The organism is Paenibacillus illinoisensis NBRC 15959 (assembly GCF_004000925.1).
Lineage (GTDB): Bacteria > Bacillota > Bacilli > Paenibacillales > Paenibacillaceae > Paenibacillus > Paenibacillus illinoisensis.
Map to the genome: position 1 here is coordinate 115344 of NZ_BIME01000001.1, position 57671 is coordinate 173014.

Genomic DNA, 57671 nt, shown 5'->3' on the forward strand with positions numbered 1-57671 from the left:
TCTTTCAAGTAAATTCCTCCTATATAGAATAAAGTTAGTCCGTTGGTTTAATTGGCAACTTACTCTTTTCCTCAAGTATACACGTTCGTTTCAAGTCTCCAAACAAAAATTCGTTTGATTCATGCTGTATCTCTCTGGAGCAGCTTAAAGTTCTTGCCGCTAAGCGGACAACTCCTTCCACTGAGCAACATATCATATGGCAAAATGATAGATTGGAGGAATTGCTATGGTTCGTACACTTGACGCCCGTACGTCACTGGGGTCAGCAGGCATTACCCCGCTCAACGTCCCACTTGGCGCAAATACACCTACCCTGCTCGGGATTGTTGGACTCAATATTTTCAATCCGGGGCCGATCATTCGAACGCAATTTAATGGGACCTATCGGATCTCGGTGTCCAATGTGTCTTCCTTGCCTTCTTCTATTCGTTTTGAAATATTCAGAGGGGCAACTTATACGGGCCAACCGATCTATGTGGTTTCCCAGCCTGTGTTTCCTAACGACAGTACGATTTTGGCGAGCTTTGAAGGTTCAGAATACAATGTGCCTGCACCAGCCAATGGGCAGATCATCTACTCCTGCTTTGCAACGTTCGTCCCTGTATCCGCATCAGAACAAGCCACCCGTCTTGGACCGGAGTGCTTCAATGCGGTCGCTTACAGCGATGATTAACTCTACGTTTCGATTACTCCTTAGCTTCGAAGAAAGGAGGACTACCAATGGTTAAGACATTAGATGCAAGAACTTCTCAAGGCTCTAAAGGGGGTCAGGGCGTTCTCACTCCCAGTTTCACAAACGGCGTTCCGTTATTGTTCGCACAAGTTGGGCTGCAAATAAGTAATCCGGGACCAACCATCCGCACACTTTTCTCAGGTATAGTAACGGTAACCGCCAATCAGTTATTTAACAACGGTTCTCTTGCCATTGAGGTATATCGTGGTCTGGGAGCTTCGCAGCAGCTGGTGTATCGTGCAGAAAAGACTGTCCTCGGCAACCCTTTCTTTAGCCCGTGTGTGCTCAGTTTTACGGGCTCCGATTATAACGTAACTGCACCGGGAAATGGTCAACTCGTTTATTCTGTCTATGCGACATTCTCCTATGGTCCGGATACCGGCGTAAGCAATGTCCGACTCGGACCCGAAAGTTTCAACGCAACTGTGTATTCCGATGACTAAGTCGATGATTCGGACAAAAAAGCGCTATCATGTCTCGTACGTATAGACTAATAATAAGGATGCTTGATCCAAATCCAGTGCTCTCCGATGGTCAGAGCTGGCGGGATCAGGCATCTTTATTCTTGTTTCTTATTCAATTTTGCTTGTTAATGACAATGGATAGACTATAGTTCGCATGTTCGTTTAAACGAACAAGGAATTGATCCAACACTTCATTGGATGGAAATCTGGCCTCCAGAATGTAGCATCCGTTTCCGCTCACTTTATAGTTATTTAGTACAAAATCATTTTCAGTTTTAACAAAAGACAGAAACGACTGATGATGTGGATTCGTCAGTTTGATCGTGATAAACGCATGGATTAAACAGTTTAGTTTAACTTGATTTACTTGGACGGTGTATTTTTCAATAACTCCGTTTTCCTCAAGCTTCAACACTCTCGAAGCAGCTGCTTGTCCAGTGAGATGAACTTTCTCCCCCAACTTTTTCATCGTAATGCGACTGTTCGCGGACAGCTCTTTAATAATTAATTCATCTATGTGATCGAGCACTCGTTATCCTACCCCTTTTAATTTTAGTATCATCACCAATGAAAACCCAATTCATGAGATAAGTAAAGCTTACTCTATTCTACATACAAACCCATCATGAAAAGAAATACTTTCATTATTCAAGTAAATGAGAAGAAAGACTTGATTCTATGCATGTACGCAGAAATCCGGAGCGTGTAAGCTATTTATATATTCATGATCAAAGGAGAATTACAATGAAAATAACTCAAATCCGAAATGCTACGATTATCGTTGAATATGCAGGACAACACTTTTTAATTGATCCATTCCTGGCTGACAAGGGTGTGTATCCTCCATTCCCAAATTCTGCGAGGCAGGATCAGAAGAATCCATTGGTCGACCTTCCGACAACTATTGAAAATATAGTCCGTGGTATCGACGCGGTGATCGTTACCCATCTTCATTTGGACCACTTTGATGATGCCGCAAAAGAAGCGCTGCCCAAAGACATCAAAATGTTTGTACAGAACGAAGCTGATGCGTCTGAAGTTAAAAATGCTGGCTTTAACAACGTAGAGATTCTTCATGAAAATTCAGTATTTCAGGGCATTCAACTCTTTAAAACAAAAGGGGAGCATGGGAGAGGAGAAGTCTTGAAGCTGGCTGGCGAAGTATGTGGTGTAGTCTTTAAACACACTAGTGAGCAGACTTTATATGTAGCAGGGGACACCGTTTGGGTCGAATCTGTTCAAGAAGTGATCCATACTCACAAACCTGAAGTTCTTGTTGTTAATGGAGGAGATAATCAGTTTCTGGAGGGTGGTTCCTTGGTTATGGGCATAGACGATATCTATAAAGTATACCAAGCTGCACCAGACGCGAAAATCATTGTAGTCCACATGGAAGCAGTTAACCATTGGGGTCTTTCCAGAGAAGACTTAAGAAGCTTTTTGAAGGATAAAGGAATCACCAGTCACATTGCTGTTCCTGAGGATGGAGAATCCTACGTATTATAATTCAGCTATAAAAAAATAACACTCCTCCGTCACTTCGTGACGGTCAGGAGTGTTCTTCTACTGCTTACTTCACAGAAAGCAAGCTGTCCGTAATAAATTTCAATTGTCCTTCCAAAGTGATAGGGTCGTTATATGTGTCCGAAGTGTTATCCAGCTGGAAGACATGTCCTTCTTTAACAGCAGGCAGATTCTCCCACAATGTATTACTGTATACGACTTCGGCATCACTTGTATCGCCCGACCACGGGCTTGTAAAGATGATGTCACCTGCATATTCCGGCAGCACCTCCATGGAGATCGAAGCAAAGCCTGTTCCGCTGTCAATCGCTTCTGCCTGAGCCTTGGTAGGGGCCTTCAAGCCAAATTCACCATAGAGGATTTCACCGCCACGACCATAGTTATGGCCGAATACGTACAATCCCTTCGCGTATGGATTCAGAATGGAGACAGTGCGGTCACCGACTGCGGCTTCTACTTTGGGTTTCCATTCGCTAATCTGCGCTTCCCAGTTTGTAACCCAGGCTTTCGCTGCATCTTCCCTATTCGTTAGCTTGCCTAGTTCAAGCATAAGATCTTTATAGTTGAGTTTGCCATATTGGATCTGCACCACAGGGGCAATTTGAGACAATTGATCAAGGCCCTCTGTGCCCGTATAAGCAATGATCAGATCCGGCTTGAGGCTTACCAGCTGTTCCGCTGTAGGCTGCTCACCCAGATCAGTTGTTCCTTCACTTATCAATTGATCCTTAATATACTTATTGCCCATTGCTCCAGACAGAGCTCCTACCACGGGAACATCCAGTGCTACAAAGTATCCTGTCGTAAACGCCGTCAAATCAATGACACGCTGCGGTGTTTTGGGTACCTCAACTTCTCCCGCATCCGATTGGTATGTAACTGTCTCCCCTTCGTCAGTTGACGCTGAGTCAGCTGCTGATGCTGAGTCAGTTGTCTGCTCTGCCATGTTTGCACTTGCATCGGTTGCTGTACTCGTCGTGGCGGTTTGACCGCATGCACTTAGTACCAGCAGCACGGTTAGTGCCAAAATAAGCAAGATCGAATTAGATCGTCTCAACAATGTAAACCCACCCTTTTTAATTGATATTGATAATCGTTATCACTTTATCATGATGCAGTCTATTTGACAAGCTAATTCTGGTTCTCTTTTTAAAATGTGTTAAATTGAATGTTTAACCCCGCAGACAGACTTCCATTCCAAGGATCAAAAAAAGCCGCCATGGGCGACTTTTAAGACAGATTGTTTAGTGTTCGGAGAACTTTATAGCCTCGCAATCCTTATCCAGTATTAGCTCTCTTTCAAGGTAACATGATCAACTACCATCCAATTGTTATCCCTATATTGCAGCGTTATTTTTACAGCGATGGAACCCTCATTCGAACGATATTTACTGACTACAAGTGTGGCCTCATTCTGCTCGTCCGCCAGCTCAACCTTTTCGATCCGCAGTAAAATTCCTCGGAGATTGCTTTCATTACCTTCATATAAACCTTGCTTAAGCAATTGTTCATAAGTTAGGTTATAAACGTCCACCTTATATTTCGTTCGTAAGAACTTCATTATATGTTGTCCATCAGAATCACTTAATGCAGGTGTCCGATCATAGTCTATTGATATATACTCCATCGATCGATTAAGAGCTGAATCTGTTGATATGACCTCTTCCAATGCTGCAAGATATAGTCCGCTTAGACTGTTATCAGCCTCTGTATTCGTAAACGTGCTTGCACAAGATGTAGTCAGACTAACCAGTGACAAAAGATACATGAAGTACAACAACTTCCTTGGGATGACCCTCACCTCCTATGGATTCCTAAACTCATTAACGGAAGTCTCATGAAACATGTTGCACAATAAAAAAAGCAGTCCTCAGCGGACTGCCCGTTCGATTTTTACATTTTCAGATCCAATTGAAACTGATCCAGCTCTTCTTCTGCGTCACGCATTAACTCCACTAGCTGATCAGCGTATTCTCCAAGCACAGCCCTGCTGGCCTCAAAATTAACCCATTGAATGGTTAGTGGAATTGAAATGAAGCCTGTAATGACATCCCATAACGCATCAAGATTCCGCCCGTAAGAGTCATCTAATCCCAGCTTCGCCTGAAGAATATCATGCAGCTCTTCTTTTCCATGAATATCATTTCCATCAATGATTACTGTCTTCATACCATCCTACCTTTGGTCATTTGATTTGTTCAAACGTGCGATAATGATCGGTTGTCTTGTATATTAAGCCATCACTGGAATAGAGAATTCGGTCACTTCCCCGGGTCCCCCCGGAATAATTGATATCTGCCTCGTACCACGTTCTTCCCTTTTTCTTGGGTAACAAGCCTTCCCGATTCTGAAATATATCACCGCCGATACTTTTGCCTGGGGCCACATCTTGCAGGTTTCCTTCACTTGGTTCCCAGCCTAAAGCTCTGGCCTCCTTCTTGGTAATATAATTATCCGGAAGTTCCTGATGCTCGGCAAGATAATTGGCAACTTCGTCAAATTGGTTCAAGACAGCATGAGTCTGGGTCGAATCATCTACAGATAGCGATTCTAGTGAACAACCTGCGAACAGCATCGTCGCAAGTATAATGAGTACAGCACCTAGCCATTTTTTAATATACACTGCTTATAATCTCCTTTTAATCTTCTTAACTCAAAAAAGTATATATCAATCTGCACACAGTTCCAAGTATAGCTAAAAGTTAAAAGTATTGATGTACATTTCAAAATGAAGTACTATCAATTTAATATGGTCATATGTAACTGGCGAACACGGTGAACCGTGAGGGAGCATATGATGTCTAATCAAGCCGTACGCCTGGGCAGAGGTAAGGAAGTTTTATTTCCTTGCCTCTTTTTATTTGGAAAGGGCGATGATGAGCATGAGTACAGAGAAGCTAATGTTGAATGGACAAACGGTAGCGGACTTCATGAAGGAAGAGATGACTTCGAAGGTTGCCATCCTGAAGGAGCAAGGAATCACGCCTTGTCTAGCTACTATTTTGGTTGGTGATGACCCCTCTTCGGAAACGTATGTACGAATGAAAGGCAATGCATGTGCCCGAATAGGGGTACATTCCATTAAAGTGGTTTTGCCTGCAGAGACGACAACGGAACAATTAATTCAGGAAATAACCAATTTAAATGAAGATGTATCCGTACATGGCATTCTGTTGCAGCACCCGGTACCGCATCATATCGATGAAAGAGCAGCTTTTGATGCAATTAGCATAGAGAAAGACGTAGATGGAGTTACCACCCTAGGATTTGCGTTAAATGCTTTTGGAGTCGCCGCATTCCCTTCCTGCACACCACAAGCGATTATCCGTATTCTGGATTTCTATAACGTTCCAATCGAAGGCAAGCATGCTGTGGTCATAGGAAGAAGTCCAATTCTGGGTAAGCCCGTTTCAGCCATGCTGCTTAACCGAAATGCAACGGTAACTACCTGTCACTCCAAAACCGTCAATCTGGAAGAAATCGTGAAATCGGGAGATATCGTGATTGCTGCCGTGGGCAAACCCTGTTTTGTAAAAGGAAGCTGGATTAAACCTGGTGCAGTTGTCATTGATGCAGGTTACAATAAAGGCAATATCGGTGATGTGGACTATTCATCCTGCTTGACTCCGTCATCTGCCATTACACCCGTCCCGGGTGGAGTGGGTCCCGTAACCATCGCTACGCTGATCGAACACACCATCAAATCAGCCTGCATGCAATCCAAAAAAACATCATAATATGTACGAAAGCACGCAAAGCTCACTTTTTTCATGAGGGCTTTGCGTGCTTCTTTCTGTAAAGACATAAGGGGTAATGTGCATTGAAAGTGCGTACGTCTGCTAATTCAATTTTCGTTACTTCTTATCTGTTCAGGTTCTTTTTATTTTTTGGCATATTGTAAAATGGCCGTCGCCGCACGAATACGAAGTTCTTCATCTTCGCTCTGTAATGCATTCTTAAGTACACCTAGAGCTTCCTGTACTGTCCCGTCATCTACGCCAAACGAATGTTGAACTGCCGTTTCCGTTTCGGGAGTTCTTGTAAGCCACGGATCCAATTGAGCCTGTGAAAGTGGATACTCGAATGTTGAAATGATGGAAGCATTCGAAATCAGAGCAAGCACTTTATCGTTTATCTCTGTCAGTGGAATTCGCCCCAACCACGTTACGCCTCGCCGATGACATATCGAACCTTCTCTAATGCTAACGGAGTCATCGTAAAAATAGTCACCCACATCTCCAACATATACCCACTCATCGTCATGAATTAAGACATGATCTCCATCCTGTATGATGTTTATAAACGTCTGTAGGGTACCTATTACTCCGCTCAGTTCCGATTCAGGTATTACATAATGCTGCCTGATTTGCTCTTTCCATTCTTCAACCGGTAGTTGTTCCAAATCCCCTGTAGCTGGCCAATCTATCCCGATAAAGTTATCTTCTAGGAAGGCTGCAGTTCGATCAGTTCCGTGTATGGTGGATTGGATGTGAAAAAGGTTCATGCTGCACTTGTCCTCCTCTGATACTATAACCGTATTTTACATTATAAACGTTTCATTTGGTTTGCCTTCCACTTCAGCAGCTTATTAGAACAATCTAACAATCAAGCTTGAAGGTTATTTTTTCGTTTCCGAAATGCTGATGGTGTCTCGCCAAAGGCTTCACGGAATTTTCTTGTAAAATGTATACCGCAGTCGAATCCGACATCCGCAGCGATCTCTGCGATTTGCCGGTTCGTTCCGGCGAGAAGCTGCGCTGCCTTCTCCAACCTGAACTTGTGAACGGTATTTAGAATCGTATCCCCTACCTGCTCCTTAAATAAATGAGAGAGGCGTGAGGTGGATAAACAGCATCGGTTCGCAAGTTCCGGTATGCTTATCTTCTGCGCAGGATGCATCTGCAGATACCGCATGATCTCCGCAATTCGGGGATCCATAGTCACCGGAACATCAGGTGGATATGTATGTTGAATGTGAATCAACGTTTCCTCCAGGGCCAGCTCGGATAATCGGCGATATTGTTCCGAACGGCCTTCCGAAAATCCGTGACGCACCAATCTTTGAAGAGCATTCTGCAAATCACGCTGTACGTCTTCCGAAACAATCCGCTGGTAGATGAAACGAGCTGACGTTTCGGGAAGCTTCAACCAAGTACTCCAATTGGGATCGGGTATGAAGTGTACCCATATAAATTCCCAATGATCCTGCTTCGTTCTATAATGGTGCGGAAGCCCTGGCATAAGAATTGCCACATCCCCCGCTGTGCAGGTTATCGAATTTTTGCCATGCTGTATTTCCCCTTCACCGGAAAGCGTATACATTAATAACCAGTCGATGCTCCCTGTTGGTCGATGAATCTCATATCCGTTCAACTCCTTATAATGACCTGCGATCAATATTCCAAAGGGCCTGTGTCCAACTATAGCATAATCCGCATGTTTTTCAGCCATTATCACACTACCTCGCTATGATCTATTCCATATAAAATGTAGCTGTATCGATATTTCTTATATTTTTGAACACAGTAGAATTCATCGTAAAGAACATATCACAAGGAGGTTGTCCCAGCAATGAGTCACATCTCAAAATTATCATTAATAGATGCAGACACTAAGAAAATCCATCCGGGAAAATTGGGTATGCATGGTGGAACCAATCCCAAAGGAGATGCCTTTGGATTCACCAATTATTATATGACTCGTAATGGCGAGCCCTTCATCCCGATCGTAGGTGAATTTCACTTCTCCAGGTTTTCATACTTGTACTGGGAAGAAGAGCTGCTGAAAATGAAGGCCGGTGGAATTCATATCGTCGCTACATATGTATTTTGGAATTTTCATGAGGAAGAAGAAGGGATTTTTGAATGGGGTGGAAATCGAAACCTGCGCCATTTCATCGATCTGTGTGCCAAACTGGATCTGCCCCTCATCCTTCGTATCGGTCCATTCTGCCACGGCGAAGTTCGCAATGGAGGAATTCCGGATTGGGTAGTTTCCAAGCCTATTGAGATCCGCTCCAATGATCCCGGATATCTGAAGCTGACACGCAGACTGTATCGGGAAATCGCCAGTCAGATGAAAGGCAGCCTGTATCAGGACGGAGGACCCGTTATAGCTGTGCAGTTGGAAAATGAATTCATGCACGCCGGAGCACCGAATGAAGCCTGGGGTTACAAAACCGGTAAGTTTCTGTCCTCCGGAACTGGAGGTACAGCTCATCTGGCTGAACTGCGCCGCATTGCCGAGGAAGCTGGCATTCGTCCTCTGTTCTTCACGGCGACCGCTTGGGGCGGGGCAGCCGTTCCTGAGGAAGGCTTTTTGCCCATGCTTGCAGGTTACGCCTATACGTCCTGGCTGCCTGACCAGCCTCCAAGCAAGGAATTTGTGTATCGCGATCTTCATATTACTCCGGCGGAGCCCGTTCATTTCGACACGCCCGAATATCCCGTAGCGTATTGTGAAATGGCCGGTGGTATGCAGGTCAGTTATAATGTGAGGCCGTTCGTTCCGGCAAACAGCATAGAAGCCATGACCCTTGTCAAACTGGCCAGCGGCAGCAATCTGCTGGGTTATTACATGTATCATGGCGGATCAAACCCCGTCGGCAAGAAGAGTTATCTCAATGAGCAATTCTTGCCGAAAATTACGTATGACTACCAGTCTCCCTTGGGTGAGTTCGGCAGAGTCGGTGCATCTTATGACCGCATCCGCGCCATCTCTTTGTTTCTTGAATCTTTCGGATCGGTCCTTGCTCCGATGAAAACGGTTCTGCCTGAGGGACAGTCTACTATCGATCCGACAGATACAGAGACACTACGCTGGTGTGTCAGACATCAGGACGGCTCGGGCTTTGTTTTTCTGAATAATTTTCAGGACCAGGTCGACCTGCCCCGCCGTAACATACGAATTGAATTGGAAACATCCAAAGGCAGCGTTGCCTTCCCCGCTGAAGGTGAACTTGAGCTTCCTGAAGGAATCGGATTGATGCTTCCGTTCAATCTGGACCTTCATGGCGTGTCCCTACTTAGCGCAACGGCTCCATTGCTCACCATGATCGACACAAATCAAGACAAAACGGTTTTCTTCTATGCACATGAAGGCATGACACCGGAATACGTCGTTTCCAAAACGAATCTAAAGGATGTGCAGTGCAGCGGAAGTGTAATATTGGACCACGGATCTTATTATGTGATCCAACCAAGCGTAGACAAAAATAAATCAGTTAACTTCCTAACCACGGATGGTGGTTCCGTACGTTTTGTACTGCTTTCAAGAGAAGAAGCGCAAAAAGCGTACACCTTTGAACTATGGGGACAACCAACGCTGGTTATCAGCGATTGTCCCGTAACGATCAGTAATCATCAGCTTATCTGCACATCGACAGGATCTTCCCATATTGCTGTTTCACTGTATCCCAAGCCAGAGCAAGATTTGCAAACACATCATTCCAGCGCTATCCATTGTCAACACGTGGGTTCCACTCTTTTCACTACCTATACAATAGACCTGCCTGAATATACACCAGAGGTTTTGATTAAGAAACCTGCGGAGAAATCGGCCTTGTTGCAATTTGCCGGAGAATGGCCATCCCATGTTCACGATGTATGGCTTGAGGTGGATTATGAAGGTGATGTGGCCGAAGCGTTCCTGAATGGACGGCTCATAACAGATCATATCTCTTACGGTAAGACCTGGTCCATAGGCTTAAAAGAATTCTACACTCAGCTTGAATTCTCTGAATTGCACTTATCCATAACGCCGCAGCGCAGGGGAACGGTCCATACCTTTGTCAATCAGGCACAAATTGAGCGCTTTGAGGGAGTCGAGATCGCCGAATTCCGCCGTATTGAAGCCATTCCGCAATATCAAGTCGCGTTGTATCCGGTTAAAACTGCTGCTGCGATTGGACAACTATCCGTCCCATTCTCCAACTAACATCACATAAAGCCCTGAATTCGTTCTAAATCGAACAACTCAGGGCTTTTTATCATTTAGCCGTGTAGGTTAACTTCGTCATACGAAGGATTAAACATCCGTTCAGATTCTTATGGATATCTGTGTTACACGTTCTTTTTCCAATTCTTTCGTTGTAAATGCTTAGCTTCGTGGTATTCTTGAATAGAAAATACAGGTAAAACACATACATATTTCTATCAGAAGAAGCATAAAAAGTGAGGAGATTTTTTTGAGTAAACCCATTCGCTTTGGGATTATAGGATTTGGCTGGAGAGCAGAAGCTTATCTGCGGATCGCGAAGCAGCTCCCCTATATATTCAAGATCAGCGGCGTAGCTGTGCGTAATCCGTCCAAATATGTGGAGGCTGCCAAACGTTGGGGCGTCACCCTTTTCGAGTCATCTTTTGAAATGGCCCGTCATTGTGATTTTCTTCTGGTTGCTGTGTCCAAAACATCCGTTCCTGCCGTCCTTGAAGAACTTGTAACACTACAGGTTCCTCTCTTGGTTGAAACACCGCCGGCTTTTGATGAAGAAAGCTTGAGGACGATGTCCTCTTTTGCGGAGAAAAACGATCAGATCCAAATTGCAGAACAGTATCCCCTGCTGCCGCATCAACTCGCTCGGATGTCCCTGATCCAGTCAGGGAAACTGGGGCAGGTTCATCATGTTCAAGCATCAGTAGCACACGGTTATCATGGGATCAGTCTGATACGTAACTGGCTGTCGCTCACGGATATCAGCTGCGAAATTGTCGGCCGCCGCTTCGAACTTCCCATTCTGGAAGTACCTTACCGCGGTCGACAAGTCCAGGATCGAATCGAGAATGAAGTTCAAGAGATCGCCATGTTATCTTTTCATAACGGCAAGAGTGCTGTGCTGGACTTTACCCGTTCTCAATACTTTTCACCTCTCCGTCAAAACCGGGTTCTGATTCGCGGGTCCCATGGGGAGATACGGGATAACGAAGTCACGATCAGCTTGGGTACCGATGCATATGATACATACTCCATCCACCGGATTCAGAGCGGCATGGAAGGAAGTTTGGGACCGCTCGCCCTTCATGAGCTACGCGCAGGACAAGAGTGCCTGTACCGTAATCCCTTCTCTTCTGTACCTTTTTCCGATGAAGAGCTGGCTATGGTTGAAATTTTGACGCGCATGTCTGCCTTTGTGAGAGAGAATATCCCTTTTTATCCCCTGACCGAAGCTCTAAAGGATGTGCGCTTGTCTCTGGCCATTGAAAAATCAATCGCAACTCAAGCATCTGTAAGGATCTGATTTTAATTAAGTCATCTGAATGAATCGTTTAACGAAATTGCTCTTTGAAAGGTGTTCATACATGTTTGCAAGCGTAATTACAGGTTCTATATTCTTATTTCTTGGGCTGTGGTATGTCATATATCTTATATCCCAACATTCCAAGGATCCGGGCCGTTCATCGGCCCGAATCATGAGAGTGATCCTAGCCATATCCATCATTGTTCTACTGGTTCAAGATTACATATTCAAAGAAATACCTTCAAATACCATATTAATATTCGTTTTTATTGTTGTTATAATCGTCACTAGTTCACTGCCTGGTATGAACAGGAAGAAAAAATAAGTATGATCCCAGGATGGGCACAAATTTTTAACTCATTCATTAGTCACTAAAAAAAACGAACTTACTCCATCTCGGGAATAAGTTCGTTTATTTGCTATTCATTTAGTAAAACGGACCAGTTGGGATCTTTATATCGTTTGTCGACCACTTCTCTCACTAGGCTAAGCTCCTCTGGAATATGATCTAACTCCTCAATTCTGTATTCATAAGGACTTGCCATATTACGATCACCCATGCCGATGAATCCCTCCTTCCAATGATCTGACAGAGTATCCATCAGACTCGATGCTCCTCTCTTACTCACATTATACTGTCTACCTGACGAATCATATGCTTTCCATGCCTCATGATTTATCTCATTTTCCATTTTCCCATAAAATAAGACAGCCAGTTCATCTGTTTTGTCTCCTCTTTGTGATTTCTCCAACGAAGTCCCAATGACGTCAATTCTATCCTTCAAAACCTTAAATGATTTGGGCTCGGATAACTCCGCAGGTCTAAAAGAAAACTTGCTACCATCCACTTCAGCAATAGAGTATCCATCCAATACAAAACGGTAAGGTTCATTCTCAGGGAGATACTTAAAAGTATAGCTCCATCGCATTTTTCCTTTTTCAATTACACTATAATCAAATGTCATAAGGCTATCCATGTAACCAAGTTTCCTTGGATTTACTGAGTGTATTTCCTCTTTGTCTAGGTTCTCAAAGTGAAAGCTAAGTGCTTGTTTTTCCCACAAATCACCGGGAGATCTTGCCAATGCTGCATCATCCAATTCGGTCTCCAATTCGAATCGTACTCCCTGTACCATTCGTGTGATCCTTTTTAAATGGACAGTCAATCCATGAGGTGTTATGTAAGTTCCAGAGAGTTCCTCAACTCGGGTCTTGCTATTTGCCTCTTTCATATCCAGGTCAAAGCTAAAATCCCAATTTCCTTCTATAGAAGGTACATTTCTGTTACCAAGTGTATTAATATTCCCTTCGATCGTAATCTTGTCCGTCTGCAGCGGCTCACTAAAGAATTCAACCATATAATAAAAATCATTTGTATATCCCATATCATACATACTGCCCACGGTGTTTCCCTGAGCATCTTTAATAGAAATGGTGTTCTGCTCCCCTAGATTCAGCTTATGCCGGTCATGCTTTCCCTCTTTATCAAAAAGCTGAAGTGCAACTGTCACCCGCGTAGGATCTGCTACAGCTTCCTCAATGACAAGCGTATACCCTTTGTCCTTCACTTTAATATGTGGATTATGCACCAACCCCAGTTCCTGCGCTCGAAGAAGCCCGATATCGGGGTTGTCCTTGGCAAACAAAGATCTGATCATTTCAGCAAATGTTGGAACGGTATAGATCGTAATTGCACCTATGGCAAAAAAGAGTGCTATTACTGCGGCAGCCCATCTCCACTGTATAAAGTATGATTTCTTTTTCGACTTTTGCTCAGAAAGTGAAGAAAGAGCGTCCTCCACCGCTAATTGGACTGTATCAGGGAGGATTACGTCTCGTGTTTTTGACTTTAGAAATTGCTTTATCTTGTGATCAACTGGATCATGATAACTCATATTTGTTTTCTCCTTCCCCTAATACAAGCTCGGATAGCTGCTTTCTTGCCCTGAACAAACGTGACTTTACAGTACCTTCAGAAACTTCGAGCACGTTGGAAATGTCCTTGACCGACATATCCTCGATATAAAATAGCGTGACAATGGTCTGAAGCTGTACATCCAGTTCGTCAATCACCTCAAACAGCTCAATTTGCTCGTACTCATCCTTATAAGATGTCTTTCTTAAATCATAAGGAATGAGGGATACTCGCTTCTTTTTTCGATTGATCTGATTGCACTCGTTAATCAATATCCGAATAATCCATGTTTTAAAATAAGCAGGCTCTTTCAGTGTATGTACATTAGAAAATGCTTTGGCAATGGTCTCCTGCATCGCATCTGCACAATCTTCATTGTTCTTAACAATTGATCTTGCGATAACAAAGAGGCTCTGATGTACCGCTCGTATTAATAACACAAATGCTTCCTTATCCCCTTTTCTCGCAAGTTCTGCATTCTCAATTAAATCCACGAAGATCTCCCCTCCTTCTCAAACTATCTATTCATTAGATACTCAAAGACTTCATTTGGTTCATAAAAGAATTCTAATAATTTCCCGGTAAACTATACCTTACTTATTATCCAACTAAAAAAACAGCCGAACATAGTAAGTTCGGCTGTTATCTTATATCACTTATCTATCTCAAAAATGAAAACACCATATGCAGACATTTTGATTTCATTCTTATAGGATGTTGCCGTTAGTAACTCTTTCGTTTCCTTCTTGAGCTTGATGGAAACCTCCTGGTTCGAGTAGTTGAGTAAGAATAGATATGCTTTATTCTTGGCGGAACGGATACCGATTTCAACTTCGGAAGGTACTTCTATCACGTCATCAACCGGCGAAGACAGCCCTATTTCATCCATGAGAGCATCAACGATTGGTTCATTGTAAGCGGCCCCATAATACCATACCTCTCCTTGACCTACTACGCGCCTCGTCATCGCAGCACTACCTGCATAGTATTCGGAAGCATATTCGGCGACCACCTGTACCTCAGGATGTTCCAGATGAAGAATTTCGTTAAATCCAACCGATTCTAATCCGTGAGACCACTGCTCACTTGTACCCTTCCATTGCAACTTGGCCCCAGTCACGGTTCCTTTCACTAAGGTAAAATCCTCTACAGTTACTCCACATAACGCTGCAGCAGCTCCTGGAAATGGCCTCATGTAACAATGTCCCTTGAGATCCTTATATCCGGTCCGTGCGCCGAATAACAGGGTACCTCCTTGACTGACGTAAGCTCGAAGAAGTTCTGCTGTTTCGTCTGTCATGATTGCGGGATGAGCATAGATGATCACCTTATATTTGGACAGATGTTCCAGTTGGGTCGTTGGTCGCAGAGTAACTAGATCTGTAGGGATATGGCGGTATTGCAACTGCTTATACCAAGCGCGTGTGCTTTGGTGGTGAAGCGGACCATGCCACTCGTCTAACTCTCCGTCCCACATATTATCGTAATCCTGCAGGATGGCAACGTCCGCTTGATATGTCGTACCTGCAATAACTCCTCCTATTTGGGCAAACTCTTCGCCCACTTGTGCAACTTCACGCACTCGCCTGTTGGGTTGATTGTGGTAGTCATTGATACCGTGCCAATACATCTCGGTTCCAAACGTTGCCGTACGCCAGCGGAAGTATACAAGTAGGTCTGTGCCATGAAGAACGGATTGGTATGACCATAATCGGATCTGGCCCGGTCTTGGCGTGCCCATACCTATACTATCAACCCAGCCGCCTGGACCAGACTGCTGTTCCATTACGCAAAAATTCGGCGACATGTTGCGTACATTCGACAATTTCATGCTCCAAGCCCGGTCTTGCAATGGCTTCTCGTCCTCATCAGGAAATATTGTGGCAAATTGCGGATACGAATCATAGGAAAAGAAATCAAGGAGTTCATCCGTCAATTCATGATTGTCTATATGTCCAAACGTACCGTTTGTCGTGATCCAATGTTCCGGGTCCAATTCACGAATGATATCCACCTGAAGCTTGGCAAATGAAATGGTATTCGCCGATATGAAGCGCTTTTCATCCAGCGCCAGGTGGGGATTGGGCGATGAATTGACCATGTTCCGTGTGAGATATATTTGTTCCCACGCCGTATAGGTCTGACTCCAAAATACCGTACCCCATGCCTGGTTCAGATGTTCCAGTGACCCATACCGATTTCTCAGCCACTCACGGAAAGCGACATGATCTGCCTCAGCATAGAAAACATTGATATGGCAGTTGAGTTCGTTATCGATCTGCCATCCAATGACTGCCGGATGATCTTTATATGCCAGAACCATGTTCCGCACTATCTTTTCACATTGCTGCCGATAGATCGGACTGCTGTAATTGTTATGTCGTCGCATGCCGTGTCGATACAAGACGCCGTCCTTATTCGCATTTAACACTTCTGGATACTTTTCAGTTAACCATGCTGGCGGAGTTGCAGTCGGTGTCCCCAGAATGACACTTAAACCATATTGGTGCGCAAGATCCATCACCCGCCCAAAAAAACTAAAATCAAATCGGTCTTCTTCCGGTTCCATGATGGACCATGCGAATTCAGCCATTCGAATAACCGTAATATTCATCTCCTGCATCCTGCGGAAGTCGTCCTCCCATAATTGCTCATTCCAATGCTCGGGGTAGTAACAGACACCCAGTTTTAATTCGTCCACGTGTATTGATTTCGCCATCTCATTGTCCCCTTTAACTACGATACTGACTCCATTCTATTGGACCAATCGCGTATATTAAATGACAAGATTATGCGACTTATAATAAAATATTGTCATCAATAACTAACGATACAACGGATGACTTGCTTTATAATAATGATATACATCAAAATATTGCGTTCAACTGGAGGATACGCGTGAAAGAACACCTCTTTCTCCCTAAGCCAGTTTTTCCCCGGCATGTATGCTTTCCCGATTTTATTGGAGGCTACAGTGACTTTCCGAAGCATCGTGTAAATCGAGAGTATCGGACCAAAGAAATTAATTTGGATCAATGCTATAATCTGCATCTTGTATATGACGGGAAAGGATTTCTGCACAGCGGAACCAATTCTTATGAGTTAACGCGTGCACAGGGATTCCTCTACGGTCCGGGTCTCAGGCAAACATATCATTCGGACTTTGATGACCCCTGGAGTATTCGTTGGATTCACTTCTACGGTATTCGTCTTGAAGAATTATTGAATGGAAAGGGAGTGGATGAGCCATGGCTGTTTCAATGTTCCAACTTTCCTATGATTACAGCTCTGATGGACCGATTACTGGAGATAGGCAGGGGATATCAGGTTGACGATGAGCACAGTATGGCCGCAACGTTGTATGAACTTTTGACAAGATTACAGTCCGGAGCGAGCCAAATCAATGTTTCCATGAATCCAACCGCAGAGCGGATTCGTGAAGCAGCAAATTATATCCGCTCCCATAGTAATGAGCACATCACGCTAGAACAAGCAGCCGGGATCGCCGGTTATAGTACTCCATACTTTAGCCGCAAGTTCAGTCAAACGATTGGAATCTCTTTTCCGGAGTTCCTTATGGAATCCAGGTTGTTGCATGCGAAGCAATTATTAGCTACGACCAATCTTTCCATTAAGCAAATTACCTTAGAGACAGGGTTTTCCCAGTCAAGCTACTTCATTAGATGTTTTCGAAGTCAGGAAAACGTCACCCCACTGCAGTTCAGAAATATTCACAATCATATGAAGGAGGAACATTTTTCATAAAAGAAGACTCTGCACTTAACATGCAGAGTCTTCTTCATCGTTATCAAGACTGCTCAATGGAATCTTCGTCTTCGTCTTCATCCGCTCTATATTCCAATAGATCTCCTGGCTGACAATCCAGCGCTTTGCAGATTGCCTCTAACGTGGACAAACGTATCGCTTTTGCCTTCCCGTTCTTCAATATGGAAATATTGGCGATCGTGATTTCAACTCTCTCCGCAAGCTCGGTAACTGTCATTTTCCGCTTTGCCAACATCACATCAATATTGATTATAATGGCCATGTCTTCACCTCAAACCACTAGGTCATTTTCGGATTTAATATCAATGGCTTCCTGTAACAGTCTTTGCAGAACAGCGGAAAACACCGCAATGACCAACGAAGCAAAAATAGGAACCATCCCTACAATAATAAGCCCAGGGGCATCATCCTTATCTGCTACAAGAAAAACGAACGGCAGCATCACGAGATATAGACTACTGATTACAATAGCACAATATTTTATGATTTTTAAAGAACGGACCGAAATTGAAGAGAAAGCCTCGTTCTTATCGATGTAGCTCAGGAGACGGAATGACTGGAACAGAGCAATGATAAACGGTATGACAGAGAGGTACATAATGACCACAATAGGATATAGCGAACCGGCATAATTCGGATTCACCGGATGATTCGCTAACCAAGGTATGCCGAAGATGCATAAAGCTAGAATGGGAAGCCCAATAAGCAGTACAGCCATTTTTAGAATGATCGTTGAACCTCGTTTCACAAAAAGCACCTCACTTGTTTTAATTGATTTGAATTTATCACACAATTTATCGTTTTACAATAAATAATTATTGATTTTTATTGTTTTATTATTGTTAAGCAATCACTTGTGATATAATAACGACCAACGATAATGAATAAAAATGGTGGACAAGGCGGTCCTTACTCATGAAATTGGAACGATTAATCTCTATGATCTATAAGCTGCTGAACAACGAAGTTGTCTCTGCTTCCATGCTTGCCGAAGAGTTTCAGGTATCCCCAAGAACCATATATCGGGACATCGACGTGATCTGTGCCGCTGGCTTTCCTGTGGTTTCCTATCAGGGGATGAATGGCGGGTATGCCATGATCGACGGATACAAAATGGACAAAAGCCTGCTCGGGTCGTACGATGTTCACTCTCTGATTACGGTTCTACGCAGCCTCTCCACTGTATTTGAGGATGAGCGTGCACAGGGCACGATTGAACGTCTGCAAACGGTCGGGTCTGATCAGCAAACCCCGACCTTGGCGGTTGACGTGGAAACTCACCGTACGGATCACTATGCACTTCGCGAGCTGCGGTCGGGGATCACGAATCATATCGTTGTGCACTTCGATTACGTTAATAACCAGAATGAACGCACAACCCGTGAGTTGGAACCGGTGACGCTTTATTTTAAATATCGAAATTGGTACGTATATGGTTTCTGTCGGACACGTCAGGATTACCGGGAATTTCGTCTATCCCGAATGATGAATCTCTCGCTGACCCAAGAATCATTCCTACCGCACAATGAGGTGCCAAGAGAGACTTCTTTGCAAAATGAGGAATGGCAAAATCAAATAAGTGACGTTGTCTTTCGGGTTGCTCCTGAGGCATTAGCGGAAGCGCTGGACCATTTCCATCAGGCAGAGAAGCAATTTAATGAGGACGGAAGCATGACCATGCGAATTTCCGTTTACCAACCCCTTCAGGCAAGGTGGCTTCGATCATTTCTGCTGAGTTTGGGCAGTGGAGTCGAAGTGATGAAGCCTCGAGAACTTCGAGGGATTCTGAAAGAACAGCTCCAACAAGCAATCCTACTATACGAAGAAGTATGACACTCTGTTGTCATACTTCTTTTTTTATAATCACTACAGATTCAAAAACAAAAATCATTGTATTACAAAAGGAGACCTTTCAAATGACGAATTATCCAGTGGAGATGCTGAATTACCACACGTGGGCCAACCAAACCATCCTGGGCAGAATCAAGGAATTGCCCTCTTCTGTACTAAGTCAAGAATTGAACAGCTCCTTCCCCACCCTCGCCCATGCCCTAAGCCATATCTACGCAGTCGATCAGATGTGGTATCTCGTTTTATCAGGTATGGAAATGCGTGAAGCGCTGCAAGAGTGCATGCCATTAAATGAAAAAACATTCCTTACCGTCGAAGAGTACATGGACACTTATGCGGAATTGGCAGAACGATACCATGAATGGATACAGCGTCAAACCGATTTGGAGCAAACCATCACACTTGATAATCCATACGCCGGCATATGCGAAACAACATTGTCCAACATGCTGCTTCATGTGGTGAATCACGGTACTTACCACAGGGGCAATGTATCTACCATGCTGCGTCAATTGGGGCATGCGTCCACCATGAACGACTATTGTCTGTATTGGTATCAGCAACCCGTGCAGTCCAATTAAATGAACAACGAATCAGGCTAGTAAGGATTGGAGCAGTCGAACAATGGAAATTCAGAATTTACTCTCTGTAAACTCAAGAGAAGACTTAAGATCATGGTTACAGACCCATTGCAGGACTGAAACTTCCTGCTGGGTTATTGTAAGCATGACTCCAAAGCCGGATACGCTATTTTATTTGGACGTCGTGGAAGAATCCCTTTGCCTTGGTTTGATTGATGGGCTGAAGAAGAAAATTTCTGACACAGCGCTAGCACAGAGACTGTCACCCCGAAGCCATAACAGTTCCTGGACAGAATTGAACAAAGAACGGGTAAGACGTCTTGAAAAATTGGGATTCATGAGGGATGAAGGAAGACGGGTGCTGCCGAACATGGAGATTGATTCTTTTCGCATTGCTGAGGATGTTGAGATCAGGCTCAAAGAGGATACACAGACTTATGAGAATTTCATGGCTTTTCCCGCTTTATATACAAGAGTACGGATCGACACGATCCAGAGCGTTAAGAATCAACCTGCAACGTTTGATCACAGATTGGATAAATTCATTACACACACAAGAAATAACAAAATGTACGGACAATGGCATGACGGTGGGCGCCTTCTGAATTATTGAATATATTCACCCGCCTACCCTATCGAAGTGATGTGGGACAGTCACCATTTTGCCTCTGGACGATATCCTATAGGTAAAAGGAGGACTGTTCATGTCGCTTTTGTATCAACATTCTGAACTGGAGAACAACGATGCTCCTCTGGAAGAATGGAAAAAGGATGCCTACCGCTTGTTTGCCTCCAAAATGAGTGATCGGGAAGCACGTTTCCCTTGTATTCCGGCGACGCAGGCTTTCGCCATGGGTCATCTTCGGTATGGCTTTGTTTCTGGCTCAGATCACCAGCCCACCGATCGTAAACTCGCGGAGATCATTTCGGAATACGGCCGGGCCTCGCGTTCTTTTGGTGAATATTCTTCATTGATTGTCTTTCTTGAATTGAGGGATACAACAAGAACGGTTTTGGAGTATGAAACGTTTTTTTGGGGACTGTTAAGCCAGGTTAGTGATTTGGATGTAAAGCCATGGCCGGAAGATATACCGGAGAACCCGGAGAATCCCTTATGGGAGTTTTGTTATGACGATGAACGTTATTTCGTTTATTGCGGAACACCTGCTCACACGTTCAGGCAGAGCCGAAGTTTCCCATATTTTATGCTCGCTATGACACCTCGCTGGGTTCTTGACCAGTGGAATGCTCATCCCAAGAAAGCTGCTGCCATCGGGCCCAAGATTCGTGAACGACTTGCCGAATACGATGCTGTACCCGCTCATCCTGAATTAAAACAATATGGATCGCATGGGAATCTCGAATATAAGCAGTACTTTCTTAGAGATGATGATACCTCCCCTTCTCGTTGTCCTTTTCTTCGTGCTCTCCAAGCGGAAAAGATTCAGGAATAGAAGTTTACCCTTCCTTGTCCTAAAAGAGGCCTCCTTCGAATAAGCTGTACTCTGCAGATATTAGGAGGAGCGTCTCATTAACCGGATTCAGGAAAGGGAAATGATTATGGACATGGAACTGTATATCAAATATGTTCTGATTGGACTAGCTATCGCCATGCCAGTCGGAGCAATCACCGTAGAGATGACCAAACAGGGCTTGAAGAATGGCTTCATTCACGGCTGGGCTGTTGGTTTGGGTGGAATGACCCTTGATACCGCATTGATCCTTGCAATGTATTTTGGATTCGCCTCCATCCTTTCGCTGCCTTATGTCCAGATTCCTCTCTGGCTTGTTGGAGCCGGTTTTCTTGCCTATCTCGGCTATGATTCAATTCGAAATGCAGACCAGGATATCACACCAGCCGACGAGAAGGTGAAGAAATCGTTTTGGAAAACGTACCGTAACGGCCTGCTTGTAGCCATTTCCCCAGGTAATCTGATCTTTTGGGTTTCCGTATTCGGAGCCGTGCTGTCTGATTCCTATCGTTCAGCCGGGAAGGAAAGCTTCTCTATTGCGGCTTGTGGTGTGCTGTGCGGTATTCTGATCCATGACCTGGGTCTGGTCTCTCTGGTTTCTATCACACGCAAAGTGATGAGCCGGAGAATGATCCATTGGGTTTCTATTGCAGCAGGCATACTTCTGCTCGGGTTTTCGTTTTACTTTTTGTATGAGTTCGTACTTTCTCTCTGGACATATATTCAGTGATTGACTTAGCTGGTTGGACAACCCTCAAAATCTTAAAGCAGTCCGAGATAGATAAGGAGCCCGTTTTTAGGGTTCCTTTTTTTGTTGTGTCTTCATAGACATGTGCTTCCTGATGGCGCTATATCGCTGTTTACACGAAAAAAAGCAAGTAATGAACACCGGCGCAACGGATGACTACACGCTGTAACATCGCGCTATTCCGCACGCTAAGGACCATCTCCACAATCAAGGACTATCGACGGTAATTTCATCCCGCCACTATGATACAGCTATGGTTGCATCCCCATATGAGACTCTTGAGGAAAGGAATGAAGTCAGATGCAAAGAAATACAAAAGCTACCACACTCATGTTCCCCGCCTCCAGAGCACCAACGCTGTTAGGCAGAATGGTAAGAAACCGATGGTTGTACTTCATGCTTCTGCCAGGCCTGCTGTACTTTCTTATATTTAAGTACTGGCCCATGTATGGAATACTCATCGCCTTCAAGGATTACCAGCCATTCCTTGGCTTCTGGGATAGTCCTTTTGTAGGGCTCAAACATTTTGAACGTTTATTTAACGATCCTAACTTTATCGTTCTTTTCCGGAATACGCTCATGCTTGCCATGCTCAACATTCTGTTTTTCTTCCCCTTACCCATTGTTATTGCACTTATGTTAAATGAACTTCGCCACCACTTGTTTAAGCGAACTATTCAGACACTGGTGTATATTCCGCATTTTATGTCATGGGTAGTTGTCGTGGGGATTGCTTATATTTTCTTAACGACAGAAGGTGGTATCGTCAACGATCTTCTGGTGTACTTTGGCTGGGATAAGATTAATTTCCTGGCGAGCAATGAGTGGTTTCGAACCATCGTTACTGCTGAGGTGATCTGGAAGGAAACGGGCTGGGGAACGATCATTTTCCTTGCCGCGCTGTCAGGGGTCGATCCACAGTTGTATGAAGCAGCGCGGATGGATGGAGCGAACAGACTTCGCCAGCTCTGGCATATTACGCTGCCTGCCATTCGCAGCACCATCATCATTCTGTTGATTCTTCGTCTGGGGAACTTCCTAGATACTGGTTTCGAACAGATCTTCCTGATGCTCAACGCCATGAACCGTGAAGTAGGGGAAGTATTTGATACTTACGTATACTCCGTAGGGATTAGCCAAGGGCAATACAGCTTCAGTACCGCAGTTGGTTTGTTCAAGTCTTTGATTGGTTTGGTGCTCGTAGTTGTAGCCAATCATCTGGCCAAGAGGTTTGGTGAAGAAGGAATTTACTAAGGAAGGAGCTCATCAAGGAATGCCTATCAAACCTAGCGTGGGAAGTCGAGTTTTCGATGTACTGAACATACTGCTGTTGACTGTATTTGCTCTGCTTACGGTACTACCCTTCATATATGTTATTGCTGGCTCCTTCGCCACCCAGAAGGAATTATTACTACGTGGGTTCATTTTGTTTCCAACAGAGTTTACACTGGATGCATACAGGTACATCTTTTCAACCCCCACACTTGTCAAAAGCTTGCTTGTTACCATCTACATTACCGTGTTCGGCACGCTGATCAACATATTTTTGACCTGTTTAATGGCCTATCCATTGGCTCGAAGAGACATGGACTTCCGCAAACCGATTCTCATGCTGATCGTTTTTACGATGTTATTTAGTGGTGGCATGATTCCAACGTTTCTCGTGGTCAAACAGTTAGGTATGATTAATACGTACTGGTCCTTGCTTATACCTGGAGCCATTAGCGCTTTTAACTTAATCATTATCCGGAACTTCTTTCAGCAGCTTCCCGAGAGCTTGGAAGAGTCAGCCAAGATCGATGGATGCAATGATTTAAGCGTATTTTTTCGCATCGTTCTGCCTCTTTCCATGCCGGCAATCGCTACTTTCTCCCTGTTTTATGCAGTAGGCCATTGGAATACTTACTTTAGTGCTGTGCTTTATATTAACGATAACAGCAAATGGCCAATTCAAGTGCTATTACGGCAGTTCGTTATTTTGGCTTCTGGCGGAATCGGGGACTCCACGGCCATGGAATCAGACTATGTTTCCCCACCGGAGCAATCTATCAAGATGGCTGTCATTGTTGTATCCACTCTACCGATCCTGCTCGTGTATCCATTTTTGCAAAAGCATTTCGCCAAAGGCGTATTACTTGGTTCTGTAAAAGGCTGATCGTAACTTAAATCATGAAATCACGATTAGGGGGATTTTAATATGAAGAAACCATATCGGAAGTCGTTGATTAGCACTGGAGCTCTTATCGCTTCATTAAGCTTAATGATTACAGCATGTGCCAGTAACAATTCCAACGAGGCCCAGGGGACAGGTACGGGCGGTACACAAGGTACTCTCTCCTTGAGCATGATGCTGCCAACGTACAGTGCGGAACAGATGAATGCGAACAGCTCCATTTTGGCTCTGCTTGAGGAGAAAACGAACACGGATCTAACCGTGTCCTGGGTCCCCTCCTCATCCTACACGGATAAATTAAGCGCTACCGTTGCCTCGGGCGAGCTGCCCAAAACGTTCGTTGCTTTGGAGCCAAAAGCTTCTTTTATCATCAATGCTGCCCGGTCAGGCATGTTCTGGGAATTGGGACCGTATCTCGACAGTTATCCAAACCTGAGCAAGATGTCTGATGTTGTGTTAAGCAACTCATCCATTGACAACAAAATCTATGGCCTGTATCGCGAACGGGATATTGCCCGTTTCGGTCTGATGATTCGACAGGACTGGCTGAACAATCTGGGTTTGGAGGCTCCGAAAAATGTGGATGAACTTTATGACGTATTGAAAGCGTTTGCCTCAAAGGATCCGGATCAAAATGGCAGACAGGATACCGTCGGTCTTGCGGTAGGCATGCAGGGAAATAATATCGCTGGATTCAAAGACATCTTGGTCTATCTGGGAGGCCCAAATGAATGGGAACTGAAAGACGGACAGTTAATCCCGGCTCACATGACCAGCGCTTATATGGATACCTTGAAGTTTTACAAGAAACTATATGATGAGAAGCTTATCAATCAGGATTTTGCGCTCGTTCAGGACGGTCGATCGGTGATGTACAAAGGTAAGGCAGGATTGTGGATTGACAACATGGTGGATGGAAAGAACATTGAAGAGAATGTCAAGAAGGTCGCCCCCGATGCCAAAATCAATCTGATTAACCGCATCTCTGGCCCGAACGGAAATGCCACGCGAGCAGGCACAGGTTATTTGGGAATGTACATGATTCCGAAAACAAGTGTCAAAACGGAAGATGAATTGAAGCAAATTCTTGCTTATTTCGATAAGGTATCGGAGAAGGACATGCAAAACCTTTTAAAATATGGCGTTGAAGGCAAGCAGTACTCGGTTGAAAATGGAGAATACAAACAAAACCCGGATCCCAAGTTGCGGTCAGAAATGACGGATAGCAACCAGTTTATGATATTGCAGGATCAGGTGGAGAACTTCGGTACCGAATTGGAGAAGCTCAGCACAGAATTGTTCAAAGACAACGCCACTTTTGCTATTCAAAATCCTGCCTCTCCTTATATCTCTAATACTGCCATTGAGCTCGGCAATGAACTCAATAAAATCATACAGGATGCCACAGTCAAGTACATTATGGGTACCGCCAGCGAAGAGGATTGGAATCAGGCGGTGGATAAGTGGCTGCAAGGTGGCGGAAGCAAAATTATTGAAGAGATTAATGCAGATTACGCCAAATCTGCCACTAAGTAATATCGGGTATCATCTCGTAAATTCGCAAATAGCCCCTAGGCCGCTGAATTTTATCTCACGACCTAGGAGCTTTTTTTGTCTAAGAGAAGTTGGCAGCACGTTATTGTTCTTCTCTGTACTTTCCGGGAGTCGTTCCAGCAATTTTCCGGAAGGAGCGAATAAAATTGGCCGAATTATTGTACTGCAGGCGCTCTGCAATTTCAGCAATTTTCATATCCGTCTCCTTCAGCCACTTCTTGGCCATATCCATTCGGTACATTGTCAGGTACTCCCCGAAGTTTACCCCCGTCTCCTGTCGAAACACGCGACTCACATAATGAGGGTGATAATTGATTCGTGCTGAGCAACTTTCCAAGGTTAATTCCGAGTCGAACTCCCGTTGAATCATGTCGACGATGGCTTCCGATATATGTTTAAATTGCGTTTCACGGCGATGCTCCAGTTCCTTGGCGTATGGCACAACAAATAATGTCCAAAACCAGGTCTTCATCTCCGTAACGTTCCGCAGCTTAAATAATGTATCAATTAAAGAGGACTCATCTCCCTCAATGCCTTCCATTGGAATAGAAAGCTCATGACCGAATTTGAGGAAATTCACCAGCAACCTCAAAAGTGACAAATGATAGTGCTGAAATGGTGTTTGGGCCGGAAACAGTTCCTCCATAAAATGTTCCAATTCGATCTCGGATTGGGCCAGGTCTCCTGCTCGTATTGCATCGAACAGCGCCTGTTCTCGGTGATGTGGAAACCTGCCCGGATCATTTTTCTGCGGCTGCACATCCTCTATAAACAGAATGGACTCTTGCCCAAGTCCCACACTAAATTTCAGTGATATCATGGCTTCATGCAGTGCATTCCTTGCTTGGTCAAAAACGTGAAATGGACGGCTGATTCCGATACTAACCCGGATCCCGAGATATTGGGCAACTGCCTTTTGGACGTCCACAGATAACATGAACAACTCTTCCTTAAGCTCTGCACCCTCGTTCGATGAGCCGATCAGGGTAACTTGGTAATCAGTGGCCACTACTGGTACCAACCTGTTATCACTTGGTATCAATTCACCGACCATATTACTGATTGCAAACAATAATAAGTCCCGATTCCTCTCCTCATAGCGGGTACCTAAAAGGGTATCCATCTGGATCGCAATCAGGCTCATGGACGACCATGTTTGCTTAACGCCATACAGTCCCAATTTCTCTTCAAAATCGGTATGAGCAATCTCACCCTTCAGCAACTTATGCATGAAGAACTCTTTTAGCTGTGATTGTTGGCCCTGGAGCTCGTTCATGACAACAGAGTGGTTACGAATTAGATCGTTTACCCGTTCTCCGATCACTTGCAGTTCTCCCGAAGCTCTCTCCCTACCTGCTTCCGGGGTGGCTACAGCTGCAAGGGTCGAATAGATGGATCGAATCGGGCTGTACATTCTCTTCGAACCAAACCACGCCAGAATCAGAGTAATTAGCAAGATCAAAAAGCAAACGAGTAAGGTAATCCAGCCAATGATCTGATTCTGCTCGTTCACTTGTTCGTTAGAGGCCACCGAAACATAAACCCAGCCATTGTAGGAAGATTTACGATAGGTGACGGTTACCGTCTCCCCCTCATGCTTGGATATGTACTGCCCGGTGGTGGATTCGGTTTCTTGAAGCTGTTGAAGATAGGACTCCCCCGACATATTGCTTCCTGGTGACGCACCTTCATCACTTCGATGAATAAGATTTAAATCGCGATCCAATATGAAAGCGTTTGCTATTTTCCCGTTTTGAACGGATAACGTTCTCCTTATCACGTCGGGAGACAACGCTACACTGATCAGGCCTTTGGGATTCGCAGCGTTAAAAGGATATTTTTTGACGAAATAGACAGACTCCGACGAATCATTCAGATTATCCTGCCCTCTGCTCCAGAAAGATCCAGCCTGTTCACGAGAAAACATCTCGAGTTGTGACTTGAATTCAGGGGAGCTGTATTCATTCACTCCGGTGCTTGTGACCAGCCATTTCTTGTTCAAACTGTACAAATAGATCTCCTTAATTCCCAGCTCGTACGTTTGAATCGTAGCAATACCCTTATACAGCTCATGAACCATTTCAAAATCCTCATTCGTAATCGGCTTGCTGAATGCCTGTCTAACGATTGGAGACTGCAAGAATTGCGTCGCCGAGTTATCAACGGTTCTCAGCATTTGCTCTACACCCATCTGCGTTTGCTGCAGCAGCAATTTATTGCCTTCATTCACCTTTTCCTGAACGGATAAAGAGGAATTATAGTATGAAAAGCTACCGAGAACAATTACCGGGAGAGTTCCTATGACAATAGAGAATAACAAAAGTTTCCACATAAAAGAAAGGGAACGTAATTTCATAATGCCTCCTCGGGGATTCCGGTTCATTCCATTATTACATTAGTTCCCAGATGAGGATACGTCAATCCTTTTTAACTTTACCTTGAGAGAGCGTATGTCTGTGAAAAAGGAATTATTTTAACAGATGAATAAAAAATCCCCCAACAACAGATCGATTCTGAAAGTTCAGCTGTTTACCGGTTAGGGTATCGTACCAGTCAGTTACTGGTACACGACTTGTTGTCTCATTCATAAATTGCCATAGTGGCAAAATCATTTGTTCAAACTGCTCTTGTGTTTCGCTCATGGAGGCACACCATACAAGCCAATCGGATTTGGTATACGTATCCCGGCTATCCAGAGGCGTTCCATATCGATTTTGTTGACGTACATAATAATTGAGTTCTTTCACAGCAATTTCTTTTGGGAACAGATTGAAGCCTAACAGACGATCCCACACCAAATTGTACTTCATACTCCATGATTCATTGGAGCTGTCAAACGTCAGCTTATAGTGATCATCGGCATCCGCCATGGACACCCATTCCTTTGCCATCTTTGCAGCCGCTTCGCGGTATACGGCTCCTTCTTTCTGCATCTCGAGCTGATCACACATATATGCGTAGGCAGCAATGCCCAATATCGCTTTGATGGAAAGATTGGCGTTATGTGCTAGATGGCCTGCGAAGTCATCGGTGCACAGCTGATTGTCCGGGTCCAGACCATGCTGCAGCAGATAAGACGCCCATTTCGTCAGAAGTTCCCAATGCTCACGGGCAAATTCAGCATGCTCCTCATATTTGCTTACCGCCGCCGCCATCAAAAGCATGTTGCCACATTCTTCGATCGGCATCTGGTACTCCAGCTTGTTCTCCCCATATACTTGACCATTCGCTTTGGGGTAAGTCCCGACGTCATGGGGCGCAAAATCAAACGACCACTCACTGCTTTTGGCATGTTTATAGATGGGACGCATCATGCCTTTAACCATTTCAGGATTATATTTCAGAAACAGCGGAATCGACGGGTAGCTTACATCCACCGTGGCAATGCAGCCATTACTGAAGTTTTCCTTGGAGAAAAATAAGACTTCGCCCGCTTCATCAACAACCAGCTTATGCGCAGCAATGGCTTGACGATAAGTGAGCGCCAAAATGTCTCGATAAGAAGCGCCGCCCGCCTCCTGACTTTCCTGCAGGAGTTCACCATTAAAGCTGTCGCATTTCTTCCTAATCTCTTCATACTGTTGTACTGCCATAATCAGCATGTCATGAAAGGTCATTCCATCTTTTCTCCAATAGGCGTTCAATGGTTGATGAAAATATTCAATCGAGTGAATGTCATCATATGCTAACATCAGATAACCGGTAATCGTTTCTTCATGGACGTGACCCATATCCATCTCGGTTGCCATGACAGGCATATGATCAGATACTGCCCTTGGCTCATGGCCATCCTCTTTTACTTTCAACTCTCCTGTTCGAGCATAATGCTCACGACCTGATACCGATTGAACAACCGATTGGCTATGGGGGGACAGGGGAACGGCCAGATACATATATCCCCAGTCTATTCTTGTATCATCACCAGCAAGCTTCAATATGGGCTGTTCAACCGTTCCCATAGTCAATGCATGCAATTGTTGATTGATTACAGAAGAAGACCAGGTCACTTGCTGCTCTGGTGTGTTCACACACCATTCTCCAGTTACATCAAAATAAATCTTCAATTGGTGTTCTAGGCCATCAATCGCACGAGCAAGGAATGTAACATATGTCACGGGTCTGGATAAGACCTCAAGATCATCCAGTAATAACGGCGTGGTAAATTCAACCTGAAGCTCAATGCCTTCCCCTTCAAACGTGTAACGAGTCGTCACAGGTTCGACAGTCAGATTCGTCTGTACAAGTGTGGCGTTTTCCTCCACATCTGCAGAACAATCAAGTAAATCCATTTTCCCCATAAATCTTCTGATTTTCCCATCGATCACTGCCATCCCTACCATGCCTTGAGTTTTGTTGGTCCAGTGCCGAGTGTGTTCTTCATAGAGATGATCGGCTGTGGACCATACGCTAAAATACGGGTCGACCGTTACAAGCGGCACCGCTGGCGGCCTGAAACTTGTTGTCATGACGCTACACTCCTTCATATGATTGGTTGTCTTTTCTGAATATTAAAATGTATACGCACTTTAAACTTCTACAGGTCGTTGCTCTACTCATCCATAAGGGCTTCGTTTGCCTTCCTGACAAGGCCTTACAAAGCCCATGGATCCTCTCATGTTAGCTTTACATGTTAGAATGATCAGTTCGGCATCTGGACGGTCACCACGTCTTTTCCTTTCAGATTTTCATTGGTAAACTGCATCGCTTGATCGTATCCGGTATTCCTCAGCTGATCCCTCAATTCGTTAATAATGCTCAAGGCGGCTTCATCCGATTTTGCAAAAACAGCTTCCTTCCAGGCATCTCCCATCCGGTCCATGGAAGGCTTCAACATTTCCCATTCAGGTGCGCTCGTGATGACATCCCCCGGATTATAAGCTGTAATAACCTGAATACCGTTTGGACGAAGTATTTTACGAGCATGATCCATGGCATCCAGTCTAGCCTGATCTGCCCAGATATCTCCGCCAGCATATGAGTTGATGCGATCAAGTCCGGTTAGCGATTCCAAACCAATGCCAATACCTACACTCTTGCGAACTTTACCGGATTGATCAGCTGCGAATTGTTCAAACCATTCCTGATTGGCTACAGGTTTGCCATCCTTCATATCCCAGTGAACGCCTTGCACCCCATATCTGGCCAGCATAAAGCCTTCGTCAGAAGCCATGTAGTCCAGAAACTTAAGTGCTGCATCCACACATGCACCTTGGCAGTTTTTGGTGATAACCGTTACGTTGTTGCCCTGAATGCCAAGGTCCACGGGGCGAGTCGGATCAACATCAGCACGCTCTAACGGACCAACCGGAATGTAATCGCTTCCGGGATGAGAGGTGACATATTCCTTCGAAGCATCCAATATGGCCGGATAATGTGCGGCGAGGATAGCAATACGGCCTTGATTGATCTTTTCTTTGGCGATGGGGTCGGTTTGGGTAAATACATCCGGATCGAGCAGGCCTTCTGCCAACAGTTTACGATAGAACAGCATGTATTCTTCATAACCTGGAGTGAAGAAACTGTGTTCTAGTGAACCATCGCCTTTGTCTACGTAACTTGCTCCAGAATAGAACATCGTATTGCCAATACCTACTGCCCAACCGTTACTGAATCCGCCCAGTGGAAATACGGGCTGCCCGTTTTCCTGCAGGTTGGCGTCTTTTATTTTTTTGAGAAATGCATAAAAATCCTCTTTCGTTACCACCGACTGCGGGTCCACACCTACCTTTTCGGCAATGTCCTTGCGTACATAGAACCCGTAGAGCCAATCAATACCATCTTCGTTTGTAGCGGGCTGATTCTGCAAAAGCAGATACTTTTTGCCGTCATATGCATTGATCGCTTTTTCATATAATGCTGGCGGCACATTTTCTTCCGCAATCGACTTGGCCAGGTTGGGATAGTTATCCAACTTATCGGATATGTCGACTAACTGACCTTCTTTGGCGGCTTTGATGATCCCATCGAGCTCCCCTCCCCAAGCAGGGCCGGTATATATATCAGGCAAATCCTGTGTGGCAAAGATCTGATTTACCTTCTCGGTCTCACTGCCTTTGGTATATTCCCATTCTAGGGTCACTCCGGTCTTTTCCTTAATGACTTCCTCTATAGGGGTGATTCCATTATCCGATCCGCCCGAACCATTCCAATTATGCAATATTTTTAGCGTGTCTCCGCCACCCTCTCCATCGCCTTCCCCGTTCCCTGATGAATTCATACAACCACTCAGCAAACTTCCAGTCATAATGGATACGAGTAATATAGACATGCCTTTCGACCAAATCCTATTCACACCAATCGCCTCCTGGATATGGATATCAATGAATCAAGGTTAAGCCTGATAGATAGAACTGATATGATTAACCTTTAACCGAGCCGATCATGACCCCTTTGACAAAATAGCGTTGAAGAAACGGATAAATGCACAAGATTGGAAAAACCGTAATAACAAGCAGGGCCATGCGCATGGATTCCGGTGTTGCTCCTGCCCCGCCGACTCCACCTATCGTCTGGCCTCCTTGCTGCGCTGCCCGCTGCATGGAATTGGATAATGCTTCTGCTTCCGTCAGCATTTCTTGCAGCAAGGTCTGCACCGGGATCAGATTTTTGTTGGATACGTAATAGGCACCAGAGAACCAGTCATTCCAATGAGCTACTCCGATAAATAGAGAAATGGTTGCGAGCACAGGTCCTGAAAGAGGCAGGATGATTCTCACAAAGATCTGGAAATCGCCATAGCCGTCAATACGGGCAGACTCCTCCAATTCCTCCGGTATGCCTTGCAGAAACGTACGAATAATGATGATGTGCATGAAATTAAATAACAGAGGCAAAACGTACACCCAAAAGGTATTGATCAGATGCAGTTTTTGAAGTGTAATAAAGAACGGAATGAAACCCGCACTGAAAATCGTGGGCAAAAAAATGTAAAAGGTAAAAAAGGAACGGCCAGGCAATGTTTTTTTGGAAAGTGCATAAGCCATAAGGGTACACAATATCACGTGCAGGAACGTACCCAGCACGGTGCGCATGAGGGTAATTTGGTATGCCTTCCAGATGCGTGCATTATCAAATACCTCGGCATAGTTCTCCAAAGTGAATTTTCGGGGTAAAAAATAAATTGCCCCCTGCATCGAGTCCTTACCTTCATTTAATGAGTAGGCCAAAATATAAATAAAGGGGTAGATCATGGAGAAACCGACCAACGCTAGAAAAGTATAGTTGAATACTGAGAATACAGACCATTTTCGTTCCATATCGTCACCTCCTTAGAACAGGGATACATCACTGACTTTGCGGGCAATGCGATTGACGGTCAGTACCAGAATAAGTCCTATAATGCTTTGGAATAACCCAACAGCTGCGGCATAACTGAGGCGCCCTTCGCGAATCCCGGAGTTGATGGCATGAACATCCAGTACGCTCCCAATGCTCGCGGTAGCAGGTCCATTCAGAAGAAGCAGCTGTTCGTATCCTGCACTCATCAAGCTGCCTACGGCAAGAATGAACAAGAGGATCGCCACACTGCGAATGCCGGGAAGTGTCACGTGCCACATCTGCCTGAAACGTCCCGCACCATCAATCTTGGCAGCCTCATATAGCTGCTGATCGATCCCTGCGATGGCAGCCATGAAGATAATGGAGTTCCAGCCGATGTTTTTCCAGATGTCCGATCCAACAATCAGTTGATAGAACCAGGTTGGATTGTTCAGAAACTGGATTGATTCTGCCCCCATCGTTCCCATTAAGTCATTGACTGGTCCACCATAGGGTGTCAACAGCCTCTGCATCAGCGTGACCACTACGATCCAGGATACGAAATAAGGCAAGTAGGATAACGTTTGAACAGTCTTCTTAAACCGGATCATGCGGACTTCATTTAACAGGAGTGCAAGAATAATGGGCATCGGAAAACCGATCAGCAGCTTCATAAGACTGATGATGATCGTATTGCGGATGATGTCACCGGATTGATAGTAATTGAAGAACTGTTCGAAATACTTGAAACCCGCCCATGGGCTTCCGGTAAATCCACCCATAAAGTTGTAGTCCCTGAAGGCAACCTGGATTCCGTACAACGGGACATAAGAGAAAAGAAAAAACCAGACAATACCTGGCAGCATGAACAAATAAAAAAGTTTATGCTGCCAGATTCGCTTCATCAATCGATTGTTGGTTGCTCTTGGCTTGATCACATTCCCACCTCTCCTTTCTCAAAATGACGAACATCCGCTACCTCTTCTGTACCTGCAACAACTTCAAACGCAGAGTAATGATTTCAAATGGCTTAAATGATAGCGATATTTGGGATGGATCTGTCATCGGAAGTGGCGATTTGATGTTCTCCATCAGATCAGCTTCCCAGGCCTCAGCGGTATCGAATCCAAGGTGAATGACCGTATGAGCATGTGTTCCAGACGTTTCATACAGCCGAACGATGATCTCGTCACCATCTTCAGCCTTTTTGATGGACTCAACCATGACATGTGTATGGTCAGGTTGCAGAAATGATTTTGAGAAAGGCAGATTTCCATCCTGTTTAACGCCTACCGAGGGTAACACCACTACACGCAAAGGGATGTTCAATTCATTGCCTCTTCGATAGATCTCGGCTTGAACGTGATTCCCTTGATGCGGATATAACGAGTAAGTGAATTCGTGTTCAGCACGATCTGCTTCCGGATCAGGGTACGAGCTGCTGCGCAGCAGGTTCAGGTCAAGCACATTATCAAAGGCTCTGTGACCATACTTGCAATCATTGAGTAATGCCACACCGTAATCAGGCTCGGATATATCCATCCACTGATGTGCGCAGATCTCATCCTTCGCAAAGTCCCACATCGTATTGCGATGGGTCGGTCTGGACAGACTGCCAAACTGAATCTCACAATGCACCTGATCTGTGCGAACATTCACCGGGAAAGACGTACGCAGCATCTTGGCGTTTTCTCGCCAATCCACCTTGGTTACAAAATCGATTCTCCGGCTGCCCTCAGTAAGAATAACGCTCTGAGTCAACTCGGATTCGCCATAGTTGTATTGGAAGATCAGACCAATCCTTGGCCCATCGCGAAGTTCACGAATTTCATGCAATGTTAGCGGCACTCCGGCCTTCTCTGAATAATCATGGCTGAAATCCCATGCATCTCCTTCATCATGATACACACGCAGTTTATTTCCCTGATGTCCCTGTGGAATGACTTCTCGTGCTTCTGCTTTATCCAAGATAGAGAGAATGGCACCGTTCGGATCAAATTTCACGAGGAATGAATCGTTTTCTATGAAGCGTTCTTCCACATTTACATGTAACTCTGAATCCAGTATCCCTGATTCCTGTTCAATGCAGGCTCCGGACTCATCTATGCTGTTCTGGTTAGAATATTCAGGAACAACCGTGTATCCCATGGAGGGAACCTGAACCTTCATCCACCGGCCTTGCATGTGAAGCCATTCCTGTCGCTCCCAAGGTAATGAATTAAACACCACTGCAGATGCGGAGAGAGACTTCTCGCTTGGAGCCATCTGATCTGCCAAACGGCTGTAGGTATCTGCAATCCTGTTCTCTGTTTGGATGAACAGCTCTTCATACCTGATTAGCGATTCATCGTATACCCGCTTGATCGATGATCCCGGAAGGATATCATGAAATTGGTACAACAAGACTTCCTTCCAAATGGTTTCAAGTAGATCAGAGGGATAAGAGTGACCTAACTGGGCTGCAGCCAGAACGGATGCAAATTCCAATTCACGCAGCGCTTTCTCCATTTTCCGGTTATACCGCTTGCTTCGCGCCTGACTAGTCAAGGTACCCTGATGCTTTTCCAAATACAGCTCCCCGCGCCACGTCTGGAATTTCTCTCGTTCTTCATTGAGCTTTTCAAAAAATGACCAAGAAGGCTCCTGTATAACGGGAGACAAGCCGAGCAGGTTCTTGGTCCGTTCAAGCCGTTCCAGATGCTCTTCACCCGGTCCTCCTCCCCCATCCCCTATCCCGAAGAGCATCAGCGCGTGTCCGGATACATTTTTATCCAGATATCCCTGCTCAGCCTTGGCAATGGAACGGGGTGCTGCCGGGCTGTTGTACGTATCCTCGGGAGGCATATGCGTTAATACCGCTGAGCCATCAATTCCTTCCCACATAAATGAATGATGGGGATGCCTATTGTACTCACTCCAGGAGAGTTTCTGGGTCATCATATAATCGACTCCGGATTTCTTCAATAATTGGGGCAAGCTTGCCGAATAACCAAATACGTCAGGCATCCAAAGTGATTTCATCTCCATCCCGAACTCTTGTTGAAAATAACGTTTGCCATACAGAATCTGCCGTACAAGGGATTCTCCGCCCGGCACATTCGTATCCGACTCCACCCACATGGCTCCCTGCGGCTCCCATCTTCCTTCACGTACTCGTTCCTTGATCTGATCATATAACTTGGGATAATGCTGCTTCATCCAATCGTACAGCTGGGGCTGACTCGCTCCAAACACATAGTCCGGATAACGTTCCATCATGCGAAGCACGGTCGAGAACGTTCTAGCCCCTTTACGGATCGTTTCACGGATCGGCCATAACCAGGCTAAATCGATATGTGCATGACCTACAGAACTCAGGGTTAAGATCGAATCTCCCCCTTGAAAACTGAGCTGTTCATGCGTTTGTCTCTTCGCCAGTCGGATACGCTCTTCCGAGAATTCGGTCAGCTGCAAGGACACGTCATAGAGTGTCTGGTAGATTCTTTCCTTGCGAGCTGTTCCAGCTGGGAGATGTTCTGCCGTCTCCAGCAGAACTTCGGTGTCGTAGTACAAACTACGAATGTCTTCTCGGCAGACTGCGATAACAGCCTCTCTCAGAGAGCCGCCCTGATACTTGCCAAACAAATCGTTATTGCCTGCTTCTGCCCATACTTCGATCTCATCTCCTCTGATACATGCTTCACGGAGCTGAACGACTCGCTTGCCAGGCAAGCCCAAGGAGAAGTCAAATTCGGAGTTAATGGTTGTCAACCCCTGAACAGGCGTTCCTTCGTGGTCAACCAGACATAGTTCGCCACTGACGTCCAACAAGAGAACGATGCTCTCATGACTGTTGACTTTATGGGCTGGAGTTTTGCCCGTGAAACGGAACCAGGCACAGTCCCATAGCTCTCCCCAGCGTTCTCCTGGATGGAGCGTAACTTCCGTTCCCGACATCCGGGATTCATAGGATACGGGCTCTGGCGTAACCCAAGCTTTTACTTCCAGCTCGGTAATCGGCTCATATATGGCTTCTCGAAGTTTATTTATCATCTGTTTTAACCGTTCTGGCCTGATTGGTTCGTATGGCATGATCGTTGCTCCTCTCTGTTACGGTGATTGGGCTATGAAATCAGGAAGACCATCTCACATGTACCTCTGTATTGTTTTCATTTCCATGCTCGTATTGAACAAGCACGGTCTGTGAATCCGGATCCCATTCCCAAGCTGCGGATACCGCTTGACCTTGAACCATGTAATGGGCCGATACAGGCTTCACCTTGCTGTACAGCCGCGCGGTTGCTTGCAGACGGACAGGTCCTTTCGCCAAAAATTGAAAACCTGTACCCGATTCGGACAAAGATTCGATTCGGGAGGAAGCTGCGATGAGGGAAACTTCTCCCGTCGCTGGACGTCCTGACTCAACATCATAGAGCAGCGCCTGTTCTCCAGGTTTCAGAACCACCTGGCTTAGTACAGAGAGCTTCGAATCAAATAAATCCACCACCGGGCCCGATATGACCAGGGGTTCTTCGCTTACCGACTCATTCAAAGTAGATACGATGATGTAAGGGCCGCGCCTCATTTTGAAATACGGCCTCGGTTCCCACTGGATAGCTGGTGGGTTGAGCGCGGCAATGATATCGTGAACCGATTGACGAAGGCGATCAGCAGCTGCCCTGGATCGTGTAAATTCTGCTGGATGTTCGTTCAGCCAGACAATCCCTCCCTTGCCTATCCGGTGGGCGCCGCCCGCTTTCTCCTTCAGACCAAGTTGCTCGAACAAATGCTCACGCGGGGAATGATATTTGGTCCCAGACCTTCCCTCTTCCTGATCAAGATTCCACCACGCGCGAATATCATGATAGGGGTCACTATCATCGCCAACATAGATCAGTGCCCCGCCATCCTGCACCCACTGTGCCAGCACATAATGAACATCCGGATACTGTGGCTTGATAAACTCATAGCTCAGGACAAGTACACGGTAGGGCGCCAGATAACCCGGATACCGCCGCACATTATCCAGTAAAAGGGGACGGACAGGCAATCCGTGTTTTAGCAGTGGAAGCGCGAGACCATAAAAAGGAGAGAAATCGAGCAGTTCGGTATCCCCCTCTTCCTGAAACCCTTCAGGATCTGTTCCATCATACTTTCCTGGATTAGGCGCCTCTGGATCCGGCTTCATTCGCTGAAACATAGCAGAATCGGCAATAAGAACACCAACTTGCAGCGGATTCTTATCGATTTCGGTCACATTCTGGTCCAGGTTACCCAGCGTATGCATGACCTGAAGCAGCGTTGTTGCATAGTCTGCGGGGATTCTCTCCTTGCCGGAACCTTCTTCCGTTGGGTAAGTCCCTTGAAAGATCCTTCGTGGCCATGGTGCGACTTCGTAATGGGCAACCCCGGGATGTAGAAGCGAGGCGACAACGGTCTTTAGATAGTTCTGTTTGTAATCCGCCCAGGTGTAATTCGGGTTATCCTCGATCGGATCATGCAGAAACCACATGCGCCTGTCGGTTCCGCGTACCAGTTCCTGCATCACGCCGTATTCAAGGTAAGCGGTTTCAAAAGTACGTTCCGCTCGAACCCCTTCATACACATTGGCTGTACGCGATGTCCCTGTCCAGATCTGTGCAATGTATCCATCGATGGAAGCCAGCTCAACAAGTTGTGATTGCGGACTGACGATTCGCCACTGCGTGTAATTGATCAGGCTGTGCGTTGGAACATAGAAGCGGAGGACACGGCCATATCGCTGCAATGCATAATCCTTCACCTCTGCACACAACCGATCAAGGGCCCGGGTATATAAATAGGCCTTTAATTTGGAAGCACGATATTGGGCATCCGGTGAAGCATGCGGCGGAATCCAGGACTCCTTGTAATATAACTGCCATTCCCTCTTAAAAGCTTCGGAATATCCACCATTCACCCAGAATTCAGGCTCTTCCAGATGGATAGCCTCAACGCCCGCATCTACAGCGATTCGAATGCGCTCGGCTAGATAACGTCCAAACGAAATGGTTGGTACCATGTACGGAATAACCGGTTTATTTCCATGAAGAATCATCTGCTGGTGACGATCCATCTGAGCCTCATCCCAGTGGGGTATGCCATCTACCTCGCCATCCAGGTAATCGTTGTATTCTCCCCAGGCAACCCCGGTCATGAGATGCACAATATATCCTTTGTCTTTCCATTGCTTGATGCGTTCCGGCATGGATTCGTCGATGCCATAAACCATTACAAAGTCAGTTTGCAAATCATAGTCGGGATGATACGGAGCAGACTCCTGAAATCCGGTGCGCTCTTCCTTTCGGTCTCGTGACACATTCTAACCCCCTTGTGAAATGTGGTTTGGACTGTGTTGTATGATTATCCATCATTTTCTAGACTATAATATATGGATTGAATATATTCAATATGTTTTTTAATAAAATAAAAAACCTTTCCGTCGTTGACGGAGAAGGTTTTCATGTTCATCCATATCAGGTTTGAGGAGCCTTGCCAGTGGTCTGGCGTATCATAAGTTCAGGTTCAATCAGTATTTTACTATAACTTTTCGATTCTTCATGACCATGCAACACTTCAAGTAATTTAACCGCAGCCTGATATCCCATATCTCGTTCAAACTGATTCACATGGGTAAAAATGCTGAATTCCTCCACAATGGATGTGGGATCATCAAAGCTTACAATGGATACATCTTCAGGCACCCGAAGCCCTGCTTGCTTCGCCATTTGATAAATTTGCACACCTAGCCTACCGTTGAGCGAAATGTATGCCGTGACCATTCGGTTTACAATATACCTGTATAAAGGGTGGGTTTCCGCATCTTTAAGCACACTTAAGGGTTGGAAATCTGTAATCATATGCGCTGGATTAATTAACGATCCTTTGTCTTTCAATGCCTCGATATAACCTTCGATCCGCTCCTGAACCGTGACGGTTTGCAGTGGCGAATCCGAACAGATGGCGATATCGCGGTGGCCAAGCTCCCACAGATGCTCTACGGCAAGTTTTGTACCGCGTCGTCCATCCGCCGCAATATAGTGTGTCTCGACACCAGGCAAATAGCGGTCGATCAGTACAAAAGGAAAACCAGAAAGCTTCATGCCGAGGATCTCCTCGTTATAGTTTTCCTCATCGACAGGAAAAATTAACAGGCCTTCAGCGCCGAGTGCCTTCAGTTCCTTGATGGCATCCTTCTCTTTATCCAGCCTGCCTTGTGTAAACATGACCATGCTGCGATAACCTTTTTCGCTAAGGGCCTGTTCAATTCCCTCAACAAGTCTGATGGCAAAGTAATCATGGATTGAAGGCATAACCACACCGACCATCCCGGTTGCCAGTATACCTTCTCTTCCCTTCAATGCGATCGCCGTTGCTCGCGGCGCAGGTACGATATCGTTTTCTTCAGCCACAAAACTCCCCTTGCCGGGCACCCTGTCGATCAACTTTTCATTCGCTAAACCGGTCAAGGCATTGGCCACGGTGATTTTGCTGACCTGAAACTGATCCATCAGTTCCTTTTCTGTCGGTATGCGATCGCCGGGTTTCATCTTTTCTGTAGTTATAATATGTCTGACATAGTCCTGGATTTGCTGATACAACGGAATTCGTTCGTTTGTACTCATTCGGATCACATCACCAATTCATTCATAATATTTGAGATATATAATATATCCTTTCACAAGCAAGCGCAATAAACAAGCTGAACTTAACTGCAGTATACTATAACTCTTCCAGGTAAATATCGGGATTGGAATGTCGCTTTTCCTTAAATAAATGGGAAGTTTTGTCGAAACCCTTGCAATAACATATATGAATATATTTAATATATCTTGAAATGAGATGTGTGTCTGGCTTTTGGCCGCAAAAGGAGGATGAGATAACTGAGGGATACACATGCTCTAATTTCTGACTACAAACAAGGAGTGAGATCGCCATGGCTCGTAGATTCAAGATGTTCTGTTTAGCCTTCCTATGTGCTTTTTCCTTAACTGCTGGAGCGGCGTCTGCTTCGGAAACCGTTGTTCAAACCACTAAACCTGTGGATTCCAAAGCTAACCGGGAACTACCCAGTTTCAAGAAGCCGAAGCATCTGGATGCAGCTGATATCTATGATGCGCCAGGTGATGTCAAATTGCTCTTTGCAACGTTGCAGGGGATCGTTAACAGGAAACAACCGCGGATTTATCTGATCGAGTCCCATGAAGAAGGGAAAATGACCTGGCTCAATGATCTCAATGTACCCTATACGCTTCATCAGGATTACTGGAAAGTGTTCTCGGCATACCGTAACGATGTCAAAGGCATGATTGTGTATGACCCGAATTTGCCTGATTCAATTAATGTGGCCACCACTCTTGCTGGTCTGAAAGATGCGGTTGTTGCCAGTCCAGAGCTTGCCGCCCAATTATCCAAAGCTCCGTATAAACTGAAGATTCTTGATGATCTGCAGGGCAAATTCAGCAGCCGGCTTGATGCTTATACCTGGCAATATGAGAATCTGTGGAAGAAAACGACCCAGCAGATGTTAGTCGGACTTGGTCCGGATACAGCGATTCGGATCCCCTCTGGCCTTCCGGAGTCCTTTGTGACTATTGCTGAGGAAGAGCAGCCAATACGTGATGCCAGCAACCGAGACACATACTCCCTTGACCTTTCTTCCCTACTTGGCAAGTCCGAGGTATACCTTCGGTTTGATGACGCCGTAACCCAGGATGGCTGGGGACCGGCGGTACATGAAGTTACAGTGAAGGCAGATGGCAAAGTAATTGCAAACTTCGTTGCAGGCACCCCTGAAGAAGAAGCATTTCTGTATGACAGACAGAATTCCAAGGTTGCTGAGGGTCAGGGCGGTCATCGATTCGCCGATAATGGCAATTATTTTGTGTATGAATTCAGTGCTCCTGCAGGAACGAATGAACTGACGGCTGAAGTGGACATGTGGAACCAGTATAAGGTATCCGCTGGGAATATTCGTCCTCTCTCTGCAGAACAGCGTGAACCCTATGGTTATTTACGGGACTATGCGGTCGCCAATAAAGCGATGGTGTTTTGGCTTGACTCCAATGTACCTGAACAAAAAGCTCTTTTTGAGAAAATCATGTCTGATGTAAAATCGGGAACTCCCTACCTTGGCTGGTTCAGCAATGATGTGGAAGGTGAATTCAGCTCTGTTGAGATTGCCTCCCGTTATGGCGTTTACGTACTCGCTGCCGACTGGTTCAGTAATCTGACTGTATTCTCGGGAACCGAGCCGAAGTTCAAGCCTGTCAAAAAATCTCCACGTCCCCAGTTGGAGAACAAAATTTATGTAACGTATACCTTTACTGAAGGCGATAATTTTCAGTACAACCAGCATCGCATGCGCGTGATGTGGGACGATCCGGCGAGAGGCAAGGTTCCACTCAACTGGACGTCAAGCCCGCTTCTCTATGAGGGCGCACCAGCGATATTGAATCATTATGTGAATACGGCGACTGCCAATGATCTGCTGATTGCCGGACCATCCGGTGCAGGATATTTCTATCCGGGTGCATGGCCAGATTCGAGCTTCCGGCAATTTTTGCAACAAACCGAAAAATATCTCAAAAAGACTGGCATGACGATCTCGTATGTTTTAAACAGGGAAGACAGCGAAAATATACCACTCACCCCATTTAAGGCAAACGCTTACGAGAAAGACTATCACTCACCAGGTCTATTCATCAGTTATGAAGATAACTATGGCGTTGAGATCGTTGGCAAGAGTCTGCCGGTATCTACGATTCGCGGGATAAGTACGGCCCAGGATGGGTTACAGGTCCTCAATGAAGCAAAAGCGAACTGGGATGGAAAGTCGCCGTTGTTCATTTCTCTTGGGTTGCTTGCCTGGAGCATGACTCCATCCGATGCACTTGCACTCACTGAAGAGCTGGGAGAAGAATTTGAAGTGGTTCGAGCGGATGACTATTTCTCCCTCATTCGAGAAAGTAAGCAGTTGCCTGCTATCAAATAGTCTTCATACTTCATACGGCATAGTACCCCAACGCTTAAAAGCATCGTAACCCTTAATAGGGATACGATGCTTCTTTTCCGTGGTGCGACAACCCGAATTGCTCATGCTCAAAAGGTTTCAAAACAAACGCTTATTTTAACTGTTGCTATTTCTGTTGTTTTCCTGACTTGGAACGTTTCCCTGTCTCCAGCTTCGCAGCTGCCTCAAGCAGAAAGACACCGCTTAGCTGGGCCGTAAGATGCAGCGGATTCTGGGCCGGTTGACCCCAAGCCTGACCGAATAATCCATTTTTCCGACTGCCTTTCCATAACGCATCTGCATTCCGGAAGATCGCTTGCTTCAGAGTCTTGTTATGCCCGGCATCATACAGCTCTACCATGTAACGGATCAATATGCCTTTGAACAAAGCACCATCTCCATCCCCATCCTCTAGGAAAATTCCGGTTTTCTCATTCGTCAAGGACTTCAGGGAGCCTGCAGCTGTCTTCTCTGCATCCTGCAAATACACCTGATCTCCCGTAATCCTGTAGAGCTCCACGCCGGCACCTATGAATGTGCCCTGGTTATAGGTGAAGATCCACGCTTCATTCACATCAAGTGTGCCGTCTTCACGCAGCACCAAGCCGTCTGCGACGAGTCCTGTTTGCGGATTAACGAGATAGCGTTTTTCCCATTCGTATATTTTTTGAGCCCATTCCAGATCCTGAGGATCACCAAAACGCTCATACAGCCTTGCTGCCAGAATCGAAGCCGGACCACTTGAACACGCATTACGGTTGTATCGCTGGTCCTTCTTCCAAGCCATGCCTCCCAGGTCATCTTCCCACCAGGCTGTCTTGATATCTGCCCAGAGTTCAAGCACGTAATCTTTCATTTCTTCACTGCCTGTGGCATCGTAAAGACGGAGAGCAGCAAGAGCCAGCCATTCCATATCATCATAAAATTCATTATGAAGCGAACCATTGCGTTCAATAATACTGCGCACCAGCTCTTCCGCCCGTTCCGTATACTCATCGTCTCCTGTTCGTTCGTATCCGTCTACCAGTGCATCAACAGCATGAGCCTTCCACCAATAATTCAAAGGCTCTTCACCTTCCGGTGTCGAAGGATAAGCGTTATTCATCATTTTTGCTTCATCGTTCCAGTAATATTCATCCAGTTTCTCTTGCGCCCACTGTGCTTGACTGGCATAGTGCTTTTTGCCTCCACCACTTGCACCCATCGTAGTAACCAGAATAATACTGAGAACCACCGTGAGACTTACGATTTTCTTCTTTCGCATTTGCATATCCCTTCCTTTCTTAAAGTCATCAGATTATTCCTTCACTGCCCCGAGGACGATACCGTGGATCAAATAACGCTGTAGAAAAGGATAGATTAATAGTATAGGGATCATCGAGACCAGAATTTTGGCAGAATTCAATGTCGTGTTCGAAATTTTATTGTACTGCTGCAGCTGTTCAACAGAGAGATTCTGCATTTGGTCTCGCGTAAGACTAAGCCGCTGCAGGTAAGTCTGTAGTGGTATTTTAGAGCTGTCGTTAATGAGAATGATTCCGTCAAAGAAGTTATTCCAATGTCCAACGATGACAAATAACATAATAGTCGCCAAACTTGGCATGGAAATCGGGATGAAGATGTTAAGCAGAATTTTGATTGGCCCCGCTCCATCAATAAAGGCAGCCTCTTCGAGTTCCTTGGGTATGCCTTTGAAGAAGTTCATGAGCAGGATCACATTGAATACGGGTACCGCACCCGGTAAAACCAGTGCCCAGATGCTGTTAATCAGCCCTAGCTTGCTAATCACCATGTACCAAGGAATAATACCTCCGCTGAATAACATCGTAAACACGATAATCCACATGTATGTGTTCCGGGATCTGAACTGTGAAATACTGCGTGACAAGGGATAGGCCATAAGAATGGTCAAAATCATATTGATCGCACCGCCAAGCACCACCCGTTCAACCGAGATCAGAAACGCATTCCAGAACTTCGTATCTTTCAAAATCTGTGCGTAGGATGAGAAGTTCAGCTCCACCGGGAGAAAATAAACCCGGCCTGCATTCACTGCCGTACTGCTGCTGATGGAAACCATAATCGTATTTACAATCGGGGCCAGGGACATGAATGTAATCAGGATCAACGTGAACATAATCAATAGTCGGGATAGCCTGGAACCGAGTGTTTTGGATTGAATCATGCTAACCCTCCTAGAAAATTCTGTACCCCGCATACTTGGAAGCCAGTTTATACGAAATGACAATCAGAACAAAGCTGATCACCGATTTCATCAAACCAATGGCTGTTGCGAACGAATACTGCATATTGATCAGACCCATGCGGTACACAAAGGTATCAATAATATCACCCGTTTCATATACGAGCGGATTATACAGGTTGAACACCTGATCGAATCCGGCATTAAGTACGTTTCCGAGACTCAATGTACCCAGTAGGATAATGGTTGGGAACATGCCTGGCAGCGTAATGTGGAGCGTCTGCTTCCAGCGATTCGCACCATCCATTGCAGCGGACTCATACAAGGCAGGGTTAATTGCCGTTAACGCAGCCAGATAGACAATGGTTCCATAACCAAACTCCTTCCAGGTATCCGTTACGATCAGCAGCGGTCTGAACCAATCGTTGCTGGCCAGAAACATAATGCGTTCCAAGCCGAGAAGCTCAAGGAAGTTGTTAATCATGCCGTCAAAAGAAAATATCATGGTCAGCATCGTGCCCAAGACAACCCATGACATGAAATGCGGTAAGTACACAATCGTTTGAATCGAACTCTTGAACACTTTCAGACGAACCTCATTAAGCAAAAGGGCGAATACAATAGGAACAATCAATCCCAGCACAATTTTCCCGACAGCAATGACCAGCGTGTTGATAAAAATCTGCTTCGCGTCCGGCAGTTGAAACATATAGGTGAAGTTGCTAAGCCCCGCCCATTTGGAACCGAATATGCCTTTGGCAGGAATGAACTTCTGGAACGCCATGATTACACCAAACATGGGCACAATCGAGAAAATAAACAGCATCACCATGCCAGGCAGGAGCATAAAATGATAGGTCATTTCGTCAAATCGCTTACGTTTCTTCTGGACTGAGCGTAGTTCCCTTTTGGGTGGTATTGTCGTTTCTGCTTGCGCCATTGCCTTCTCACCTCCATCTTGCTATATCTATAGGCATGTCATATCGCTAAAGGCAGGTGCGGAAGTCTGGTATCAGGCTTCCGCTAGACTACGGTTCTGCTTTACACAGCCTGTATTACCTTTGAGCCATCTCGTTGACTTCCTCCGTAATCTCATCTCCGCCTGTACGCTTCCATGTGTCGACAAACGTATCAAATTCATCAATAGGAGCTTGCCCCATAATGATCTTGAGAATTGTTTCCTCTTCCAGCTTTTGCAGGTTCGCCCATTTCAGCTTCATCGTCTCTGTCGTCCCGTAAAAGCCTGCAGGAGTCACTTCCAGATTGGGGTTATTTGCCTCTCGCTGTCCTTCAATCCGAGATAGATATTCGCCATAGGTGTTGACGTCAACGGCATTGCCTTTCTCTTTGAATTCCTGATAAGCCTTGAACGAGACAACCCGGTCTTCCTGAACGGCGGAAGCATCTCCGGACTCATCGGCTTTCATGAGATCTTCGTAATAGCGCTTCAGCACATCGTCATAATCGACCTGCATTGGAATCTGAGTAGGATCGTTATTCCAGCGGCTCGCATCAGTCAGCATCTCATCGGGATGTTCCTTCTTGTAGTTGATCGCATCATCCGTTAAGGAATATAGAAAATCCGTAGTCAGATTGACCGATTTCATTATGGCTTCTGGATGGGCGAAATTCTTGTTCACAACAACGATTCCTCCCCCCACAGGATCCTGACGAATCGTTCTGAACTTGCCGGCATGATCCAGTGGTGCAGATACCGCGACCCATACGGCTTCGGGATTTTGCTTGATGGAATCCTTGTAATTGGTATAGCCGATCCACCATGGATTAAAAACGATTCCCGCCTGTCCGTTGATCACCAGTGCTTCCTTCTCTTCACTTGACCGGACTGCAAATTGTTTATCAATCAAGCCTTCTTTGTACATGGCGCTAACTTCAGCAAGTGCCTGCTTCATCTCGGGCTGAACGGACCCGTATACCACCTGACCATCCTTCTCGATCCAATTCGTTGGAAAGGCACCATGCGTAGCGAACATTGGGCTAAAATTCATCGCATTTGAATCCATGACCATACCCACCGTCTTGCCTGTGCCGGATACGTCCTTTTCCACAAATGTTCTGGCAAGATTCCACACATCTTCGGCCGTTTCCGGCAGCTTGGCACCCACCTTATCTACCCAATCCTTCCGAATCCACAGCAATTGGTGTTGATTACCGATGTTTGTCATCGGAAGCCCCATAATTTTGCCATCCACCTTCACTTGATCAAGCAGCAAATCACCGTAGGAGCCATAGATGTTCTTCACACCTTCGGATGCTGTCTTCTCATATACCTCAGTCATATCGGCGATCAGATCATTATCTACCAACTGATTAAATATCTCCCGACTGACTAACATGACGTCAGGCAATTCACCCGTGGTCATGGATAAGGACAGCTTCTGATCCATATCGTCTGTTTCCCAAGCCACCTTCGCTTTGACATTCACGCGATCTTCTACATACCGTGTGGCCAAATTGTCCTCAATGGTGTCACCAGGAGGCAGGTTATTCACATGATTGGTATTACGGCCGATCGTGAATTCGACTGGCGTCTCATATTTGCCGTAAGGTTCGTAGTCCTGCTCTGATATCTGCGGCTGTGCGGTATCACTGTTCCCCCCGCTGCAGCCACTGAATACAACGAGCACCATACAGGCCATCAGCAGTGAAGCGATCTTGCTGCGTTTGTGCATCCTGTCATCCCCTTTATGTGAGTTACTTGAATAATCAAATTGTATGCGTTTTCATTTTTCGCGTATATGCAATTATTTTCGGATATGTATCACTTTTTTCATGATCTCAACCATCTTGTGGGCCTTGTAATTTCTAACTCGGAAACCAAATAAGCGGCTGCCGAAGCAACCGCCTTCAATACTTAGCATTTTATTTGAAGTATTCCTGCTGCTTACGGTGAAGATGCCGGAATCACCATGGATACTTCTGTTCCGTAACCGGGTTCACTACGAATAACGAGCCCATAGTCCTGCCCGTAATAGAGCTTCATTCGGTCATTAACATTGCGCACACCGCATCCCCCATTTTCACTGGTTAACAGCTGTGTGATCTGTTCCGAAGTCATGCCTACGCCATTATCCGTAACGGCTAATCTGATGCCTTCACTCACTCGCTGAACTGTAATCTGAATGCCGTAATCCTTCGCTGCTGCTCCCACAAAACCATGCTTGATGGCATTTTCCACAATGGGCTGCAGCACAAAATGAATGACTTGTTCCTGCTGTACCGCTTCATCAACATCATAATCCACGTCAAACAGACCATCATTCATAATGAGCTGCAAGTCCAGATATGCCTTAATATGTTGAATTTCAGCCTCAATCGTGGTCATATGCCTTCCTTGATTCAACGTCGTTCTGTAGAAACGTGCTAATGCAGATACCATATAACTTGTTTCAATATCTGCCTTCTTCTCGGCCCTCCATCTGATAAATGAGAGTGTATTATACAGAAAATGAGGATTAATCTGACTAATCAGCCTGTTATACTCACTCTCCTTCTTGGCAATCTCGGCGCGATAGACCTGTGAGATCAGACTGTTGATCCTTCTGAGCATCTTCCCGATCCCATTCGTCAGCTCACCAAATTCATCACGGGATGAACTCTGAATGATCACATCCAGATTGTTTCGTTCCACCTTGTCAACTTTGGTCTTGAGGCGAAGAATTCGGCGTGTAAAGTTAGTGGAGATGATATATATCAGCAGAAAGGTAATGATCAAACTGAGGATGATAACGAATAGCGTGATTTGAAAAATGCTCATTGCATTCGCGTAAGCATTGGTATTCAGCAAATTGTAATAGATCGTCCAGCCATTGCTGGCAAGGGATCGACTTAAACTCAGGTCTGTCATTTCCCTTTTCTCCAAATCAACAGCACCAATCCGCTTTCTGTTTTCCTGAAAAATGATATGTTGTTCCGGATCTTCCATATGAACGGATATGTGCTCAGACAGATTATCCAGATCTCCAAAGATGCTGTCATGCTGTATGGATATGACCATAAAGTTGCTGTCTTTTGGATTGCTGATCAGTTCCTGAACCAGGTAGAGCTTCTCTCCGTCCACAATCCAGCGTCTGCCCCGAAAACCATCGTACCAAGCCTTGCTCCTTAGCTCCCCTATGGGCAAAATGTTATTGCGAATTCCGAGCAGTTCTCCCGATGTGTAGAAGGTGATCCCTTCAATATCATCGTCCATCAATTTGATGTTCGAGATCATCGGCTCCATAATGTCACGAAAATCCAGGTACATCTGATAATAATTTTCATCATAGTCTTTGGTGAATATCTGAGAGAAATCCCGATTAAGTACCATAAACTCGCTTAGCGTATTGTAACGATTGATTTTGTAATCCATAATGCTGGCTATCTGCTCCATGCTTGCTTCAGCTTCGCTTCGCAGCTCTCTCATCTGAATACGATAGGATTGAATGAAGGAGAGTAGTCCAAGCAGAAGAATGGGAATGAGGGCAATAATCAGATGAGACAGCAATAATTTGTTGCGGAACCTGATATCATTGAACCTGCTCTTGATCCACCCGATCATGAAGCACCCCGCACTCTCTGAACTGTAACGGACTAACGCCGAACTTGTTTTTGAACAGCTTGGCAAAATATGAATGGTTGTCAATGCCGACAGCCACCGCAACATCATTAATTTTCATATTGGAGTGAACAAGCAGATGGCTCGCACGGCTCAACCGGTAATCCGTGAGATATTTGGAGAAGTTCTCTCCGGTTTCTTTCTTAAACAGAATGCTTAGGTATCCTGGAGACAGGTACACGTCGTGAGCTGCTTCTGTTAGAGAGATATCTTTCTGATAATGATCTTTCACATAGTTCTTCACCTGCCGGATCACCTTCATTTCCATCGTTTCAGGCTCAGGCTTCCCCGCGTACGGACTCATCTTCGTAATATCCACCATCACCTGCAAAAACTCTTCCTTCATAAGCGGTTTGAGCAAATAATTGACGACACCGAGCCTTAGGGCACTGCGTGCGTATTCAAACTCATCGTATCCGCTGCAAATAACGATATTGATATTTTGCTGTGTTTTGCGTGCGATCCTGCTTAGTTCCAGTCCGTCCATGAGCGGCATTTTGACATCGGTAATCAAGATATCAATTGCATTTCGTATCAATAGCTGCTCTGCTTTCTTTCCGTTCTCCGCTTCCATGATGTGAAAAGGAAATTCATACAGGGCGATCAAATCCTTGATTCCTTCTCTTTGAACACACTCATCATCCACAACAAGAACATTAAACATTCAGACATCTCCTTTGCGCGTGAAAGTGAGAGGATAACCAGCAGAAATATCTCTTCGTTATTCATGGGTTGTCAGTTACAACGTAGTATATCATAGAATGAAGAAAGGGCTTTCATTTATATGCGTAATTTCATATCCGTGTTTCATGCAAAAAAAGCCGCTATTTAAGCGACTTATCCTCTTATGATGATCAATAAATCATTCATTGTCTGACTCATCCTATTGAACTGACCTGGAAGCTTCGTTTAAGAAACGTGGATTGCCTTTTCCATAACAAAATCATCCATAACAAACCCATTCCCGATATCTGCAACCTGTTCCCGGACAGTCCGGAATCCTTTTTTCTCATAGACAGCAATACTTGATTCGTTATGGCGATTGACCGTCAACCAGATTAGGTTAATGCCTCGTTCTATACATTGTTGCTCCAGAAAAGCGAACGCCAGGCTGGCGTAGCCTTGGCCTCTATGTTCCTTGCCGATGTAAAACTTACTCAGGAACATTTTGCCTTCCTCTACTTTTACAGACATGTATCCGACAGGCGTATCATCACATTGCATGAAATAATATTCATAGCCCTGTTCTTGGATTTGTTCTGTAACAGCTGATGCCGATTGATATTGTTGAATCATGTAATCGATCTGTTCAAGCGTAATGATGGATACATAGTACTCCTGCCAAATTTCGGCGGCCAAGCGGGACAGCGCAGCGATTTCTTCGGTTGTACTAACTTTCGGAAAGATAAGATTCATGGTCAGCCTGCCTTTCTTAGCTCTCTATCAAATTAATTCAGACTCCCTACATCGTATCAAATATTCCGATAGAATGTTAGCCACACCTATGTTCGAATCTTTGCACCTTACGTATTTAATATTGGTATCTCGCTGAGCAGATCTCTCATATGAATCGCATCCCACGGCATATGCTCGGTTATACCCAGTCCCACGACCTCTGTTTCTTCCGACAGCTCCTTAAGCAAATGCAGAAGTTGAGGTAACTGCATGGTTCCGGCAGGTGAGAAAACATAGGGTTCGTCAGGGTTAGCAAATAGTAGAGAACGGAATTTTTTGGGGTCCAGCACATCCAGATCCACGTGAATGGCAAGATGTTTGATTCCACTTTCTCTGATCCATTTCTTAATCACTTCAGTGCTGCTCGAGAGCTCCTCTGTTCCGGCTGTTTTGATTCCCAGTCTTTGAATGACTTCTGTATCTGATTCCTCAGCGTATACACCCATTCTTTCAAATGCTTCCGAAATCACTTCCATCTCTTGTTCTGTAGGAACTGCCAATCCCGCCATAAAGATATTTTCGGGCTTCAAAGGAACCTTCACATGTCTCGAGAACTCCTCGTCTCCCTCACCCAGAAGATTCCCGAGTGGCAGCGTATGTCCGTTATCATAGCCAACATATCGAACCAGGTCACTGTGTGCATCAATCCAAATTAACCCAAGCTCCCCTCCATATCGTTCGTTAAGATAGGCAAAGGGTGCTTGTTCGACCAAACAGTCGCCGCCAAACATAACAATACGATCCGGCTTGTGAGCCTGGATGATATGCTGGGCAGCCTCCAGCTGTTCCAACAGTTGTGTTCTTCCATTCATGCCGTTCTCGTTCACAAGTGGTGTTCCATCATAAGCATGAACGGGTACCTTAATTAAGGGTTGATCATTATCTGGTGCCAGCCAGGCTAAAAGTTCGGCTCCAAAAGAATAGTTAGGATTGTTGCCCCCCTGCCATTGCGGCATGAGCAAGCGTATTGTTCTTGTAGACATATGATACTCTCCTTTACTTGAAAGTAAGGCTAGTATAAACTGAACGAAAATATAATCGTAGTACGCACTTTAATGATAGGTACTACCCGGAAGGATAGTGTACGTATGAGCATGGCTGAATATAAAGGTAAAGTGAAGAACATTCAGGATACCCCTTTTGGTTATACGGTGTCTGTCATCGGGGGTAAATGGAAGATGGTGATCCTCTACCTTTTGGCTGAAGGTCAAACCGTCAGATTCAATGACTTGAAGAGGCAAATTGGAGCGATAACCTATAAGATGCTAAGTTCACAACTCAAAGAATTGGAAGCCGATGGTCTGGTGAACCGGAGGGAGTACCCGCAAGTTCCACCCAAGGTCGAGTACAGTCTCACCGCCAAGGCAGAGAGCTTGCTACCAATTATGGAAGAGTTATGTGAATGGGGAGTTAGGAATCAACCATAACGCGTGTCTAGGGATTCTATGATTTCTTTGTTTGGAATTCACTGCTGAACCTTATCTATGTCCACTGGTTCAATCGGAACAAACAAAAAAGGGTTTCCTTTTAAAAATTCTCTGATTAATGCCTGAGCATATGGTTGTTCATCCATTAGACTTAACGTTTCTTCTGGATTAGAGGCGTGATGACAGTAATTCTCAATCATGAACATAATGAAGAAACATTCCAAGTCTCGAATATAATCTGTTCCCAGTTTTCTCACGTTCTCGTAACCTTGGATAAAAGTCATTCGTTCTCTGGGATAGAGTCCAATTAAACTGCCTGCCAGATCATATAGAAAATAGCCAAAGCCACATCTTCCAAAATCGATTGGATACGGTAAACCATCCTTGAAAACGATGTTACCGGCGTGCAAATCAGCATGAATCATTCCGTAGCTTTGTTCATTGTTGTCCATATCAGCAAGTCTACTTAATATTTTCTCGACAGCATGTTGATATTCCGTCCAGGCTTGATCGGACAAAAATCGGTTATAATAACGTTCAAGCTTCACCAACTCACTTCGAAAAGAGTCTGCTCCCCAGACCGGACGTACGAAGTTGGAAGGTAAGGTAAAGCCCGAAACAGCTTCATGAAGCTTTCCCATCATTTCTCCCATTCTAGTTACAATAGCTCCCGTCAATTCACCCTTTACATGCTCCCCTTCCACCCATTTCATCACCGTAACAAACGGTCGTCTATATCCCTCAATCGTATCCATCTCTACTACAGGAGAGCCTGTAAGAGAAGCGATCCCCACTGGGACATGAATGTCATCCACTGTATTCAAGGACTGAAGAAATAGAAGTTCAGATTGTATTTCTTCCTTGCTCCAACGATCGGAATGAATCCGAAGCAAATAAGAATCGGGTGTACTTGTTTCAACTTTGTACGTGATCGTATCGGATAAGTGTATAAACTGAATGCGTTCCCATGCCAGATCATACTGCTGTAATGCAGTTAGTGCCACATTTCTGGCTCTAGCCAGCAGAGATTCTCTTTCTTCCATCGTGTCATAGCGAAAAAAGTCCTTCATTTGTTTTCTTCACTCCACTTCATTCGTTAAATTGGTCATGTTCCTCATAAGATAATTATAGGTATCCTGTTGTTTGGGATATAGGTAACGTTTCATTAGAAACAGATTTTTACCTGTCAGGAGATTAATATGTTCCTCATACCATGAGAAAAACCATGACATTAGGAGTGTCATGGTTTTATTTTTTATATAATGATTCAGAGTTCTAATACCGTTACAAGCTCGCCATGACACACTTCACCATTCTCGTTGAAGCCTAAGCTCTCATATAATTTCTTCGCAGCCAGGTTATCTGGGCTATACGGAATCCAGCAAAGTTTGGCAGGTCCAGCCGGAAAAGTGCGAATGAAGTCAATGACCTTCTTCAGTGCTTCACGGCCATACCCTTTATTCTGGTGTTGCTTGTCGATCATGAGCCGTAATATGCAGTAGTTATTATCAGCAATGTTGGGGAGATCATAACCGGTAATTCCATACGTAATCATTACAAACCCAACAGGTTGTTCATCTGCGTAGATTGCAAACGGAAAAGGCGAACCTCCATTGGTCGCTAAAACATAACATGAAGCTACACTTGAAAGATTCGATGCCACATATTTTTGCTGCTCTTCTGCAACTTCCAGGTTAAAGATTGCACGTCGGTTATCCAATGTAATCTTTCTGAGCGTTATCACGATTGATTTACCCCTCCTTTCCTAATTTAGATCTTCCATGACTTTATGTCGCAAACGATCTAATCGTGAGTAACCTCATGACTTTCAATTCCACCTTCTTTATTAAAATGAAGTCGTAACAAGCGATCATCTACTCCTAATCCTGCTCTTCCCAAATAGTAAACATATTGACGAGAAAGCTCGTCTACTTTTTGTGCAGGTTCTCCAAGCAAGTCAATAATCTCCGTCTCCGTCATGCCTATTAGTTCAAAATGCTTTAGCAAGCTATGCACCATACTATTTCTTTTTTCTGGTTCGTTAAACCATGTTTCTTGATCAAAGTGATTGCTACTACATGCACAAAGAAAAAGTAGCAATAGTATAGAGAGCAGCATTTTTTTCATAAAAAATCCTTTCAACCATCTATTAGATAAAGGTGACGTATGTTTAGTGTATTGTCCTGACGATTTCTTGAAGATTTTTAGCTACATCTTTTCCAAGTGCCAGTCTGTGCTTAAATAACCACGACTTGTATTGAAATCCGCCATTAGTTTTCTTTGCCTCACTTCGAGATCTTTATATGGTGCAGCTTCAATAGATATGTCTTTGAATTGATCCAACAATAAAGATTCTTCTGTAAACTTGCGCATTGCCCCCATTGCTACATCGTTGGCAGCCCACACCACTCGCTTGATTGAGAATGTCATCATTATGGTACAACTGCACATAGGGCAAGGTTCACAAGTTGTATATAACGTTAAAAAGTTATTCTGGTTGAATCTCTTACTCTTCATATTTAACATGAATGAACCTGCTTTTCTAATTGCTTCTACTTCCGCATGAGCGGTTGTGTCACATTGAGAGAATACTTTATTTCTACCAACGCTGACGAGCTCACCATGGTTATCAACAATGACTGCGCCAATGGGAAAGGTTCCTTCAGCTCTTGCCATTTCAGCCTGTTCAAATGCTTTTAGAAGATAAATACGGTCTCGATCCATGTTGACACCTACTTCCTTGAGATTGAGCTGAATGACACTATTATCATCCGATATATTACGTCCATGTCTGAAAGAATTTCCTTTTCACTTCTATCTTATTGTGCTGTGCCCATTGGTGAAGCTGCAGTAACCCTTCGCGCTCTTCAGTCTTATCAAAATAGAAACATAATTCCATCGGCACTAACCACCGGCCATGCAGCTTGAAACCAATTCTCTGGTTATTCATGTAGATACCCTTGATTTGAGAAGCTTCGAATTTCTTTCCCTTCGAGGAAACAACGTAATCTGTTCCGAACGTAAACGTTAGTTTCGTAAATAACATTTTTAACAGCACAATGATATAAGTCAAAATGTATATGGTAAAAAACGCGAGAAAAATCGTAGACCATCGCTCATCGCTCCTGTTGAGACTAACAAAAAAATAAATTCCCAATAAGGTCATGGTTATCAAATTCCGTTTCACTCTTGAATAAACCGTATTAAATGTTCTTTCCACTTTCCCGTTCCTTTCCGCCTAAAATTCACACCACAAGATTCAATCCTCTCAAATGATAACCCATAATACACCAATAAAGATATATTTTTATAAATGAAAAGGTATATCTAACACCCATCAGCCTAACATTTGCGATTGCAAAGCCGGAAAACGAGTGGATTGGCCTGTATTCATTTCAACTTTCAAACTTCTATGTCTAAAACAAAGAAAGCCGCCATATCGGCGACTTCTTCTACAATCATATGCACAATAGATAATCCACATGCTGCGTTGCTATGCTGTTTCTTTTCATATTGATCTTCCCATATACTCTATTTCGCACCTGCCTGAAGCAGAATCTCCTCGATTTCCGTGAAGCCCTTCTTCTTGGCATGACTTAGAGGCGATACACCATCATCATCCGCAAGATTCACATCTGCTCCATGGTCAATGAGCAGCTGGATCGTTTCCTGCTGCCGTGTATTCCCATCATTCAATAGGATCGCTTCAAGCAATGCCGTCCAGCCTAATCGATTCACATGATTCACTTCTACTGACGTTTGAGTCAGAAGCTCCCGTATCACATCCACATATCCGTGCTCTGCAGCGGGAATCAGCGCTGTTCCTCCATATCGATTCGTCATCGCTGGGTCGGCTCCCGCCTCTATCGTGAGCTTCAAAATATCCAAGTACCCTTCAGCGCCAGCGTACAGAAACGGGTTATTCTTCATATCGTCCTGTATGTTAACATCTGCACCAGCTTCAATCAGCAATTGAGCCGATGCCTGATCATTGTTGTAGGTCGCGATCATCACAGCTGTTCTTCCGCTATCATCTTGAGCATTGATATCCGCACCCTCTTGAATTAGACGTTCAATCCTCTCAGGATCTGATCCTCCTGCTGCCTCTAGAAGCTGTTCATTCAGGGAAGCTGCCTGCTCCTTCACCATGGAGTTGTTATTTACTGCCGGAGCACAGCCTTGGACGACGAAAATCGTGCTGATAAGAATAGCGATCAGGATTGACTTACTCATACTGCCTCCTTACTGTAGCGTTACGGTTACCTCCGAAGCGACACTCCAATCACCCACTGGGCTGATTTCATAGGTCGTGTCCGGATTTAATTTGCCATCGTTAACGAGGTCGAAAACTCCTGTTGCGCCTTTCCGGCTTGAATATTTATAGGTTGCCGTCAGGGTGTCACCGCTCGGGGAGGTTAACGTTACGCTTCGGCCCGAAAACAGCTCATCTCCAGGATCTTGCGCAAGTGTAACTTCAATGGAAGTTTCACTTACCGCCTGTGCACTTGCAACTTGCAGCGCATCAAACGATTGTGCAGTGAATGTCGCATTATCGATGTTCGCCCAATCCGAAGATACGGTATATTGGACACCGGATTGCAGCGTTTGTCCTTCAGGCAATCTGAACTTCGGTTCTTGTTTGCCGTCTGTTGATTGCGTAAACGGA

General features: G+C 45.0%; 51 protein-coding genes and 1 riboswitch (1 of these 52 only partly in view). Of the genes, 17 read left to right on the top strand and 34 right to left on the bottom strand.

Features of this window, described 5'->3' with window-relative positions; all coding sequences use genetic code 11:
• The first annotated feature begins 226 nt into the window (after positions 1 to 226).
• On the top strand, positions 227 to 673 hold the full coding sequence (locus PIL01S_RS00480) for a hypothetical protein (RefSeq protein ID WP_127535779.1): 447 nt from the start codon (positions 227 to 229) through the stop codon (positions 671 to 673).
• Positions 674 to 720: 47 nt separating this feature from the next.
• Positions 721 to 1176 (top strand): hypothetical protein, encoded by a 456-nt coding sequence (locus tag PIL01S_RS00485; RefSeq protein ID WP_127535780.1) that lies wholly within the window; start codon positions 721 to 723, stop codon positions 1174 to 1176.
• Positions 1177 to 1309: 133 nt separating this feature from the next.
• Here the strand turns inward: PIL01S_RS00485 and PIL01S_RS00490 are convergent, their stop codons facing one another.
• Positions 1310 to 1726 carry an Lrp/AsnC family transcriptional regulator gene (locus PIL01S_RS00490; RefSeq protein WP_127535781.1) on the bottom strand — a complete coding sequence of 139 codons (417 nt, stop codon included), beginning with the start codon at positions 1724 to 1726 and terminating at the stop codon, positions 1310 to 1312.
• A gap of 215 nt (positions 1727 to 1941) precedes the next feature.
• On the opposite strand from PIL01S_RS00490, the gene PIL01S_RS00495 reads away from it, so the two are divergent.
• Positions 1942 to 2703 carry an MBL fold metallo-hydrolase gene (locus PIL01S_RS00495; protein WP_127535782.1) on the top strand — a complete coding sequence of 254 codons (762 nt, stop codon included), beginning with the start codon at positions 1942 to 1944 and terminating at the stop codon, positions 2701 to 2703.
• Positions 2704 to 2767: 64 nt separating this feature from the next.
• Here the strand turns inward: PIL01S_RS00495 and PIL01S_RS00500 are convergent, their stop codons facing one another.
• From PIL01S_RS00500 to PIL01S_RS00515, 4 genes are all read right to left on the bottom strand, one after another.
• Positions 2768 to 3781, bottom strand: a complete 1014-nt coding sequence (locus tag PIL01S_RS00500) for an ABC transporter substrate-binding protein (RefSeq protein WP_127535783.1) — start codon at positions 3779 to 3781, stop codon at positions 2768 to 2770.
• A 228-nt stretch (positions 3782 to 4009) separates the two neighbouring features.
• Positions 4010 to 4489, bottom strand: coding sequence for a hypothetical protein (locus PIL01S_RS00505; RefSeq protein WP_127535784.1), 480 nt, complete (start codon positions 4487 to 4489; stop codon positions 4010 to 4012).
• 125 nt (positions 4490 to 4614) lie between these two features.
• The gene (locus PIL01S_RS00510) at positions 4615 to 4890 is read right to left on the bottom strand and encodes a barstar family protein (protein WP_127535785.1); all 276 of its coding nucleotides are present in this window, start codon (positions 4888 to 4890) and stop codon (positions 4615 to 4617) included.
• Positions 4891 to 4906: 16 nt separating this feature from the next.
• A complete protein-coding gene (locus PIL01S_RS00515) occupies positions 4907 to 5296 on the bottom strand; it encodes a ribonuclease domain-containing protein (protein ID WP_127536571.1) in 390 nt (129 codons plus the stop codon).
• A gap of 174 nt (positions 5297 to 5470) precedes the next feature.
• Positions 5471 to 5552: riboswitch (ZMP/ZTP riboswitch) on the top strand.
• A gap of 51 nt (positions 5553 to 5603) precedes the next feature.
• Here PIL01S_RS00515 and PIL01S_RS00520 point away from each other — a divergent pair.
• On the top strand, positions 5604 to 6458 hold the full coding sequence (locus PIL01S_RS00520) for a bifunctional 5,10-methylenetetrahydrofolate dehydrogenase/5,10-methenyltetrahydrofolate cyclohydrolase (RefSeq protein ID WP_127535786.1): 855 nt from the start codon (positions 5604 to 5606) through the stop codon (positions 6456 to 6458).
• A 143-nt stretch (positions 6459 to 6601) separates the two neighbouring features.
• Here the strand turns inward: PIL01S_RS00520 and PIL01S_RS00525 are convergent, their stop codons facing one another.
• Together PIL01S_RS00525 and PIL01S_RS00530 are read right to left on the bottom strand one after the other, a co-directional pair.
• Positions 6602 to 7225 (bottom strand): hypothetical protein, encoded by a 624-nt coding sequence (locus PIL01S_RS00525; protein ID WP_127535787.1) that lies wholly within the window; start codon positions 7223 to 7225, stop codon positions 6602 to 6604.
• Positions 7226 to 7326: 101 nt separating this feature from the next.
• Complete coding sequence (locus PIL01S_RS00530; protein WP_127535788.1) at positions 7327 to 8172, bottom strand: helix-turn-helix domain-containing protein; 846 nt, start codon at positions 8170 to 8172, stop codon at positions 7327 to 7329.
• 120 nt (positions 8173 to 8292) lie between these two features.
• On the opposite strand from PIL01S_RS00530, the gene PIL01S_RS00535 reads away from it, so the two are divergent.
• Both PIL01S_RS00535 and PIL01S_RS00540 read left to right on the top strand, forming a co-directional pair.
• A complete protein-coding gene (locus PIL01S_RS00535) occupies positions 8293 to 10656 on the top strand; it encodes a beta-galactosidase (protein ID WP_127535789.1) in 2364 nt (787 codons plus the stop codon).
• A gap of 250 nt (positions 10657 to 10906) precedes the next feature.
• A complete protein-coding gene (locus PIL01S_RS00540) occupies positions 10907 to 11956 on the top strand; it encodes a Gfo/Idh/MocA family protein (RefSeq protein ID WP_164764143.1) in 1050 nt (349 codons plus the stop codon).
• A 419-nt stretch (positions 11957 to 12375) separates the two neighbouring features.
• Here PIL01S_RS00540 and PIL01S_RS00545 read toward each other — a convergent pair whose 3' ends face one another.
• From PIL01S_RS00545 to PIL01S_RS00555, 3 genes are all read right to left on the bottom strand, one after another.
• The gene (locus PIL01S_RS00545) at positions 12376 to 13851 is read right to left on the bottom strand and encodes a DUF4179 domain-containing protein (RefSeq protein WP_127535791.1); all 1476 of its coding nucleotides are present in this window, start codon (positions 13849 to 13851) and stop codon (positions 12376 to 12378) included.
• The gene (locus tag PIL01S_RS00550; protein ID WP_127535792.1) at positions 13838 to 14365 is read right to left on the bottom strand and encodes a sigma-70 family RNA polymerase sigma factor; all 528 of its coding nucleotides are present in this window, start codon (positions 14363 to 14365) and stop codon (positions 13838 to 13840) included. Before PIL01S_RS00550 ends, PIL01S_RS00545 begins: the two co-directional genes overlap by 14 nt.
• A gap of 158 nt (positions 14366 to 14523) precedes the next feature.
• On the bottom strand, positions 14524 to 16590 hold the full coding sequence (locus PIL01S_RS00555; RefSeq protein WP_127535793.1) for a beta-galactosidase: 2067 nt from the start codon (positions 16588 to 16590) through the stop codon (positions 14524 to 14526).
• A 179-nt stretch (positions 16591 to 16769) separates the two neighbouring features.
• On the opposite strand from PIL01S_RS00555, the gene PIL01S_RS00560 reads away from it, so the two are divergent.
• Complete coding sequence (locus PIL01S_RS00560; protein ID WP_127535794.1) at positions 16770 to 17636, top strand: helix-turn-helix transcriptional regulator; 867 nt, start codon at positions 16770 to 16772, stop codon at positions 17634 to 17636.
• 43 nt (positions 17637 to 17679) lie between these two features.
• On the opposite strand, the gene PIL01S_RS00565 is transcribed toward PIL01S_RS00560, so the two are convergent.
• Together PIL01S_RS00565 and PIL01S_RS00570 are read right to left on the bottom strand one after the other, a co-directional pair.
• Entirely contained in the window at positions 17680 to 17919 is a 240-nt protein-coding gene (locus PIL01S_RS00565) for a helix-turn-helix domain-containing protein (protein WP_127535795.1), read from the bottom strand.
• Between the two features lie 9 nt (positions 17920 to 17928).
• Positions 17929 to 18405 (bottom strand): DUF2975 domain-containing protein, encoded by a 477-nt coding sequence (locus PIL01S_RS00570; RefSeq protein WP_127535796.1) that lies wholly within the window; start codon positions 18403 to 18405, stop codon positions 17929 to 17931.
• Positions 18406 to 18572: 167 nt separating this feature from the next.
• Between PIL01S_RS00570 and PIL01S_RS00575 the strand changes: the two genes are divergently transcribed.
• The 8 genes from PIL01S_RS00575 to PIL01S_RS00610 all read left to right on the top strand — a co-directional run bounded on the left by PIL01S_RS00575 (position 18573) and on the right by PIL01S_RS00610 (position 26018).
• Positions 18573 to 19490: a helix-turn-helix transcriptional regulator gene (locus PIL01S_RS00575; RefSeq protein ID WP_127535797.1), complete on the top strand. Its 918-nt coding sequence runs from the start codon at positions 18573 to 18575 to the stop codon at positions 19488 to 19490.
• Positions 19491 to 19573: 83 nt separating this feature from the next.
• Complete coding sequence (locus PIL01S_RS00580; protein WP_127535798.1) at positions 19574 to 20089, top strand: DinB family protein; 516 nt, start codon at positions 19574 to 19576, stop codon at positions 20087 to 20089.
• Between the two features lie 43 nt (positions 20090 to 20132).
• Complete coding sequence (locus tag PIL01S_RS00585; RefSeq protein ID WP_127535799.1) at positions 20133 to 20702, top strand: YdeI/OmpD-associated family protein; 570 nt, start codon at positions 20133 to 20135, stop codon at positions 20700 to 20702.
• Between the two features lie 91 nt (positions 20703 to 20793).
• The gene (locus PIL01S_RS00590) at positions 20794 to 21543 is read left to right on the top strand and encodes a YqcI/YcgG family protein (protein WP_127535800.1); all 750 of its coding nucleotides are present in this window, start codon (positions 20794 to 20796) and stop codon (positions 21541 to 21543) included.
• Positions 21544 to 21655: 112 nt separating this feature from the next.
• Positions 21656 to 22291: a LysE family translocator gene (locus PIL01S_RS00595; RefSeq protein ID WP_127536572.1), complete on the top strand. Its 636-nt coding sequence runs from the start codon at positions 21656 to 21658 to the stop codon at positions 22289 to 22291.
• A 348-nt stretch (positions 22292 to 22639) separates the two neighbouring features.
• Entirely contained in the window at positions 22640 to 23563 is a 924-nt protein-coding gene (locus PIL01S_RS00600; RefSeq protein ID WP_127536573.1) for an ABC transporter permease, read from the top strand.
• Between the two features lie 19 nt (positions 23564 to 23582).
• Positions 23583 to 24464: a carbohydrate ABC transporter permease gene (locus tag PIL01S_RS00605; protein ID WP_127535801.1), complete on the top strand. Its 882-nt coding sequence runs from the start codon at positions 23583 to 23585 to the stop codon at positions 24462 to 24464.
• A 42-nt stretch (positions 24465 to 24506) separates the two neighbouring features.
• Positions 24507 to 26018 carry an extracellular solute-binding protein gene (locus PIL01S_RS00610; RefSeq protein ID WP_127535802.1) on the top strand — a complete coding sequence of 504 codons (1512 nt, stop codon included), beginning with the start codon at positions 24507 to 24509 and terminating at the stop codon, positions 26016 to 26018.
• A 100-nt stretch (positions 26019 to 26118) separates the two neighbouring features.
• Here PIL01S_RS00610 and PIL01S_RS00615 read toward each other — a convergent pair whose 3' ends face one another.
• From PIL01S_RS00615 to PIL01S_RS00650, 8 genes are all read right to left on the bottom strand, one after another.
• Complete coding sequence (locus tag PIL01S_RS00615; RefSeq protein WP_127535803.1) at positions 26119 to 28392, bottom strand: helix-turn-helix domain-containing protein; 2274 nt, start codon at positions 28390 to 28392, stop codon at positions 26119 to 26121.
• A gap of 112 nt (positions 28393 to 28504) precedes the next feature.
• Entirely contained in the window at positions 28505 to 30502 is a 1998-nt protein-coding gene (locus tag PIL01S_RS00620) for a glutaminase family protein (RefSeq protein WP_127535804.1), read from the bottom strand.
• Between the two features lie 173 nt (positions 30503 to 30675).
• Positions 30676 to 32328, bottom strand: a complete 1653-nt coding sequence (locus PIL01S_RS00625; protein ID WP_127535805.1) for an extracellular solute-binding protein — start codon at positions 32326 to 32328, stop codon at positions 30676 to 30678.
• 67 nt (positions 32329 to 32395) lie between these two features.
• Positions 32396 to 33292: a carbohydrate ABC transporter permease gene (locus PIL01S_RS00630; RefSeq protein WP_127535806.1), complete on the bottom strand. Its 897-nt coding sequence runs from the start codon at positions 33290 to 33292 to the stop codon at positions 32396 to 32398.
• Between the two features lie 12 nt (positions 33293 to 33304).
• Complete coding sequence (locus tag PIL01S_RS00635; RefSeq protein ID WP_127535807.1) at positions 33305 to 34231, bottom strand: ABC transporter permease; 927 nt, start codon at positions 34229 to 34231, stop codon at positions 33305 to 33307.
• Between the two features lie 37 nt (positions 34232 to 34268).
• Entirely contained in the window at positions 34269 to 37364 is a 3096-nt protein-coding gene (locus tag PIL01S_RS00640) for an alpha-mannosidase (RefSeq protein WP_127535808.1), read from the bottom strand.
• Between the two features lie 40 nt (positions 37365 to 37404).
• Positions 37405 to 39609, bottom strand: coding sequence for a hypothetical protein (locus PIL01S_RS00645; protein ID WP_127535809.1), 2205 nt, complete (start codon positions 39607 to 39609; stop codon positions 37405 to 37407).
• 157 nt (positions 39610 to 39766) lie between these two features.
• On the bottom strand, positions 39767 to 40915 hold the full coding sequence (locus PIL01S_RS00650) for a GntR family transcriptional regulator (RefSeq protein ID WP_127535810.1): 1149 nt from the start codon (positions 40913 to 40915) through the stop codon (positions 39767 to 39769).
• 311 nt (positions 40916 to 41226) lie between these two features.
• Between PIL01S_RS00650 and PIL01S_RS00655 the strand changes: the two genes are divergently transcribed.
• On the top strand, positions 41227 to 43284 hold the full coding sequence (locus tag PIL01S_RS00655) for a GxGYxYP domain-containing protein (RefSeq protein WP_127535811.1): 2058 nt from the start codon (positions 41227 to 41229) through the stop codon (positions 43282 to 43284).
• A 145-nt stretch (positions 43285 to 43429) separates the two neighbouring features.
• Here PIL01S_RS00655 and PIL01S_RS00660 read toward each other — a convergent pair whose 3' ends face one another.
• The 8 genes from PIL01S_RS00660 to PIL01S_RS00695 all read right to left on the bottom strand — a co-directional run bounded on the left by PIL01S_RS00660 (position 43430) and on the right by PIL01S_RS00695 (position 52561).
• Complete coding sequence (locus PIL01S_RS00660) at positions 43430 to 44566, bottom strand: glycoside hydrolase family 76 protein (protein ID WP_164764144.1); 1137 nt, start codon at positions 44564 to 44566, stop codon at positions 43430 to 43432.
• 33 nt (positions 44567 to 44599) lie between these two features.
• Positions 44600 to 45487 (bottom strand): carbohydrate ABC transporter permease, encoded by an 888-nt coding sequence (locus tag PIL01S_RS00665; RefSeq protein WP_127535813.1) that lies wholly within the window; start codon positions 45485 to 45487, stop codon positions 44600 to 44602.
• A gap of 10 nt (positions 45488 to 45497) precedes the next feature.
• Entirely contained in the window at positions 45498 to 46445 is a 948-nt protein-coding gene (locus PIL01S_RS00670; protein WP_095287251.1) for an ABC transporter permease, read from the bottom strand.
• 115 nt (positions 46446 to 46560) lie between these two features.
• Positions 46561 to 48198 (bottom strand): extracellular solute-binding protein, encoded by a 1638-nt coding sequence (locus tag PIL01S_RS00675; RefSeq protein WP_127535814.1) that lies wholly within the window; start codon positions 48196 to 48198, stop codon positions 46561 to 46563.
• A gap of 212 nt (positions 48199 to 48410) precedes the next feature.
• Positions 48411 to 50066, bottom strand: a complete 1656-nt coding sequence (locus tag PIL01S_RS00680) for a sensor histidine kinase (protein WP_127535815.1) — start codon at positions 50064 to 50066, stop codon at positions 48411 to 48413.
• The gene (locus PIL01S_RS00685) at positions 50035 to 50787 is read right to left on the bottom strand and encodes a response regulator transcription factor (protein ID WP_127535816.1); all 753 of its coding nucleotides are present in this window, start codon (positions 50785 to 50787) and stop codon (positions 50035 to 50037) included. Before PIL01S_RS00685 ends, PIL01S_RS00680 begins: the two co-directional genes overlap by 32 nt.
• Positions 50788 to 51032: 245 nt before the next feature.
• A complete protein-coding gene (locus tag PIL01S_RS00690; RefSeq protein WP_127535817.1) occupies positions 51033 to 51539 on the bottom strand; it encodes a GNAT family N-acetyltransferase in 507 nt (168 codons plus the stop codon).
• 107 nt (positions 51540 to 51646) lie between these two features.
• Entirely contained in the window at positions 51647 to 52561 is a 915-nt protein-coding gene (locus PIL01S_RS00695; RefSeq protein WP_127535818.1) for an arginase family protein, read from the bottom strand.
• Positions 52562 to 52666: 105 nt separating this feature from the next.
• Between PIL01S_RS00695 and PIL01S_RS00700 the strand changes: the two genes are divergently transcribed.
• Positions 52667 to 53005 carry a winged helix-turn-helix transcriptional regulator gene (locus PIL01S_RS00700; RefSeq protein ID WP_127535819.1) on the top strand — a complete coding sequence of 113 codons (339 nt, stop codon included), beginning with the start codon at positions 52667 to 52669 and terminating at the stop codon, positions 53003 to 53005.
• A 38-nt stretch (positions 53006 to 53043) separates the two neighbouring features.
• On the opposite strand, the gene PIL01S_RS00705 is transcribed toward PIL01S_RS00700, so the two are convergent.
• The 6 genes from PIL01S_RS00705 to PIL01S_RS00730 all read right to left on the bottom strand — a co-directional run.
• On the bottom strand, positions 53044 to 54075 hold the full coding sequence (locus tag PIL01S_RS00705) for a phosphotransferase enzyme family protein (protein WP_127535820.1): 1032 nt from the start codon (positions 54073 to 54075) through the stop codon (positions 53044 to 53046).
• A gap of 197 nt (positions 54076 to 54272) precedes the next feature.
• Positions 54273 to 54749, bottom strand: a complete 477-nt coding sequence (locus PIL01S_RS00710; RefSeq protein WP_127535821.1) for a GNAT family N-acetyltransferase — start codon at positions 54747 to 54749, stop codon at positions 54273 to 54275.
• A 59-nt stretch (positions 54750 to 54808) separates the two neighbouring features.
• Positions 54809 to 55132, bottom strand: coding sequence for a hypothetical protein (locus tag PIL01S_RS00715; protein ID WP_127535822.1), 324 nt, complete (start codon positions 55130 to 55132; stop codon positions 54809 to 54811).
• A gap of 81 nt (positions 55133 to 55213) precedes the next feature.
• Positions 55214 to 55729 (bottom strand): nucleoside deaminase, encoded by a 516-nt coding sequence (locus tag PIL01S_RS00720; RefSeq protein ID WP_127535823.1) that lies wholly within the window; start codon positions 55727 to 55729, stop codon positions 55214 to 55216.
• Positions 55730 to 56536: 807 nt separating this feature from the next.
• Positions 56537 to 57238, bottom strand: coding sequence for an ankyrin repeat domain-containing protein (locus PIL01S_RS00725; RefSeq protein WP_127535824.1), 702 nt, complete (start codon positions 57236 to 57238; stop codon positions 56537 to 56539).
• A gap of 9 nt (positions 57239 to 57247) precedes the next feature.
• Positions 57248 to 57671, bottom strand: the final stretch of a protein-coding gene (locus PIL01S_RS00730) for an S-layer homology domain-containing protein (protein ID WP_127535825.1). Its footprint extends 1085 nt past the window's final position; 424 of the gene's 1509 nt are visible here — the last part of the coding sequence; its start codon lies off the right edge, out of view — the gene reads right to left on this strand; the stop codon is at positions 57248 to 57250.

Coding starts and splice junctions, on each gene's coding strand:
- PIL01S_RS00585 (WP_127535799.1), top strand. CDS start 20,133: ATGGAAATTCAGAATTTACTCTCTGTAAACTCAAGAGAAGACTTAAGA.
- PIL01S_RS00580 (WP_127535798.1), top strand. CDS start 19,574: ATGACGAATTATCCAGTGGAGATGCTGAATTACCACACGTGGGCCAAC.
- PIL01S_RS00665 (WP_127535813.1), bottom strand. CDS start 45,487: ATGATTCAATCCAAAACACTCGGTTCCAGGCTATCCCGACTATTGATT.
- PIL01S_RS00605 (WP_127535801.1), top strand. CDS start 23,583: ATGCCTATCAAACCTAGCGTGGGAAGTCGAGTTTTCGATGTACTGAAC.
- PIL01S_RS00705 (WP_127535820.1), bottom strand. CDS start 54,075: ATGAAGGACTTTTTTCGCTATGACACGATGGAAGAAAGAGAATCTCTG.
- PIL01S_RS00725 (WP_127535824.1), bottom strand. CDS start 57,238: ATGAGTAAGTCAATCCTGATCGCTATTCTTATCAGCACGATTTTCGTC.
- PIL01S_RS00535 (WP_127535789.1), top strand. CDS start 8,293: ATGAGTCACATCTCAAAATTATCATTAATAGATGCAGACACTAAGAAA.
- PIL01S_RS00525 (WP_127535787.1), bottom strand. CDS start 7,225: ATGAACCTTTTTCACATCCAATCCACCATACACGGAACTGATCGAACT.
- PIL01S_RS00530 (WP_127535788.1), bottom strand. CDS start 8,172: ATGGCTGAAAAACATGCGGATTATGCTATAGTTGGACACAGGCCCTTT.
- PIL01S_RS00680 (WP_127535815.1), bottom strand. CDS start 50,066: ATGATCGGGTGGATCAAGAGCAGGTTCAATGATATCAGGTTCCGCAAC.
- PIL01S_RS00595 (WP_127536572.1), top strand. CDS start 21,656: ATGGAACTGTATATCAAATATGTTCTGATTGGACTAGCTATCGCCATG.
- PIL01S_RS00495 (WP_127535782.1), top strand. CDS start 1,942: ATGAAAATAACTCAAATCCGAAATGCTACGATTATCGTTGAATATGCA.
- PIL01S_RS00695 (WP_127535818.1), bottom strand. CDS start 52,561: ATGTCTACAAGAACAATACGCTTGCTCATGCCGCAATGGCAGGGGGGC.
- PIL01S_RS00700 (WP_127535819.1), top strand. CDS start 52,667: ATGAGCATGGCTGAATATAAAGGTAAAGTGAAGAACATTCAGGATACC.
- PIL01S_RS00630 (WP_127535806.1), bottom strand. CDS start 33,292: ATGGAACGAAAATGGTCTGTATTCTCAGTATTCAACTATACTTTTCTA.
- PIL01S_RS00650 (WP_127535810.1), bottom strand. CDS start 40,915: ATGAGTACAAACGAACGAATTCCGTTGTATCAGCAAATCCAGGACTAT.
- PIL01S_RS00505 (WP_127535784.1), bottom strand. CDS start 4,489: ATGTATCTTTTGTCACTGGTTAGTCTGACTACATCTTGTGCAAGCACG.
- PIL01S_RS00510 (WP_127535785.1), bottom strand. CDS start 4,890: ATGAAGACAGTAATCATTGATGGAAATGATATTCATGGAAAAGAAGAG.
- PIL01S_RS00515 (WP_127536571.1), bottom strand. CDS start 5,296: ATGCTGTTCGCAGGTTGTTCACTAGAATCGCTATCTGTAGATGATTCG.
- PIL01S_RS00575 (WP_127535797.1), top strand. CDS start 18,573: ATGAAATTGGAACGATTAATCTCTATGATCTATAAGCTGCTGAACAAC.
- PIL01S_RS00675 (WP_127535814.1), bottom strand. CDS start 48,198: ATGCACAAACGCAGCAAGATCGCTTCACTGCTGATGGCCTGTATGGTG.
- PIL01S_RS00670 (WP_095287251.1), bottom strand. CDS start 46,445: ATGGCGCAAGCAGAAACGACAATACCACCCAAAAGGGAACTACGCTCA.
- PIL01S_RS00685 (WP_127535816.1), bottom strand. CDS start 50,787: ATGTTTAATGTTCTTGTTGTGGATGATGAGTGTGTTCAAAGAGAAGGA.
- PIL01S_RS00610 (WP_127535802.1), top strand. CDS start 24,507: ATGAAGAAACCATATCGGAAGTCGTTGATTAGCACTGGAGCTCTTATC.
- PIL01S_RS00720 (WP_127535823.1), bottom strand. CDS start 55,729: ATGGATCGAGACCGTATTTATCTTCTAAAAGCATTTGAACAGGCTGAA.
- PIL01S_RS00485 (WP_127535780.1), top strand. CDS start 721: ATGGTTAAGACATTAGATGCAAGAACTTCTCAAGGCTCTAAAGGGGGT.
- PIL01S_RS00545 (WP_127535791.1), bottom strand. CDS start 13,851: ATGAGTTATCATGATCCAGTTGATCACAAGATAAAGCAATTTCTAAAG.
- PIL01S_RS00615 (WP_127535803.1), bottom strand. CDS start 28,392: ATGAAATTACGTTCCCTTTCTTTTATGTGGAAACTTTTGTTATTCTCT.
- PIL01S_RS00590 (WP_127535800.1), top strand. CDS start 20,794: ATGTCGCTTTTGTATCAACATTCTGAACTGGAGAACAACGATGCTCCT.
- PIL01S_RS00565 (WP_127535795.1), bottom strand. CDS start 17,919: ATGGCCATTATAATCAATATTGATGTGATGTTGGCAAAGCGGAAAATG.
- PIL01S_RS00640 (WP_127535808.1), bottom strand. CDS start 37,364: ATGCCATACGAACCAATCAGGCCAGAACGGTTAAAACAGATGATAAAT.
- PIL01S_RS00520 (WP_127535786.1), top strand. CDS start 5,604: ATGAGTACAGAGAAGCTAATGTTGAATGGACAAACGGTAGCGGACTTC.
- PIL01S_RS00655 (WP_127535811.1), top strand. CDS start 41,227: ATGGCTCGTAGATTCAAGATGTTCTGTTTAGCCTTCCTATGTGCTTTT.
- PIL01S_RS00660 (WP_164764144.1), bottom strand. CDS start 44,566: ATGCGAAAGAAGAAAATCGTAAGTCTCACGGTGGTTCTCAGTATTATT.
- PIL01S_RS00715 (WP_127535822.1), bottom strand. CDS start 55,132: ATGAAAAAAATGCTGCTCTCTATACTATTGCTACTTTTTCTTTGTGCA.
- PIL01S_RS00690 (WP_127535817.1), bottom strand. CDS start 51,539: ATGAATCTTATCTTTCCGAAAGTTAGTACAACCGAAGAAATCGCTGCG.
- PIL01S_RS00600 (WP_127536573.1), top strand. CDS start 22,640: ATGTTCCCCGCCTCCAGAGCACCAACGCTGTTAGGCAGAATGGTAAGA.
- PIL01S_RS00555 (WP_127535793.1), bottom strand. CDS start 16,590: ATGGCGAAATCAATACACGTGGACGAATTAAAACTGGGTGTCTGTTAC.
- PIL01S_RS00620 (WP_127535804.1), bottom strand. CDS start 30,502: ATGACAACAAGTTTCAGGCCGCCAGCGGTGCCGCTTGTAACGGTCGAC.
- PIL01S_RS00480 (WP_127535779.1), top strand. CDS start 227: ATGGTTCGTACACTTGACGCCCGTACGTCACTGGGGTCAGCAGGCATT.